Source organism: Mucilaginibacter lappiensis (assembly GCF_050433765.1).
Taxonomy (GTDB): domain Bacteria; phylum Bacteroidota; class Bacteroidia; order Sphingobacteriales; family Sphingobacteriaceae; genus Mucilaginibacter; species Mucilaginibacter lappiensis_A.
On the sequence record NZ_JBNPWP010000003.1, the window covers coordinates 57,672 to 115,342 of the forward strand.

Annotated in this window: 43 protein-coding genes (2 of these 43 cut by a window edge); 30 read left to right on the plus strand and 13 right to left on the minus strand. The window is 41.3% G+C overall.

The features are described from left to right. From M2273_RS10570 to M2273_RS10585, 4 genes are all read left to right on the plus strand, one after another. Positions 1–721, plus strand: partial view of a hypothetical protein gene (locus tag M2273_RS10570; protein WP_429396498.1) — the 3' portion only. 590 nt of this gene lie to the left of the window's left edge; only the last 721 of its 1,311 coding nucleotides appear in the window; the start codon falls outside the window, past its left edge; its stop codon occupies positions 719–721. A 28-nt stretch (positions 722–749) separates the two neighbouring features. After that, positions 750–2,954, plus strand: coding sequence for a PQQ-binding-like beta-propeller repeat protein (locus M2273_RS10575; protein ID WP_429396501.1), 2,205 nt, complete (start codon positions 750–752; stop codon positions 2,952–2,954). A 220-nt stretch (positions 2,955–3,174) separates the two neighbouring features. After that, positions 3,175–4,197 (plus strand): hypothetical protein, encoded by a 1,023-nt coding sequence (locus tag M2273_RS10580; protein ID WP_429396504.1) that lies wholly within the window; start codon positions 3,175–3,177, stop codon positions 4,195–4,197. Between the two features lie 133 nt (positions 4,198–4,330). Next, positions 4,331–4,867, plus strand: coding sequence for a M15 family metallopeptidase (locus M2273_RS10585; RefSeq protein WP_429396507.1), 537 nt, complete (start codon positions 4,331–4,333; stop codon positions 4,865–4,867). 265 nt (positions 4,868–5,132) lie between these two features. On the opposite strand, the gene M2273_RS10590 is transcribed toward M2273_RS10585, so the two are convergent. Both M2273_RS10590 and M2273_RS10595 read right to left on the minus strand, forming a co-directional pair. Further along, a complete protein-coding gene (locus M2273_RS10590) occupies positions 5,133–5,447 on the minus strand; it encodes a hypothetical protein (RefSeq protein ID WP_429396510.1) in 315 nt (104 codons plus the stop codon). 5 nt (positions 5,448–5,452) lie between these two features. Continuing rightward, the gene (locus M2273_RS10595; RefSeq protein ID WP_429396513.1) at positions 5,453–5,917 is read right to left on the minus strand and encodes a hypothetical protein; all 465 of its coding nucleotides are present in this window, start codon (positions 5,915–5,917) and stop codon (positions 5,453–5,455) included. 242 nt (positions 5,918–6,159) lie between these two features. Here M2273_RS10595 and M2273_RS10600 point away from each other — a divergent pair, with 242 nt between their 5' ends. From M2273_RS10600 to M2273_RS10625, 6 genes are all read left to right on the plus strand, one after another. Then, positions 6,160–7,377 carry a glycoside hydrolase family 88 protein gene (locus M2273_RS10600; protein WP_429396516.1) on the plus strand — a complete coding sequence of 406 codons (1,218 nt, stop codon included), beginning with the start codon at positions 6,160–6,162 and terminating at the stop codon, positions 7,375–7,377. 28 nt (positions 7,378–7,405) lie between these two features. Further along, on the plus strand, positions 7,406–8,008 hold the full coding sequence (locus M2273_RS10605; RefSeq protein WP_429396519.1) for a TMEM175 family protein: 603 nt from the start codon (positions 7,406–7,408) through the stop codon (positions 8,006–8,008). A 175-nt stretch (positions 8,009–8,183) separates the two neighbouring features. After that, positions 8,184–8,795 carry an RNA polymerase sigma factor gene (locus M2273_RS10610; protein ID WP_429396522.1) on the plus strand — a complete coding sequence of 204 codons (612 nt, stop codon included), beginning with the start codon at positions 8,184–8,186 and terminating at the stop codon, positions 8,793–8,795. A 94-nt stretch (positions 8,796–8,889) separates the two neighbouring features. Further along, positions 8,890–10,095: a FecR family protein gene (locus tag M2273_RS10615; protein WP_429396525.1), complete on the plus strand. Its 1,206-nt coding sequence runs from the start codon at positions 8,890–8,892 to the stop codon at positions 10,093–10,095. A 296-nt stretch (positions 10,096–10,391) separates the two neighbouring features. Then, complete coding sequence (locus M2273_RS10620) at positions 10,392–13,811, plus strand: TonB-dependent receptor (protein WP_429396528.1); 3,420 nt, start codon at positions 10,392–10,394, stop codon at positions 13,809–13,811. A gap of 23 nt (positions 13,812–13,834) precedes the next feature. Then, complete coding sequence (locus M2273_RS10625; RefSeq protein ID WP_429396531.1) at positions 13,835–15,364, plus strand: RagB/SusD family nutrient uptake outer membrane protein; 1,530 nt, start codon at positions 13,835–13,837, stop codon at positions 15,362–15,364. A gap of 52 nt (positions 15,365–15,416) precedes the next feature. On the opposite strand, the gene M2273_RS10630 is transcribed toward M2273_RS10625, so the two are convergent. Together M2273_RS10630 and M2273_RS10635 are read right to left on the minus strand one after the other, a co-directional pair. After that, the gene (locus M2273_RS10630; protein ID WP_429396534.1) at positions 15,417–16,031 is read right to left on the minus strand and encodes a trimeric intracellular cation channel family protein; all 615 of its coding nucleotides are present in this window, start codon (positions 16,029–16,031) and stop codon (positions 15,417–15,419) included. 94 nt (positions 16,032–16,125) lie between these two features. Further along, positions 16,126–17,346 carry a dicarboxylate/amino acid:cation symporter gene (locus M2273_RS10635; RefSeq protein ID WP_429396537.1) on the minus strand — a complete coding sequence of 407 codons (1,221 nt, stop codon included), beginning with the start codon at positions 17,344–17,346 and terminating at the stop codon, positions 16,126–16,128. A gap of 255 nt (positions 17,347–17,601) precedes the next feature. Here M2273_RS10635 and M2273_RS10640 point away from each other — a divergent pair, with 255 nt between their 5' ends. The 3 genes from M2273_RS10640 to M2273_RS10650 all read left to right on the plus strand — a co-directional run bounded on the left by M2273_RS10640 (position 17,602) and on the right by M2273_RS10650 (position 21,648). Beyond that, the gene (locus M2273_RS10640; RefSeq protein ID WP_429396540.1) at positions 17,602–20,028 is read left to right on the plus strand and encodes a TonB-dependent siderophore receptor; all 2,427 of its coding nucleotides are present in this window, start codon (positions 17,602–17,604) and stop codon (positions 20,026–20,028) included. 148 nt (positions 20,029–20,176) lie between these two features. Then, complete coding sequence (locus M2273_RS10645) at positions 20,177–20,758, plus strand: HD domain-containing protein (RefSeq protein ID WP_429396543.1); 582 nt, start codon at positions 20,177–20,179, stop codon at positions 20,756–20,758. Positions 20,759–20,769: 11 nt separating this feature from the next. Then, entirely contained in the window at positions 20,770–21,648 is an 879-nt protein-coding gene (locus M2273_RS10650) for a YitT family protein (protein ID WP_429396546.1), read from the plus strand. Positions 21,649–21,765: 117 nt separating this feature from the next. Here the strand turns inward: M2273_RS10650 and M2273_RS10655 are convergent, their stop codons facing one another. From M2273_RS10655 to M2273_RS10670, 4 genes are all read right to left on the minus strand, one after another. Next, positions 21,766–22,809, minus strand: a complete 1,044-nt coding sequence (locus tag M2273_RS10655) for an adenylate/guanylate cyclase domain-containing protein (protein WP_429396548.1) — start codon at positions 22,807–22,809, stop codon at positions 21,766–21,768. Next, positions 22,809–23,186, minus strand: a complete 378-nt coding sequence (locus tag M2273_RS10660; protein ID WP_429396551.1) for a response regulator — start codon at positions 23,184–23,186, stop codon at positions 22,809–22,811. The genes M2273_RS10655 and M2273_RS10660 overlap by 1 nt, the downstream gene beginning before the upstream one ends. A 121-nt stretch (positions 23,187–23,307) precedes the next feature. Further along, positions 23,308–24,690, minus strand: coding sequence for a sensor histidine kinase (locus tag M2273_RS10665; RefSeq protein ID WP_429396554.1), 1,383 nt, complete (start codon positions 24,688–24,690; stop codon positions 23,308–23,310). Between the two features lie 99 nt (positions 24,691–24,789). Then, a complete protein-coding gene (locus tag M2273_RS10670; protein ID WP_429396557.1) occupies positions 24,790–25,665 on the minus strand; it encodes a helix-turn-helix domain-containing protein in 876 nt (291 codons plus the stop codon). 146 nt (positions 25,666–25,811) lie between these two features. Between M2273_RS10670 and M2273_RS10675 the strand changes: the two genes are divergently transcribed. The 5 genes from M2273_RS10675 (at position 25,812) to M2273_RS10695 (ending at position 35,707) form a co-directional block, all read left to right on the plus strand. Beyond that, a complete protein-coding gene (locus M2273_RS10675; protein ID WP_429396560.1) occupies positions 25,812–29,054 on the plus strand; it encodes a DUF1553 domain-containing protein in 3,243 nt (1,080 codons plus the stop codon). Positions 29,055–29,060: 6 nt separating this feature from the next. Next, positions 29,061–30,578 (plus strand): DUF1501 domain-containing protein, encoded by a 1,518-nt coding sequence (locus tag M2273_RS10680; RefSeq protein ID WP_429396563.1) that lies wholly within the window; start codon positions 29,061–29,063, stop codon positions 30,576–30,578. Positions 30,579–30,710: 132 nt separating this feature from the next. Further along, positions 30,711–31,820 (plus strand): twin-arginine translocation signal domain-containing protein, encoded by a 1,110-nt coding sequence (locus M2273_RS10685; protein ID WP_429396566.1) that lies wholly within the window; start codon positions 30,711–30,713, stop codon positions 31,818–31,820. Further along, positions 31,769–33,157 carry a c-type cytochrome domain-containing protein gene (locus M2273_RS10690; protein WP_429396568.1) on the plus strand — a complete coding sequence of 463 codons (1,389 nt, stop codon included), beginning with the start codon at positions 31,769–31,771 and terminating at the stop codon, positions 33,155–33,157. The genes M2273_RS10685 and M2273_RS10690 overlap by 52 nt, the downstream gene beginning before the upstream one ends. Positions 33,158–33,376: 219 nt before the next feature. Beyond that, positions 33,377–35,707: a GH92 family glycosyl hydrolase gene (locus M2273_RS10695; RefSeq protein WP_429396570.1), complete on the plus strand. Its 2,331-nt coding sequence runs from the start codon at positions 33,377–33,379 to the stop codon at positions 35,705–35,707. Positions 35,708–36,073: 366 nt separating this feature from the next. Here the strand turns inward: M2273_RS10695 and M2273_RS10700 are convergent, their stop codons facing one another. Then, the gene (locus M2273_RS10700; RefSeq protein WP_429396572.1) at positions 36,074–36,976 is read right to left on the minus strand and encodes an AraC family transcriptional regulator; all 903 of its coding nucleotides are present in this window, start codon (positions 36,974–36,976) and stop codon (positions 36,074–36,076) included. Between the two features lie 359 nt (positions 36,977–37,335). On the opposite strand from M2273_RS10700, the gene M2273_RS10705 reads away from it, so the two are divergent. The 5 genes from M2273_RS10705 to M2273_RS10725 all read left to right on the plus strand — a co-directional run bounded on the left by M2273_RS10705 (position 37,336) and on the right by M2273_RS10725 (position 42,789). Then, positions 37,336–38,133 (plus strand): SDR family NAD(P)-dependent oxidoreductase, encoded by a 798-nt coding sequence (locus M2273_RS10705; RefSeq protein ID WP_429396574.1) that lies wholly within the window; start codon positions 37,336–37,338, stop codon positions 38,131–38,133. A 4-nt stretch (positions 38,134–38,137) separates the two neighbouring features. Continuing rightward, positions 38,138–39,370: an enolase C-terminal domain-like protein gene (locus tag M2273_RS10710; protein ID WP_429396576.1), complete on the plus strand. Its 1,233-nt coding sequence runs from the start codon at positions 38,138–38,140 to the stop codon at positions 39,368–39,370. A 126-nt stretch (positions 39,371–39,496) separates the two neighbouring features. Then, on the plus strand, positions 39,497–41,152 hold the full coding sequence (locus M2273_RS10715) for a sodium:solute symporter (RefSeq protein WP_429396578.1): 1,656 nt from the start codon (positions 39,497–39,499) through the stop codon (positions 41,150–41,152). An 8-nt stretch (positions 41,153–41,160) separates the two neighbouring features. Continuing rightward, positions 41,161–41,613, plus strand: coding sequence for an L-rhamnose mutarotase (locus M2273_RS10720; protein WP_429396580.1), 453 nt, complete (start codon positions 41,161–41,163; stop codon positions 41,611–41,613). Positions 41,614–42,204: 591 nt separating this feature from the next. Then, positions 42,205–42,789 (plus strand): RNA polymerase sigma-70 factor, encoded by a 585-nt coding sequence (locus tag M2273_RS10725; RefSeq protein ID WP_429396582.1) that lies wholly within the window; start codon positions 42,205–42,207, stop codon positions 42,787–42,789. Between the two features lie 65 nt (positions 42,790–42,854). On the opposite strand, the gene M2273_RS10730 is transcribed toward M2273_RS10725, so the two are convergent. The 3 genes from M2273_RS10730 to M2273_RS10740 form a co-directional block, all read right to left on the minus strand. Further along, positions 42,855–43,424: a tetratricopeptide repeat protein gene (locus M2273_RS10730; protein WP_429396584.1), complete on the minus strand. Its 570-nt coding sequence runs from the start codon at positions 43,422–43,424 to the stop codon at positions 42,855–42,857. 9 nt (positions 43,425–43,433) lie between these two features. Beyond that, positions 43,434–44,333: a serine hydrolase domain-containing protein gene (locus M2273_RS10735; RefSeq protein ID WP_429396586.1), complete on the minus strand. Its 900-nt coding sequence runs from the start codon at positions 44,331–44,333 to the stop codon at positions 43,434–43,436. A gap of 294 nt (positions 44,334–44,627) precedes the next feature. After that, positions 44,628–45,077 carry an SRPBCC family protein gene (locus M2273_RS10740; protein WP_429396588.1) on the minus strand — a complete coding sequence of 150 codons (450 nt, stop codon included), beginning with the start codon at positions 45,075–45,077 and terminating at the stop codon, positions 44,628–44,630. 114 nt (positions 45,078–45,191) lie between these two features. Between M2273_RS10740 and M2273_RS10745 the strand changes: the two genes are divergently transcribed. Beyond that, entirely contained in the window at positions 45,192–45,419 is a 228-nt protein-coding gene (locus tag M2273_RS10745; RefSeq protein WP_429396590.1) for a hypothetical protein, read from the plus strand. Positions 45,420–45,582: 163 nt separating this feature from the next. Here the strand turns inward: M2273_RS10745 and M2273_RS10750 are convergent, their stop codons facing one another. Beyond that, positions 45,583–46,209: an FISUMP domain-containing protein gene (locus tag M2273_RS10750; RefSeq protein WP_429396592.1), complete on the minus strand. Its 627-nt coding sequence runs from the start codon at positions 46,207–46,209 to the stop codon at positions 45,583–45,585. Positions 46,210–46,477: 268 nt separating this feature from the next. Between M2273_RS10750 and M2273_RS10755 the strand changes: the two genes are divergently transcribed. The 6 genes from M2273_RS10755 to M2273_RS10780 form a co-directional block, all read left to right on the plus strand. Beyond that, positions 46,478–47,608: a FecR family protein gene (locus tag M2273_RS10755; RefSeq protein ID WP_429396594.1), complete on the plus strand. Its 1,131-nt coding sequence runs from the start codon at positions 46,478–46,480 to the stop codon at positions 47,606–47,608. A 271-nt stretch (positions 47,609–47,879) separates the two neighbouring features. Continuing rightward, a complete protein-coding gene (locus tag M2273_RS10760; protein WP_429396596.1) occupies positions 47,880–51,356 on the plus strand; it encodes a SusC/RagA family TonB-linked outer membrane protein in 3,477 nt (1,158 codons plus the stop codon). Positions 51,357–51,399: 43 nt separating this feature from the next. Next, entirely contained in the window at positions 51,400–53,283 is a 1,884-nt protein-coding gene (locus M2273_RS10765; protein ID WP_429396598.1) for a RagB/SusD family nutrient uptake outer membrane protein, read from the plus strand. 34 nt (positions 53,284–53,317) lie between these two features. Then, on the plus strand, positions 53,318–54,559 hold the full coding sequence (locus M2273_RS10770) for a DUF4959 domain-containing protein (protein ID WP_429396600.1): 1,242 nt from the start codon (positions 53,318–53,320) through the stop codon (positions 54,557–54,559). 27 nt (positions 54,560–54,586) lie between these two features. Then, a complete protein-coding gene (locus tag M2273_RS10775; RefSeq protein WP_429396602.1) occupies positions 54,587–55,810 on the plus strand; it encodes a DUF4998 domain-containing protein in 1,224 nt (407 codons plus the stop codon). Between the two features lie 229 nt (positions 55,811–56,039). Further along, positions 56,040–57,671: the 5' portion of a glycosyl hydrolase family 95 catalytic domain-containing protein gene (locus tag M2273_RS10780; RefSeq protein ID WP_429396604.1), read on the plus strand. It continues 651 nt past the right edge of the window; only the first 1,632 of its 2,283 coding nucleotides appear in the window; the start codon lies at positions 56,040–56,042; its stop codon lies beyond the right edge, outside the window.

Below are 57,671 nucleotides of genomic sequence, written 5' to 3' on the forward strand. Positions count from 1 at the left end.
TGCCCATTATAAATTACCTGCCGGCGAGGCATTTACTTTGGAGTATGTAACCAATAAACCGTGGAGTGGCTATAACTGGTATAAAGGCAATTATAAAAGTACCGTACAAATAAATACCGACCTGAAAATATTTATTGACCGGGCCATTGATGTGGGTAGTCATGAAAGTTACCCGGGTCATCATGTATACAATATGCTGCTCGAAAAAAACTTGTACCATGATAAAGGATGGGTAGAGATCTCGATGTACCCGCTGTTTAGCCCGCAATCGTTAATTGCCGAAGGGAGTGCCAATTACGGTATAGAGGTAGCTTTTCCGGGCGATGAAAAAGTGAAATTCGCCAAAAACGTATTGCTGCCCCTCGCTGGGTTGGATACAGCCGGTATCGATCTGTATTTTAAAGCTTTGGCTATAAAGGGTAATTTAAACTACGCCCGCAATGAGGCGGCAAGGGGTTTGATCAACAATACCATGTCGCGGGATAAGGCGCAGAGCTACCTGATGAAATATTGCCTCATGAATGATGAAACCGCCAGCAAATCCATCAGCTTTATAAAAAAATATCGTAGCTATGTGATCAATTACAACTACGGGCAGGATCTGGTAAAGAACTATATAGAAAGAAACGGTGGCACTGCCAAAACGCCCGAAAAACGCTGGGAACTATTTGGAAAGTTGCTGAGCAATGAAGTAGCACCAGCCAGTCTGATCAATAAATAAAAACCAATAATAACCTAAATTCTTCATCATGAAAATTAAGCTGCTTTCTTTATTGAGCGTTCTGTCAGTTGTTTACTGTTCGTGTAAAAATAAGTCGGCCACAAATACTGCAGATTATAGCGGTTGGCGAACCTATGCGGGCACTAAAGAAGGTAACCGTTATTCATCAAATGAGGAGATCAACCTAAGTAATGTAAGTAAGCTAAAAGTAGCCTGGACCTACAGTACTCATGATAGGGATACGGGCAACCTCAGCCAAAACCAGTGTAACCCTATTATGGTTGATGGTGTGCTGTATGGTACCAGCCCCAAGCTCAAGTTGTTTGCTTTGGATGCCGCTACCGGCGCGCAAAAATGGTTATTCGACCCGGCAAAAGGGGATACCACCAACAACGGCGACCCTATGGCCTACTATAAAGTAAGCCGGGGCGTAATTTACTGGCAAAATAATGATGGCGGCGAGAAACGTATTTTTTATAGTGTGGGCGCTAAAACCTTCGCCATTGATGCAGAAACCGGTTTGCCGGTAAGGAGTTTTGGTAAAAACGGATATATTGACCTCACGAAGGATCTTGGCCGCGATACAAAATCGTTTGTAGCCGGTACCACACCCGGTGTAGTGTATAAACACTTGTTTATTGTAGGAACACGCGTTGCCGAATCGGCAGACGCCGCGCCGGGGCATATCCGGGCTTATGATGCACATACTGGTAAAATGAGGTGGATCTTTCATACCATACCGCATCCCGGCGAAAGAGGCTACGAAACCTGGAAGGATACTGCCGCCTGGAAAAAATTTGGCGGTGCCAATAGTTGGGCGGGCATGGCTTTGGACGAGAAACGCGGCATCGTTTATATCCCTTTAGGATCTGTAGGCGGCGATTTTTATGGAGGTTTCCGCAAAGGGAAAAATCTGTTTGCCAATTCTTTACTGGCACTGGATGCCGCTACAGGTAAGTACAAATGGCATTTTCAGGTAGTACACCATGATCTGTGGGACCGTGACCTGGCCGCTAATCCAAATCTTGTGACTATAAACCACGATGGTAAACAAATAGATGCCATAGCACAAACCACCAAACATGGCTATATTTTTATGTTCGACCGTACCAATGGCAAGCCCATTTTCCCGATAATTGAAAAACCGGTACCAACCCAGGCTTTGCCGGGCGAGGAGCCCTGGCCAACACAGCCCATACCAACGTTGCCGCAACCCTTTGCAAGACAAATGTTTAATCCGGAGGATGTAACAGACATCTCGCCCGAAACACATCAGGATATGCTGCAGAAATACAATCAGGTTAAAAACCGGTTAATGTTTACCCCGCCCAGTAAACAGGGTGGCTGGATCTTCCCTGGTTTTGATGGCGGCGGCGAATGGGGCGGGGCGGCGATTGACCCGGAATCAAAGATCATGTATGTAAACAGCTCTGAGCTGCCCTGGGCGCAGGTGATGATTGATGTACCTAAGGCAACCAATGATCAGTCGTTAAAAGGCATGGGGCAGGTGATCTATAATAAAAATTGCATTAGCTGTCATGGTCCCGAGTTAAAAGGGAACGGCACATCGTATCCGTCACTGGTTAATATAGGCAATAAGTACAAAGAGGATCAGGTAAGCCAGATCATTGCTAACGGGCGTAATATGATGCCATCATTTAAGCAAATACCCCCGGTTGATAAAAAGGCGTTGCTGGCATTTCTGCTGAAACTGCCTGATGCTAAAGCGGCCAAAGTAATAGCCAAAGAACCCAAAACAGAGAAGATCCCGAGCACCAAACTGGAAAAAAAGATGGTAGATGAAGTTCCTTATACCATGACTGGCTATAATCGCTTTTTAGATAAGGACGGCTACCCCGGCATAAAACCACCCTGGGGAACGCTAAGTGCTATTGATCTTACCACAGGCAAATTGCTATGGAAAGTACCGCTGGGCGAATACCCCGAGCTAACCAAAAAAGGCATCCCCATTACCGGTACAGAAAACTATGGCGGGCCGCTGGTAACCAAAGGCGGGCTGATATTTATAGCTGCTACCAAGGATGAAAAGATCCGTGCCTTTGATAAAAAAACAGGCAAAGTGCTATGGGAAGCTAAACTACCCGCAGCGGGTTATGCCACACCGGCAACTTATGCCATAGATGGTAAACAATATGTGGTAATTGCCTGTGGTGGCGGCAAGATCGGCAGTAAATCGGGTGATCAGTATGTCTGTTTTGGGTTAGGGGAGTAATGAGGGGGCGGTGATAACACCGACTACGGGCTGAACGGAAAACCTTATACTGTTCATATGTACACCCGTGAACACTATGAGTATTGATTAACTATTGATAATCAAATACTTGTATTTGAAGCCCTAAAACAAAACACTGTACACGGAGCGGTCATAGCAGACCGTATGAGATTTTTCGATACCGATTGTTACCTATTATTTACGAGTTAAGCTTCATTGTATGAGACCACATAAAAGAATAAGTAATCCGGAAAAAATTGATCGGCACTTAATTCAAAAAAATTTAAAAGATGGAAACCGCGTTATCGTTCAATTCTCTGACAAATTATATTCAGACAAGATACTTGCCGACTTAAACGAGCTTTGTTTAGAATATGACGATAATTTCGGTATTCGCTTTTATGGATTTTATCAAAGTTCTTTTGATTGCAAGACGCTTTTAAAGTTATCAAACATAAAAGCTCTTTGGCTTGACTGCTTATTGAAAGTCGACAATTTGGAGGTCTTGACCGAATTGAAAAATTTAAGGCGTTTAAGTTTGGGTGTTTTTGAACTAAAAGAAACAGAAATATTTCAAGCTAATAATTTTCAAAACCTTAGGGAATTAATTATTGGCGAATCAAGAACGAAAGCTCTTAACCTTAAATATTTAGAAAACTACGGAGATTTAAATTATTTAACTATTTGTGGACATACTAAAAATATTGAGGTTATAGGCAAATTGACGGATTTGGATTATTTAGGTTTAAATTCAATTTCAAAAGTTCCACTGGACTTTGTGAACCAACTCAAAAAACTTAAGTCATTGCACTTTCTTTTGGGCGGACGAGAAAATTTAGATGAGATTGAAGAAAATGAAATCGAAACACTAAAAATAATAAGAGTTCGAGCATTTCGTAATTTTAAGAATATTTCAAATTTTAAAAAGCTAAAAAGCCTTTTAATTGAAGACCAAATTCAATTAACAGAATTAAATTTTGACAAAAACACACCGCCTCTAAATGATTTCAAGTTGATAAACTGTAAGACTTTTAAATCGTTGACAGGACTTGAAAGATTAAATAGACTTAACCAACTGGGAATTTACAAGACAGATATAAACTTTGAAGAGTTTATAAAGCAACCCCTTCCAAAATCCCTCAACATACTCGCCTTTTATACTGCGAAAGCTAAAATAGACAAAGAAATTAGACAGCGGCTTTTGAAACTTGGATATATAGATGGGCTCGAGCGTATTTTGTAAGGCGCTGATATATAGTTTGTAATAATTATACAATTGCAAAATTGCGTATTTCTACGGTTGATGGATACGAATAGTTGTTTTAGCTTTAAGTGACTTAGCATCTTAACATAAACACTATTTAAAACTTATCGCCATGGCAGCCGATTTAAACCTGTTAGTACCCGCATTTAAAGAAAAAGTAATTCAATTATTGGAAAGCTGTAATGATGCAGGGTTTAAAATGATACCTACAGAAACAATAAGAACCCCTGTAAGACAAGCACAGTTGTGGAGGCAGTCAAGAACAAGATCAGTAATTCAACAAAAGATAGCTGATCTTCAGGATCGCGAAGCGGGATTTTTAGCGCAGTGCATTATAGATGCAGGCCCTCAGAATGGTGATCATGTAACCAATTCTATACCCGGATTATCATGGCACCAGTGGGGGGAGTCGGTAGATTGTGTTTGGATAGTTAATGGTGAGGAAGAATGGTCAGTAACCAAACTGGTAAACGGGCAAAACGGCTATCATGTTTATGCGGGTATGGCCAAAGAATTAGGCTTAACAGCTGGTGGGTTTTGGACTTCTTTTAAGGATTGGCCACACGTGCAGTTACATCAGGCCGCAAATCCGGCAGGCGATTTTACTTTAAAACAGATAAACGATATTATGAAGGAGCGGTTTTCTTGAGCGGAAGAATAAAAAGAAAAGGGTGGACACATGCGATTCCTTCCCTTGGGAAGGGGAGGTAGGGGTTTATAGAACATAGCAAGTTTATACTGCACGTATAAACCCCTCCCTGCTACTACACAATCCACCGCACCCCTCCCGTGGGGAGGGAATTATAACCTCGCGAACACCTGCTGTGTTATCACCGCGCCACTTGATTTCTTTGAAATTAACTCGTATGCAACGCAGCATGGAGTTTTTTACAGCTACTTGTCTTATGAAGCCATTATGCAAATGCATCTGCCCGGGTTTTCATGTTTTCCTTTAACCATTTTAAAGCTTCGGCATTGTTGTTTAAGCTGGAGAAAATACTCCTCAACGTTAAGGATTGACCAGGATCAAGTTCATTGGTGTACTCTTCCAATGTTTCCACTCTGTTTTCGAGTTTTAAGCCGATGATCTTATCCATAATATCTTCGGGAATATGAAAAATACTCCGCAGTTCATCGGGGCTGGCATAATTTAATATCCTGCCGGTACACACATCATAGCAAGGCTTATGTGGGCTAAAGGGGAAATCGGCACAGTTACAATCAGACATATTGATTAAGTTATAATTTTACCATTAAAAATCCAGATGGTTAAAAAAGTGATCATCCACACAGCAAATATTGCCACGCCGCCCATAAACCAGGTAAGTTGTCGTTTAAACCGTTTGTTGGTTTCTTCGCTGATGCCTTCTACCAGGCTTGGAATAACAAACATGCTCGCCAGATAGCTCCGGGTTACACGCTGACCCCAATAAATGGAAATACATAAAGCTATCCACCCTAAAATATAAACAAAATACAGCCATTTATATTCATTTAACTTTAAATAATCCTTTTGTAATATGGCTAAAATGGAACCGCCAATAATTAATAAAGCCCAGCTAATGATCCTGTTAGATTCTTCATTAACTGTTTTTAATGCCTCAATGCGCGATATCTCCTGAGCAGGTGCAGTTTCGGTTCCGGTGTCCTGTTGCATATCATCCCTTAAAAAAGGAATAAAACTGAGGAGCTTTTTCAATCCGTTTATTATACTGCTTCCCATTTGTAACTGGTTGTAATACAATGGTTAAGTTACCAAAATTTTATATTATTAATTGAAAAAAATATACGTTTTACCACAATATTAAGCTTGATAGTATACCTTATATTATCTCAGGCTTACAATTTGGTATTACTATAGCCTAATGTTTTTAATTTGCTTGAATTTCCAATCAAAATATGCATTTTTATGGCTGCCAAAATCCGTTATAAATACCTTTTATGAAATTCAAAATTCTACCTCTTATTGCTTTCGCTATTTGTTTAACCTTGTTTACTTTAAGTTCATTTGCCCAGGCTAATTTTAAACCGGAAAAAGGACTTTTATCCACCATCAAAAAAAACTTTAAAGATGCCGATGCCCAGTATAAATTGCTGGCTAAGCAAATAGGGCCCGAGGAGTTTCCTAAAACATATCACCCCAATACCAGTAAGCAGGAAAACAGCAATTCGGGCTGGTGGTGCAGCGGCTTTTACCCGGGTAGCTTATTGTATTTGTACGAGCAAAACCATGACCAGCAATTATTGACCGAAGCTAACCGCATTATGGGCGTTTTGGCAAAAGAGCAGTTTAATACCCACACGCATGATCTGGGTTTTATGATGTATTGCAGCTTTGGCAATGCCAATATTGTTGAACCAAAGCCAGAGTATAAACAAATATTAATCAACAGCGCCAAATCACTATCGACAAGGTTTAACCCGACAGTGGGTTGTATTAAATCATGGGATTCAAAAAATCCATCAGATTACCTGGTGATCATTGATAACATGATGAACCTGGAACTATTGTTTTGGGCCACAAAAGAAACCGGTGATTCCAGCTATTATAAAATAGCCGTTACCCATGCCAATACCACCATGAAAAACCATTACCGGTCCGATTACAGCTCTTACCACGTGATCAATTATGACGTACAAACAGGAGCGGTAAAGGAAAAGAAAACAGCGCAGGGTTTCGCCAACGAATCCGCCTGGGCACGCGGGCAGGCCTGGGGATTGTATGGCTATACCGTGATGTATCGTGAAACAAGGGATAAAAAGTATCTTGACCAGGCACAAAACATAGCTCATTTTATACTGACAAATCCAAACCTGCCAGCCGATAAAATACCATACTGGGATTATAACGCTACAAATATCCCTAATGCCTTAAAGGATGCCTCGGCAGCGGCTATTATGGCTTCGGCATTGTTGGAGCTTTGCAGGTATGCTGATAATAATAGCGGTCAGGAGTATTTTAATACGGCGCAAACCATCCTTAAAACACTGTCGTCGCCGGCTTATAAAGCAACAGCCGGAACAAATGGCGGCTTTATTTTGGAGCATAGCGTAGGGCACTTTCCTGCAGGTACAGAAATTGATGTGCCCTTAACTTATGCCGACTATTATTTTATTGAAGCAATGAAAAGATACCAGGCATTTGGAACTAAAAAATAAAAACAAGTATAAACCTCAATTTTAAAATATGGCTTTTGGCAAAGGTAGGATAGAGGCTTTTAGTGATGGGGTTATTGCCATTATCATTACCATTATGGTTTTGGAAATGAAAGTGCCTCATGGTGATAGTATTGAATCGCTAAAACCGCTCATCCCTGTTTTTATGAGTTATGTTTTAAGCTTTATTTACGTAGGTATATATTGGAATAACCACCACCATATGATGCAGGTGGTGAAGTCGGTAAACGGAATTATTTTATGGGCCAACCTTCACCTGCTTTTTTGGTTGTCGCTCATACCTTTTGTAACCGGCTGGATGGGCGAAAACCATTTTACCAAATGGCCCGTGGCGTGTTATGGGTTTGTGCTTGCCATGAATGGCGCTGCCTATACTATTCTGGGGAAGGCACTGATACGGCATCATGGCGAAAATTCGCTTATAGCAGCAGCATTGGGTAATGATTTGAAAGCTAAAATTTCGGTAGCTGTTTACGCGGTTGCCATTGGTGTTGCGTGGATAAATTCTATCGCGAGTTTTGTTTTGTATGTAGTTGTGGCTGCTGTTTGGTTTATTCCCGATAAAAGAATTGAAAATAAATTAAAGCATGATACCCCTGAAAACAATGAATAGCTGTTGATTTAACATAGCTGATTTACAATTAAAATTGTTGCCTCAAAAAGAGCCTGTTGCAAAAAAGAGTAAACTTTATCACAATAATACTGTTATTGCACTTGTTTTAATCCTGTAAAAAACTCGTTGCACATTTTGTAAAGTTTTCATTATTGCATTATTATACACTTAATCTATGTTTGAGATTGCCCAATTAAATGAGAGAGAACTACTGATACAGGTAGCCTCGGGCAATGAATATGCCTTTCGTAAATTGTTTATGGTACATCACCAACTATTAGGTGTACATATGTTACGTATAACAAACTCTGTTGAATTGGCCGAGGAGATAGTACAGGATGTATTTTTGAAAATATGGCTTACCCGCGAAACATTGGTGGGGGTTGATAATTTTAAGGCCTATCTTTTTGTGATATCCAAAAACCATGCTTTAAATTGCTTGAAAAAATTGGCAAAAGAACGTTTGCTGATTAAAACAATGGAAAATAACGGTTTTGAAGCCCTTGTGCCCGAAACTATAGATACAGATACCGATATGTACTATAATTTACTGGATGAGGCTATTGACCAGTTACCACCACAACAGCAAAAGGTTTACCTGCTGAGCAGGCATGGCCGCCTTAAATATGCCGAAATAGCCGATCAATTGGAGTTATCGCGCGAAACCGTAAAAAAATATCTGCAAATAGCCACTACCTCTATAACAGAGTATGTGCATGAGCATCTGGAAGTTACTGCCCTACTTTTAGCAATGCTAAAAAGTTTTTTAATTTTTTTTAAAAAGTAATACCCCCTTTTTTGTACTTGTAGTTGTCATGTAAATAAGGTCACCCGGAACCGCATTTACCAATTATTTACTTTATGACTAACAATTACAAAATATGAGTGCATTGAATGCAAGGTTGACCTACCTTTTCAACGGCTATTATAATCAAACGGCTACGCATCAGGAGCGTGATGAATTATTTCAGTTTATTCACGCGTCTGCCAATGATGCTGAGCTAACTGCACTTATTCACCAGGCCTGGAATAACCTCGAAATCAATGAACCGCTTTTTGATCCCACAAAAAGCATGGATATGCTCAATAGTATTTTGCAAAATAAAGCACAGCAGGACGACGAATATAAAATACGACCTCCCGACAGCAATAAGCTATGGATAAAGTTGGGCGTAGCTGCCGCTTTGATGGTTTTTGTGGGGTTTGGTGCTTATGTTTTTTTAAATCAAAAAAAACAATCTAATGCAAAAGATATAGCCAAAATTAAGCCGGCACATGATGTTTTACCTGGGGGTAACAGAGCATTATTGACCCTTGCAAATGGTAAAACGATTTATCTTGACAATGCTCAAAACGGCGTTTTAGCAAAGGAGGGTAGCACCCAAATAAATAAAACACGTGATGGTCAGCTGGTATATGAGGACGGGGGCAATGGTTCAAATAACGGTGCTGCTGCCATGAATACCGTAACAACCCCCCGGGGCGGGCAATACCAGCTGGTGCTTGATGACGGCAGTAAGGTTTGGCTCAACTCAGCATCATCACTTAGTTTTCCTGCGGTATTTACAGGTAAAACAAGGGAGGTTGAAATTACCGGCGAAGCCTATTTTGAAGTAGCTAAAAATGCCGCTAAACCTTTCAGGGTAAAAGCTAACCATACCGTTGTTGAAGTTTTAGGCACCCATTTTAACATCATGGCTTATAATGATGAAACAGTAATGAAAACTACTTTGCTTGAAGGAGCGGTAAAAATAAGCAACATGCAAAATACCAGTATTTTAAAACCCGGCCAACGGGCGTCGCTTCATCAAAACGGGCAAATTAACGTGATTGATGATGCCGATGCAGACGATGCGATAGCATGGAAAGACGGTTTGTTTCAGTTTAGAGACGCCGATATTGAAGCGATAATGCGCCAGGTGGCCCGCTGGTATGATGTGGAGGTGAGCTACGAAGGCAAAGTACCGGAGCGGGAATTTACAGGTCGTATATCGCGAAATGTAAAGGCATCGGAATTACTGGGAATGCTTAAGTACGCAGGTGTTAATTATAAAATAGAAGACAAGCATATAACGATAATGCAATAATGGCTTTAAATGTCAGGAAATTACCAATACTAACAATAATAAATTAACCACAATCAATTGTTCACTTTAAACAAAGCTATGATGGAAGAAATACCAAAAATAAGTTAACCCGGCGGGACCCACTTGCCTTGATCTTACTGTCTTTTTATCATGTGATTTATACATGCAAGCAGTAAAATGCCGGGTATAAAAAAACCGGGAAGTGTTCGCTGCACTTTCCCGGCTAATGATCTGGGTCCCAAAAAAATACAATCGACGAATTGAAAGTTAATGTTTAACCCAAACTCTACAAACTTATGAATTTTAATTCTAAGGCCACGCCTTTGGTATGGCCCCAATTATCAAAAATAATACTGGCTATGAAGCTAACAGCTATTATTATAATTGCTGCCCTTACTAATGTAAGTGCAAAAAGTTATAGTCAAATAGTGACCCTACATCAAAAGAATACCACAGTTGAAAAAGTACTAAGATCAATTGAAAAACAAACCGGCTATCATTTCTTATATGATAAACAGGATGTATCAAAGGCAGGCGGAATAAATATTGAAGTGGCGGGTGTATCCCTTGAGGAAGCCCTTAACCAATGTTTTAAAGACCAGCCTTTAACGTACAAGATCTTTCAGGAAACAATAGTGGTTAAAAAGAAAGACGAGGGTGCACTTACTACTCCAATAGAAGCATTTAAGGTACAGGGTACCGTAAACGATGTTAAAGGACCACTGCCCGGTGTAAGTGTGAAAGTTAAAGGATCAGGAATTGGTACAGTTACCGATGTAAATGGCAAGTACACGCTGAATGCACCCGATGGTAATGGAACCCTGGTTTTTAGTTTTGTTGGATATACAACACAGGAAGTGCCTATTGCAAACAAAGCTCAGCTTGATGTTTTGTTGGCCGAATCGTCTAAAGCATTAAGTGAGGTTGTTGTGGTTGGTTACGGTACACAAAAACGTGTAGACTTAACCGGCTCGGTAGGTAGCGTTAATGCAAAACAATTACAGGACAGGCCGGCTATTAATGTGGAGCAGGAGCTTGCTGGTAAAATTGCGGGTGTTAACGTATCAACAAACTCAGGTGCACCGGGCGGCGAAACCAAGATCCGTATTCGTGGTTACAGCTCAATCAACGCGGCAACAGATCCGTTGTATGTAGTTGACGGTGTGGTATGGACAGCCGGTGGCGCAGCCCTTAACCCAAATGATATCGAAACCATCGACGTGTTGAAGGATGCGTCATCAACAGCCATTTACGGTACACGTGGTGCAAACGGTGTAATTTTGGTAACCACCAAGCGTGGTAAAAAAGGTGGTAGTGTAAGTTATGATGCTTATGTAAGCGTAAGTAACATGGCTAAAGAACTACCCGTGTTAAACTCAGAACAATATTTAAATGTAGAGGATATTTCTTATAACAACATCAAGAAATATGACCCTACCGGATGGGCCGCAGGCAAGTATACTGATGATAACCCGGTAAAGATACGCACCGCGTTAATTGGTAAACTGTTTGACTCTAATCTGAAACCATTATATGATGTTGACTGGCAAAAAGCAACCACTCGCTCGGCTGTGAGCCAAAATCATAACGTTACATTTACCGGTGGTACCGATAACCTTAACTACGGCTTATTTTTAAACTATGCCGATGACGAAGGTATTATATTAAACAGCTACCAAAAACGGTATAATGTACGTTTAACTATTGATCACCAGGTAAAACCATGGTTAAAAGTAGGCGCTACCATCAATTACAATAACTCAGAACAGCGTACTGCCGATGATGGTACCGGAGGTAACAACATTCCGCGTATGTTAATTGAAATGGTGCCATTTATACCTATCAGGTACCCTGATGGCAGTTACGGAAAAAGGACCGATTATCCAAACTTAGAAGGTGGCGATAACCCTGTTGCACAGGCTAATGAAATACACAACCTGTATCGTACACGTGTATTCAGTGGTAATGGTTACCTTAACCTTAACCTGGCCCCGGGGCTGGAGTTCCGCAGTACACTGGGTGTTACTACATCGGCCAATTACAATCCTCACTATCAAACCGGGTTAGTTGGCGGCGCTACTGTTGATCAAAGTAACAGTTCGGCATCAATAAATGAATATAATGATACTTTCTGGCAGTGGGAAAATCACTTTACCTATAACAAAGTATTTAACAAGATCCACTCATTAAACGTGGTTTTAGGTACCGAACGTCAGAATTTTAATGAGCTGAGCGTTGGCGCTTCAACCTCGGGTTTATCTGATGATTATTTTCAATATAATAACCTCGCTACTGGCGCTGTGCCCGGAATCCCGACATCAAATTATTATGCCTGGCAGATACAATCTTTCTTTGGTCGTATCAATTATGGCTTTAAAGACAAGTATCTGTTAACATTAACAGGTCGTGAGGATGGTTCGTCACGTTTTGGTACCGGTTCAAAATATGGTTTCTTTCCATCAGCTGCTTTGGCATGGCGTGTATCGCAGGAAGATTTCCTGAAGGATAATCAATCCATTTCCGATCTGAAGTTGAGGTTTAGCTATGGTTTAACAGGTAACTCAGAAATTGGCCAGTACAGATCACAGGCCAGTCTGATATCCGGAAGTACCGTAGTAGGCGGCACAGGTACAGTAATTAATACCGGCAGCCCCGGAAATAACAATTTGCAGTGGGAAAAAAATACTGAGTATAACTTTGGTGTTTCATTTGGTTTATTCAACAACAGGTTAACTGTTGACGCGGATGCCTATTACAAAAAAACAAAGGCTCTTTTGCTGAACGCACCATTACCTGAAACCAGCGGTTATAACAGTGTATATGAAAATATTGGTAGCCTTGAAAATAAAGGTATTGAGTTAACCTTAAACACGGTTAACGTAAAAACTGATAATTTTAGCTGGAATACCACCTTTAACATATCGTTCCTTAAAAATAAAATCCTGCGTTTAGGTGAAGCTAATGATGATATTTTCTTAGCGCCAACCTTCCTGTCACAATTCAATTTATTGCGCGTGGGTGAGCCTGCCAGTGTGTTTTATGGTTATAAAGTGTTAGGCACCTGGGGTACAGCCGAAGCTGCCGAAGCCGCTAAATATGGTAAATTACCTGGAGACTTAAAAATCCAGGATACCAATGGCGATGGTAAGGTTACTGTTGCTGATAAACAGATATTGGGTAAATCAACACCATCAGGTTACGGAACATTTACCAATACCTTCCGTTACAAAAACATTGATTTGGGTATTGAGCTGCAGTTTAACTACGGTAACCAGATCATGAACTTAACCAGGCACTCCGGTCAGGACCGTACAGGACAGGCTAATAGCTACGCTACTGTGTTAAACGCGTGGACACCTACTAACCAGAATACCAGTATAGCCGAAGACAGGCCCGCTTATGTTTATTACCAAACAGAAATTTACTCCACTAAGGTTGAGAGCGGTAGCTTTATTCGTGGCCGTAACGTAACCTTAGGTTATACCTTCCCAACTTCGGTAACAAATAAAATTAAATTGAGTCGTTTAAGGATTTACGCGCAAGCACAAAACTTGTTCCTGATAACCAAATATACTGGTTATGATCCTGAAACATCAACCTATAATGCAGGTATGAGCAATGGGGTACAAACCAATAGCAACTTTACTCAGGGTATTCAATTTTATGATTATCCAAAACCAAGAACCTTTTTGCTTGGTGTAAATGCAAGTTTTTAATTAAATACCTAAATAAGTATATTATGAAATTTAATTTAAAAAAATACAGGACCGGATTATTGGCCCTGATCGTTATAGCAAGCATAACAAGCTGCAAAAAATATCTTGATGAACCCAACAAGAGTAATTTTACCCAGGAAAATTATTTTACAACCGCAAGTCAGGCACGTTCATTTGTAAATGGTATTTATGGCAATTACCTTAATAACCAAAATTATGGTGATTACCTTTTTATGAATGGCGATGCCTACGGCGAAGCCCCGTTTATAACACTGGAACTTTTTGCCGGTCATGCTACTTCATTAGGGCAAAGTGTTAACAACAATAACGTTATATTTCAACGTACCGACCCAACCAATCCTGGTTTTGAAACCATGTGGAAAGGCTGCTACACAGCTATTGCAGAGTGTAATATTGCACTAACCCGGATACCTGCCATTAACATGCCCGATGCCACAAAAAAATCATTATTGGGCGAGGTGTACTTTTTAAGGGCATTCTTTTACTATCATTTGGTTAGGTTATACGGAGATGTTCCTTTGATTACCACACCGGTAGATTTAAGCAGTCCGCTTTTGTATCCTACACGTACACCTAAAGACCAGGTTTATACTCAGGTAGTAAATGATCTGCTTGCAGCTGAACAATCAGGCCTTCCGGCTACTAACGGTATGTTGGCATCAATGGGTGCTGTACATACATTATTGTCAAGTGTGTATTTAACTATGGCTGGTTATCCGCTGCAAAAAACAGAAAATTATCAAAAAGCCGCGGATGAGGCTAAACAGGTTTTACCGCTATACACCCTGTTTACTGATTATGCCTATCTGCATGATAATGCGCACAAAAATCAGGGCGAATTGATATTCCAGGCTCAGTATGACGTGAAGATTGCAACTAACTCTATAACACAGTTAACTGTTCCGTTTAACCTGCCTGTAGGTGCTTATGGCGATCACCTGGGTGCAATGATCCCGACCGATGCGTTTTTCAATAGCTACGAGGCTGGCGATAAGCGTACCGAGGAGAAGCAATTTTATTTCTCTAAATACCCGGCTTCAGACAATCCTGCCAATATTATCAACTTTGGCGAGCATTGCCTGTATAAGTATTTCCATGTGGAAAGTTCGGTATCTGGTACATCAAATAGCGGCAAATGCGATGAAAACTGGACCTTTTTACGTTTGCCTGAGGCTATGTTAACCTATGCCGAGGCTTCAAACGAGGTAAGCGGCCCTACAGCGGATGCTTATGCTGCTGTAAATCAGATCAGGACGCGCGCCAATCTGAAACCACTAAGCGGCCTTACTAAAGATCAGTTCCGCATAGCTATCTGGAAAGAACGTTATCATGAACTTGCTTTTGAGGATAAATCATATTTTGATATCCAGCGTACTCACCAGATCTATGATGTAAAAAATAATACATTTGGTCCGGCAACTTCAACTGCTAACGAGCAGGGAGTTACCATGAAGGAGCAATATTATCTATGGCCTGTTCCGCAACGCGAAATAGCTACAAATAGTAAACTAACCCAAAATGCAGGTTGGTAAATAAATAATAGTGTAAACAAAAAGACCAGCTGCATCAGCTGGCCTTTTTGTTTTAATGCCATTCCTCATGGTAAACAAATTTGGGCATTTGCCATTTGTAGCGGATAGACAGCAAACGCAGGGCAAGACCAATAGCACAGGCCAAAACAATAGCAATACCCGGGCTAATGCCTATATATTCAAAACCCAGGTAAGCCGCCCCGGTAACTATAGAGGCGCTGGCATATATCTCTTTATGAAACAGCAGCGGGATATCATTACACAACACATCGCGCAATACGCCACCGGCACAACCCGTTATCATGCCGCTTAATAAAACTATAGTGGTTGGCAGGTTTATCTGTTGCGCTATCTGGCAGCCAATAATGGTAAATACAACCAACCCCAAAGCATCGAGGTATAAAAACAGCTTTTTTAGTTTGGTCATTACAGATGCTATGAAAGCAGCCAGTATAGCAGCCCCCGCGGTGATCAGCAAATACTCAGGGTGTTCAACCCAGCTCATGGGGTAATGGTTAAACAAAATATTACGCACCGTACCACCACCCAAAGCGGTAACCCAGGCAATAATACAAACTCCCACCCAGTCCATATCCCGCCTGCCAGCTGATAAGGCGGCTGTCATGGCTTCGGCAATAATGGCTATGATATATAAAATATGCAGCATAATAATTTGAAAAGCAGGTATTGATATGCCTGTTTAACAAATATAATTATTTGAATGGTTTAAATACTCCAATTATAGTTAAGACACGGAAAGCTCATTCAGACGCCTTGATCCAGTTTTTGCCCTCGTAAAAGCGTGTCACCAGCATGGCCGCAACGGTATCGCCTGTGGCGTTTAAAAGGGTAGCCATGGGGTCAACCAGGGTACCTATGATCATGGCCGGGGGCAGGGCTTCGGGCGGGAAACCATAGGCCGAGATGAACAGCAGTTCGCCTATATAACCGCCATTGGGTATGCCGCCTTCAACCAGGCTCACCAAAACGGTCATGGCCAGGGCAATGGCAATGGTATCGGCGCTGTTAAAGCTTTTGCCAAACAGGGCAAACACTACCACCATTTTTACAATAGACGAGATACTGGAGCCATCCTTGTGCAGCGTACCCCCAAGCGGGATAGTAACATTGGCAATCATATCCGGGATGCCCATTTTTTTTGCGGCATCAAGGTTTGCAGGTATGGTGGCAATACTGCTGCATGTACCCACAGCAGTTGCCGATGGTATGATATTGTTTTTCCAGTATCTTTTTATACCGGTTACGCCGCCGGCTATAAAAGCATATAAGCTAAATATTACCACAAAATAAAATGCGCCCAACCCATAATATAACGCCATAGAACGGGCATATCCCCCAAACAATTGCGGACCGAACACACCTACCTGGTAAGCAAAATAAGCCCCCAAACCAATTGGCCCCAGCTTCATGATGAGGATGAATATATTTTTAAATACTTCGTTCCCGCTATGTAAAAAACGGGCGAAGGGAGCGCCTTTTTCCCCTGATCGTAAGGTGGCAAAACCTATTAATATCGAAAAAATGATGGCGGCAAGCATGCTTTTTCTCGAAAGCAGTTCGTAAAACTCGCCGGTAGTAAATAGCTGGGTAAGCTGGTCGCCAAATGGTTTTTTAACAATTGCCTCAGTTATGGGGCTGGCAACCAGGTGCTGGTGTATAGGAAATATCCATGCGGCTATTATAGTTAAAATGGCGGCAATAAGTACTGTTGATAAAAATACGATAGAAGTAACACCTAACAAACGGCCCAGTCTTTTAGAACTGTCGAGCCCGGCAATGGCTGATGATATGGCAAAGAAAACTAAAGGAACCACGGCAGTGAATAACAGGTTCAGGAAAATATCGCCTATGGGTTTTATCAGTGCTACCTTATCACCTAAAAACAGTCCGGCTATACTGCCTGCTATAATACCCATCATGAGCAATATAATGCCCTTATAGTTTTTAAACCAGCTATTCATGTGGCTAATATAGCTGTTTATACGGCAAATTTTCTTCAGCTTATAGCCACATTTAAGTTATACTAACGGATTTACGATGGCAAAATGTAATTACTTAAGCCAGTGTTTTAAGGCGTTAACCGACCTTACTCAATAAATGGATATTTTATTTGTAATTAATCTAAATAAAAATAACTTTGCGCCGTTTAGACCAGTACAGGTTTAAACATACGTAGCAGATAACATTGATCCTAATTCAACTCAATCCCCAACACAATGACGCGTTTTATACAAATAAAATTACCCACCGTTCTTTTTAAAAACATTAATGCAAAACTCTTTTTATCAAAACTGCCGAATGCGCTGTTCATAGTTTATTTTTTAGCGCTGGTTTTAAATGTTGATACCGCGTTGGCGCAAAAATCAGCTTCAGGTACGGTTAAAGGAACTATAAGAACATCTGATGGCGTAGCCGCCGAATATGTGAACGTACTTATTAAAGAAACTAACCAGGTTGCCATCACTAATAAAAACGGCAACTTTACCCTAAGAAATGTAAAACCCGGAAATTATACTATGCTGGCAAGCTTTGTTGGCCTTAATACACAAAGTCAGCAAGTAACAGTTACCGAAGATAACATAACAGTTGCCGATTTTACGCTCACAGAAAATAAACAAAGGCTGAATGAGATCCATATAAATGGGCGCAAATCAAATAAGTTTTTACGGAAAGAAACAGATGATATTGCCAAACTTCCGCTTAAAAACCTGGAGAATCCGCAGGTATACAGTGTGGTAACCAACGAATTAATGAAGGAACAGGTAGTAACCAATTATGTAGATGCCTTTAAAAATATACCAGGTGCCGGTGTTCCGCTTATTTATAACAACGGCCGTACATCTTTATTATCAAGAGGGTTTACAACCGAGAATTTAGTTAGAAATGGAATTTCGGGGTTTGACTATAACAGCGTTGATCCTGCAAATATCGAAAAGGTAGAGGCTATAAAAGGCCCATCGGGAACACTCTTTAACAGCAGTATGGTGTCTTTTGGCGGAGTGTTTAACCGGGTAACAAAAAAGCCGCTTGATACCGCTAAAACCGAAATTGGTTATCAGAGTGGCGGGTTTGATCTTAACCGTATCACTGCCGATGTTAATACCCCGTTAAATAAAGATAAAACGGCTTTGTTTCGCATCAATACAGCCCTGCATAGCGAACACAGCTTTCAGGATGAAGGTTTTACCCGCAGTATTTTTGTAGCTCCCAGCTTTACCTACCAGGTAAATGACAGGTTATCTGTTCAGTTAGATGCTGAAATAAGTACCTACAATGCTACATCAGCTTACCGCCTGGCACCTTATGCCAAAGGCAAGGTATTCAATATAAAAGATCTGGCTATTGACTATAACAGGTCATTTGCAGGTAACAGCGTTGACTATACCAGTAAGCAGTTTGATGTTTTTGGACAAGTTAATTATAAAATATCAGACCATTGGAAATCACAAACCGCATTTGCCAGAACATATTCAAACACCAAAGGTATGGTTACGCAATTAACCATTGTAAGCGATACCGGTATAAGGCAATCACTTCAAAAGCAGGATTTTCCATATTATGGAACCAACATTCAGCAAAACTTTATTGGCGATTTTAAATTGGGCAGCATACGTAACCGCCTGGTTGTTGGTTTGGAGTATTACAACCAAAAAAGTAACCGCGATTTTACCACTGTAAATATGCCTGTGCTTAATTACACCAAACCGGGTGCTGCCTATGATAATTTTAACGCCGATAAGGTATCGGCTTTAGCTGCAAGCTCACCTTATACTTATACACAAACCAACTTAAGCTCATACGCGGTATATGCTTCGGATGTGATTAATTTTACTGATCAGCTGAGCGCTATGCTAAGTTTACGTGCCGACAGGTTTGATAATAAGGGCTCGTATACCCCCAGCACCAATACCAGAACAGGTAACTATAAGCAAACAGCGCTTGCACCAAAATTTGGATTGGTTTACCAGGTTGTAGAAAATCAGGTATCGCTGTTTGGTAATTATATGAATGGTTTTAGTAATGTATCAGGCACAGATTTTAATAACAATACCTTTAAACCACAATATGCTAATCAATGGGAAACAGGGGTGAAGTTTGACCTGTGGGATCATAAGATCAGTTCAACCGTTAGTTATTATGACATCTCTGTAACTAACACAACCCGGCAGGATCCTGATCATCCGGCATTTAATATTCAGGATGGTACTCAATTAAGTAAAGGCGTTGAAGCAGAAGTAATAGCTAACCCTTTTACAGGCTTTAACATTATAGCGGGTTATGCTTATAATAATAGTAAATATACCAAAGCCGATGCCTCTGTGCAGGGTTTGCGCCCGGCTGCCGCCGGACCAGATAAGCTGGCCAACCTGTGGGTAAGCTACCGGATTCCTGAAGGTAAAGTTCAAGGGTTAGGATTTGGCGTGGGCGGAAATTACGGAAGCGCGTCTTACCAAACCAATACAACCACTTTTAAATTTGTGATACCATCATATACCGTGATTGATGCCACTGCCTTTTATGACCAGCCATCATACCGTATAGGTGTAAAATTGGACAACCTGACCAATGAAAAGTACTGGTCGTTCCGTTTAGCTCCGCAAAATCCAACACGCTGCACATTGAGTTTAAATCTGAAGTTTTAAGCCCCCAATAAGCAATTGGCCTGCTAACTTCCCGTGTTATATATACGCGGGCGGTTAGCAGGCTTTTTTTATTTCTTAAATCTGGATTCCCGCGATTATTATACCTTGCAGAACAATTTGATATATTAGCGGTCAATTATAATAGCAGATGCAGATTCAACAAGCCAGGGAATTTATACTGGATAAATTAAACAAGGAACTTCCTGAACACTTTTACTATCACAACGCCAACCATGCCATAGATGTATATACTACGGCAAGGCTAATTGCAGAAAGCGAAGGGATAAATGGGCATGAAACACAACTACTACTTACAGCGGCCCTGTTTCATGATTCGGGCTTTTTATATGGTGGAAAAATAGATCATGAATTACGATCATGTGAAATTGCCCGCTTATATTTGCCTGACTTTGGATATTCATCGGCAGATATTGAGCAGATATGTGATATTATTATGGCTACTAAATTGCCGCAAAGTCCGCATGATCACTTAGGCGAAATTATTTGTGATGCTGATTTGGATTATTTGGGACGGAATGATTTTTTTGTACTCAGTAAAAAGCTATTTTCGGAACTTGTAATAACCAATGGTTTAAAAACAGAACAGGAGTGGGATGAACAGCAGATCGCTTTCTTTGAAAATCATCATTACTTTACCAAAACAGCCATTGAATTGCGCGGAACTGCAAAACAGCAACATTTAAAAGAGATCATAAAAAAAACATTTTAAAAGTATAATTCATGACAAAAGCGGAGCACAGTTTACCCGAAATAATAAAGGATGTAGTAACTGTAATAGCCGGGATATTATTTTGCGGTTTTGCACTCAGGGGTTTCTTGGTGCCTAACAAGTTTTTTGATGGTGGTGTTACCGGTATCTCCCTGCTCATCCATGAGCTGTACCATATTAATATTGCTTTTGTTATCATCGCAGCCAATATTCCCTTTGTAATTTTAGGCGCTTACCAGGTTAACCGCGTGTTTGCCTTAAAAACCTTTGTGTGTGTTATAGCACTCGGCATTTGCCTGCTGTATGTGCCATACCCGATTATCACATCCGACAAATTATTGGTTTCTATATTCGGCGGGGTGTTTATGGGGCTGGGAGTTGGGCTTTCCATCCGTGGCGGATGCGCGCTTGATGGTATCGAGATCCTGGCGCTTTATACCTTAAAACGCAGTAGTTTTACCATCAGCGAGATCATTTTAGGTATCAATATCATCATTTTCTTAATAGCGGCCTTTGAACTTGGGCTGCCTACAGCGCTGTACTCTATTTTAACTTATTATACCGCCTCACGCACCATCAGCTTTGTAATTGATGGTTTGGAGGAGTATACCGCTGTAAACATAATATCAGGTAAAAGCGAGATCATCAAGGAAAAACTGGTGATGGAGCTTGGCCGCGGGATTACTGTGTACAAAGGCGAGCGTGGTTTTCTGAAAGAAAGCTTTGATGTAAGTCAACCCGTTGATATTATATTTACGGTGATAACCCGCCTTGAAGTGCGCAGGCTAAAAAATCTTGTCCATAATATCGACCCCAAAGCATTTGTATTTACCAACAGCATAAAAGAAGCGGCAGGCGGTGTGCTTAAAAAACGGGTAAGGGAGCATTGAGTTTTATTTTTAGTATCAAGTAGTTAGTATCACGTATCAAGACAGCTTCTAAAAGTGTTACTTGCGCCCCGAAATAAGTCTTGATACCTGATACTAACTACTTGATACTCTCTCTCTCTAAGAAACCACCTCATATATCTCCACCGGTTTGGCTTTGTTCTTTAGGCTTACTTCGCCAATTTTATTAAAGGCAAATGATTCCTTTGCTTTTTCATAAACCTCCTGGGTAACAATGATCTGACTGGCTTGCGCAACTGATTGCAGGCGCTGCGCCAGATTAACCGCATCACCTATTACGGTATAATCCAAACGTCTTAAAGTGGCCGAACCGATATTGCCCGAGATCATTTCGCCGGAGTTGATACCTATAGACACCTCCGGTTTAAATGTTTTTTCGCCATAAACTATCGCTTCGGCAGCGTGCATTTTTTCTTTTACCGCCAGCGCCGCGTCAATAGCGCGGTCAAGGTGATACTCTCCCCTGAAAACCGCCATCACGGCATCGCCCATAAATTTATCAATATGTCCGTTTTGGGCTATGATCTCCTGCACCATCATATCAAAAAGCCTATTGATTAAACCAACAACAGTATTGGCCGGGATATGCTCTGATATAGCTGTAAAGCCGCATATGTCAACAAACAGCACAGTAGCGTCAATAGTTTCGTTAGAGAGCAGGCTGGTTTCAAACTCCTGATGGGTCATAAAGTTTAAAACGTTTTCATCAACATACATGCGCAATATGTTGTTCTCCTTGATGGCCTGTAAAGTTTTCTTAAGCTCTATAACGTGTAAAAGCGTTTTTTCGATAGTAAGGTCAAGGTCATCGAAATTAACAGGCTTGCATACAAAATCAAATGCGCCCCGGTTCATGGCCATGCGAATGTTATCCATATCGCCATAGGCCGATACCATGACTGCCTTTAATATCGGGTTAGCTTCGGGTAGTTTGGTAAGCAGGGTAAGCCCATCCATTTCGGGCATGTTGATGTCACTTAAAACCACATCAATATCAGGCTCCTCGGCAAGCTTTTTTAATGCTTCAAAACCATTTTGGGCAAATACAAAATCAAATACTTTTTCACGTATCTTTTTCCTGAACTTTTGTTTAATCAGCAATTCCAGATCCGATTCATCATCAACCACCAGTATCTTGGCCATTATTGTTCTATATGTTTTAGTTTTTCTTTTAAATTATGAAAATCAAGCGGCTTGGTTAAAAAATCATTTGCGCCCAGTTCCATTGATTGCTTATAATTTTCAGCGTCGCCATAAGCGGTAATCATCATTACAACCGGTGGTGGTTTTTCATAAGTGCTCCTGATGTTTTTAAGCAGCTCCAGTCCGCTCATGCCGGGCATATTTATATCCGATAAAATAAGTATCACTTCCGAATGGTTTTTTTCCAGGTACGTCATCGCTTCTTCGCCCGATAATGCAAAGGTAAATGCCATTTCACCGTTTTTTATCTCTTTTCTGAAGCGTTGTGTAAACAAAGGCTGTACATCTTCCTCATCGTCAACAACAAGTATTTTCATTTAATATAATTTGTTTTTTTAAGGTGATGAAGCTATTATGAGTTTGTATTCATTTTATAACTCATCATGGTTTCATATTTTTAATATAACTTCAAAGTTAAGTTTTGTATTCGTTTTTCTATTAATTACCGGTAGTAGGGATGGTAATAATAAACCTTGCATATTCGCCCTCGGCGGTTTCTACTTTCAACTCACCATTATGAGCTTTGGTAATAATATCATAGCTCATGGATAAACCTAAACCAGTTCCCTGCCCGGTAGGCTTGGTGGTAAAAAATGGCTGGTAAATTTTGTCAAGTACCTTTTGCGGAATGCCCATTCCGTTGTCGCTTACTGTAATTTCAACAGCATTGCTGCCCGATGCAAGCTTTACCAGTTTGGTAGTTACGCTTACTGTTGGCTCATAACTGTCGCCAAGTAGTTTTTTCTTTTCGGCAACAGAGTAAAATGAGTTATTATATAAATTCAGCAATACCCTGCCCAGGTCTTGCGCCATCGCATCAATATCACCAATGTTTGCATCAAAGCTGGTTTTCATGCCCGCATTAAATGATTTGTCTTTGGCCCGCAATCCGTGGTAACTTAAACGTAAATATTCATCGGCAAGGGCATTAACATCTGTAGGCTCTTTTTTACTGGTGGTAGCCCTGGAGTGCTGCAACATCCCTTTTACAATGGCATCGGCACGTTTACCATGCTGGTTTATTTTAGCCAGGTTCTGGGTAATATCATTCATTATCTCATCGGCCTCTTCCTTGCTGTCATCAGGCAGATCTTTGAATACGCCATGTTTTAGTTCATCCAACAATTCAATACTTACCTCGCTAAAGTTGTTTACAAAGTTTAACGGATTTTGAATTTCGTGCGCTATGCCCGCGGTAAGCTCACCCAGCGAGGCCATTTTTTCCTGTTGTACCAACTGGGCTTGTGTGCTTTTGAGTTCGGCCAGGGCCTGCTGCAGTTCTTCTTTCTGGTGGGTAAGTTCGGCAGTGCGTTGTCTAACTTCGCTCTCCAGGTTAACCTTCATGGCAGCCATCATGCGGTTTTGCTCTTCTTCATCGCGCCGCTTTTTACGTTCCAATTCAAGGGCTTTGCTTTGCCTGCGATTAATAAACCACATAGCGCAAAACCACAAAATACCAAACGCTTTGGCACTTTCAAAAAACTCGTTATAATCGTTATAAAAATTAAGGAAAAGTTTTTCAATTAAGACGGACACAAGCGATATAGCAACGTATGGGAGTACCGATGTTACCAGCGGGCGGTTGGTTTTAAATTCGTCAAAAGTAAAGGGTACGGCTAATAAAAGGAATGTAAAAAGATGGCTGAGTAGGGCAAACAGCAAATTGTCCTTGGATACAAACATCAGGCACAAAAAAGCTATGGATGCCCAAAATGCATATTGTACATACTGGTTCCATTGACTATTATTTATATCCTGTGTTTTTAAGGTTCTGCGGTATTGGGTAACCAAAAAAAACGCGATAAAAGGTTCTAAAGTCATAAAAAGTAATTAACACCAGGTTATGGGTGTTCAAGTTAAAAGTTAACAATTTAAAACTAATATTTTAATTGTAATAATTTCATTTTATTAAATACCTCATTATATCACCAGGCTATGTTTTTTGTAAGCACTGGGCGTTTGCCCGGTTATATTTTTAAATATCCGCGAAAAGTACGACAGGTTCTCAAAACCTGTTTCGGCAGCTATTTCATAAAAGGGCATATCGGTAGTAGTTAATAATAATTGGGCACGTTCAATCCTTTTTGATTGTACGTAGGTTAACGGGCGTTCGCCGGTGTTTTCATAAAATAGCCTCGAAAAATAATCAGGATTGTGATTTGCCCGCTTCGCCAAATCGGCTACGGTAATCGTTGTCTGTAAATTGGTTTGTATATAATTTATGGCATCAGATACTTTGGAGTGTATAATGCTGTTATCCTTCATTAAAAAAAGTTCGGGAATCAAAAACCTCGAGAGTAGTTGCAATAATATCCCGTTTGTTTCTACATAGGCAGAAACGTGCATAAATTGGTTCAATTCGCCAAAGTTTTTTAGTATCGGTCGTTTTTCATATACGTTGGGGTTATATGAAATTTGCAGGCCCCTGTTTGGGTTTAAATGTAATATCCGCTTAAAGCAGGCAATATCATCCTCAGTAGCTTTTATTTTAAATATTTTCCGGTTCGATGAAAAAAGGGAGGAACCATCTGCCGACTCTTCTGAAAAGGATATGTAATACTGGCTTAAATAACTATCGCAATAATAATTACAGGTTGTAAAACTGGGTACTAAGTATAAATAACCCTCTTCCAGTCTGAATACTTCTGTAGTGTTATATAACTTCCCCTCGCCGCCATCAATAAAATAAATGCGATAAAAAGTACTGGTTACGTTCTTGTAGTTCCAGTTTTTGTTCAATTTAACATGATCGGTGTTCAGTAAGCCGAATGTAGATCTTAAAATACTCCTGTTCATAATAATATGGCATTTGCAATTTAGATAAAATAGGGATATATTTTGATAGAAAGTCGGGTTTGTGAAAACTTAAGTTGTGTTTGTGAAATTTTTACTCACATGCTCCCCGTAGATTTATAAATTATAAACCGGATAAATTTTACTTCATGCGAAGGCTTCTTTTTATACTGCTTGGCGCCCTGGTGGTGCTCATAACTGGTATATATTTTTATTCATCATCTGTTGATCTGCCACCCGATGTAAAGGAGGCATATAATGCTTTGCCCAATTCGCTGGATTATAATATAGATGTAAAGCCTATTCTTTCGGATAAATGCTTTGCATGTCATGGTCCCGATAAAGCAAAGCAAAAGGCCGGTTTACGATTGGATATAGCCAAATTTGCTTATGCCGACCTGCCCGAAGATAAAGGCAAAGTAGCCATTGATCCCGGAAACCTGGAAGGAAGTGAGTTTTTTCACCGGATCCTTTCTTCTGATCCTAAATATATGATGCCTTCGCCCGAATCACATCATACCCTAACTGCTACAGAAAAAGCTATTCTGATCAAATGGATCAAGGATGGTGCAAAATATAAGCCGCACTGGGCTTTTGTGAAACCTGTAAAACCAGATGTGCCCGAGGTGGATAATAAAGACTGGACTGCCAATAATCCGATAGACAATTTTGTACTCGCCAAGCTGGAGCAAAAAAAGCTGCAGCCATCTAAACAGGCCGATAAGGAATTATTGCTGCGCCGGGTTTCGTTAGATTTAACTGGTTTGCCGCCAACACTAAAAGAAATTGATGATTTTTTAAAGGATAATTCGCCCAACGCCTATGAGAAACAGGTTGACCGCCTGCTTAATTCAGCTCATTATGGCGAAAAAATGGCTGTTGACTGGCTGGACGTGGCCCGCTATGCCGATTCGCACGGCTATACGGTTGACAGGTTGAGGGACATGTCGCCATACCGCGATTGGGTGATCAAGGCGTTTAATACCAATTTTTCTTACGATAAATTTATCCAATGGCAACTGGCCGGCGATCTGATGCCGCACCCAACCCGCGATATGATCATCGCTACTGCTTTTAACCGCAACCATCAGCAAAATATGGAAGGTGGTATAGTGGAAGAAGAGTTTCAGACCGAATATGTGATTGACCGCACCAATACTTTTGGTACAGCTGTACTGGGCATGTCAGTTGGTTGTGCCAAATGCCACGATCATAAGTTTGACCCTATTTCACAAAAGAACTACTACCAGCTATTCAGCTTTTTTAATAATGTAAAGGAGGCAGGTCAAATATCATGGGATGATGCCCTGCCGACACCTACACTGATGCTGCCCACCAAGCAAAAGGAAAAAATACTGCAGTTTATAAACAACAATATAACACAGGAGCAGCACAACATCGCCCTTACCCAAAGTAAGGCTGTGGCAGGTTTTGAAAACTGGTTAAATGCCGGGGGCTACAAAAAACTGGCTGCCGATAAAATACCTGCTAATGGCTTACAGGCCTATTACACTTTTGATAAGGGCAGTTTGGCCAGTAACGTAAGTGGTAAAGATGTTGGTGCCATGAAGCGCGAAACCGGATTACCGGGCGACGGACCGGTATTTGAAAATAGGGGCAGTGGTAAAGCCATAGTACTCAATGGCGATGCCTGGATCGATCTGAACAGAGTAGGCATATTCCGTAAATCGGAGCCTTTTAGCGTTGGTATTTGGGTAAACATCCCCAAACAACTTACCGAAGGTGTTATTTTTCATAAAAGCAGCGCCGAGCGTTTGTATAATTTCAGGGGCTATCACCTGTATCTTAAAAATAACAAGCTCGAATTGAACATGGCCCACACCGGGCCGTCAAACGCTATTACCAAAGTTAGTATTGATGATGTTCCGCGGGATAAATGGATCCAGCTTACAGCAACTTATGATGGGTCATCAAAAGCGACGGGTTTCAAATTGTATATGAATGGGGCCGAAATGAAGATGGAAACCACCATGGATCAGCTCACTAAAGATATCCTATTCATTGGCGGTGGCGCACAGCCCGGTCTGCAAATTGGCGGCTGGTGGCGCGGGCGTGGTTTTAAGGATGGCAAAGCTGATGATATTGCCGTTTACAACCGAGCCTTAACACCTTTTGAAGTTAAAACCCTGGCACAAAAAGCAAACTGGGCAGCCATTGCCGGTAAAGACAAAGCTGCCTTATCTGTTGAGGAAGTTAATACGTTAAAAGGCTATTACTTAGCCGCCGTTGACCCGGATATGAAGGCAGAAGAACAAAAATTAAAGGCCCTGCGCACCACATTATCTGATTCAACCGAAAATATTGATGAGTTGATGGTGATGCAGGAAATGCCTAAGCCTAAAAAATCATTTCTGCTTAAAAGAGGCAATTACGATATGCCCGGCGAGCAGGTTTTCCCCAACACGCCCGAAGCCATATTGCAATATCCTAAAAATCTGCCTAAAAACAGATATGGACTGGCGCAATGGGTAACCAACCCCAACAACCCACTGGCAGCAAGAGTAGCTGTGAACCGCTTTTGGCAAAACTTTTTTGGAGTAGGATTAGTGAAAACCGCCGAGGACTTTGGTAACCAGGGCGAAATGCCAAGTCACCCGGAATTGTTGGATTGGCTGGCAGTAAAATTCCTGGAATCGGGCTGGGATGTTAAGGCATTGAATAAACTGATCGTGATGTCGGCAACCTATCGTCAGGATTCCCGCGCCAGTAAAGAGGCCTTTGAAAAAGATGCAGAAAATCGTTTTCTTTCACACGGTCCCTCATATCGTATGACGGCCGAAATGATACGGGATAATGCCTTATTTGCCAGTGGGCTGTTAAATACTCAGATAGGCGGAAAAAGTGTTAAACCCTATCAGCCGGAAGGGCTTTGGGAAATAAACAATACTACTTACACACCTGATACAGGCAAGGCGGTTTATCGCCGCAGTTTATATGTGGTGATCAAAAGATCGGTGCCTAACCCAACGCTGTCAACATTTGATGCACCTTCTCGAAGTTATTGCATTATGCGCAGGCAGCCAACTAATACGCCATTGCAGGCATTGGTAACACTTAATGACCCCACATTTGTGGAGGCATCCAAAGTAATGGGCGAGCAGATAAGTCGATCAAATGATAGCCGTATGGCTATAAAGAATACCTACCGTAAACTCACCGGTCGTACGCCATTACCCAAAGAGGTCGACCTGTTGCTTACACTGCAACAAATAGAACTTAAAAAATTCAAACAACATCCTGAAAAAGAAAACGGCTGGCTCAACACCGGTCAATATAAAGTGGATAAAAAAATGGATAGCGCCCTGATAGCCGCCAATACGGTTATTGCCAGCACTATATTAAATTCTGATGCATCATTAACAAAAAGATAGAACGGCATGTCGAATTTTCATCATGATGAAGAGTTCAGGTTGCATACACCTGAATTTAGCGCACTCAATAAAAAGCTTGACCGGCGCGATTTTTTAACCAAAACCTCGCTTGGTCTGGGTGCATTGGCCGTAGGGTCACTGTTTGGTAATAATCTTTTCGGTAGTTCGCCAAAAGCTGCCGCGAGTGCGGCACAAGGCGACCTGGAGGCTGATATTCTTAGGGCTTTACCGCACTTTGCCCCAAAAGCCAAAAGGGTTGTGTACCTGTTTCAAAGCGGCGGGCCATCACAGTTTGAGCTGTTTGATTATAAACCCAAGCTAACCTCTATGCTGGGCCAAAACCTGCCCGATTCGGTGCGCAAGGGGCAAAGGCTTACCGGGATGAGCGCCAACCAAAGCGTGTTGCCCATGGTGCCGTCTTACTATAAATTTAACCAGCATGGCGAAAGCCAAACCTGGATGAGCGAACTAATGCCGCATACCGCGCAGGTGGTTGATGATCTTTGTATCATCAAATCCATGCATTCAGAGGCTATTAACCATGACCCGGCTATTACATTTTTCCAGACGGGTAACCAGCTTCCCGGCAGGCCATCCATAGGTTCGTGGATCAGCTACGGTTTAGGATCTGACAATAATAACCTGCCCACCTTTATTGTACTGGTTTCAAAAAACGGGCAAAAAGACCAACCGCTGTATGCCAGGTTATGGGGTAACGGCTTCCTGCCATCCAAACATCAGGGGGTACAGTTCAGGGCCGGTAAAGATCCTGTGCTGTATTTGAATAACCCCGATGGTTATGATGGTAAGGACAGGAAAGAGATGCTGGAATACTTGTCGAAATTAAACCAGCTGCAGAACCAAGCCTATGGCGATCCTGAAGTAGAAGCAAGGATCTCGCAGTATGAAATGGCCTACAGGATGCAAACATCGGTACCCGAAGTAATGAGTACTGCCGATGAACCTAACGAGGTGTTTGAAATGTACGGGCCTGATAGTCGCGATTCAGGCACTTATGCTGCCAATTGCTTACTGGCCCGTAAACTGCTTGAAAAAGACGTGAAGTTTGTACAGCTATATCATCAGGGCTGGGATCAGCATACTAATTTACCATCGGCCATTGCCACCCAATGCAAAGCTACTGACCAGGCTACGGCTGCTCTTATTAAAGATTTGAAAAGGAGGGGACTGCTGGAAGATACATTGGTTATTTGGGGCGGCGAGTTTGGCCGTACCGTGTATTCGCAGGGAAAACTTACCGCGAATGATTACGGGCGCGATCATCATCCCCGCTGTTTTACCATGTGGATGGCGGGTGCGGGAGTAAAGCCCGGCATATCATATGGCGAAACCGACGATTTTAGTTATAACATTACCAAAGACCCGGTACATGTGCATGATTTTCAGGCCACGCTGATGCACCTGATGGGGATTGACCATGAAAGGCTTACCTATAAATTTCAGGGCAGACGCTTCAGACTCACCGATGTGGAGGGAAAAGTCGTAAGAAATATATTAACTTAGGTAGGAGAGGCAAGCTATGAGAGTCAGGAATCAAGACGCCATGCAATTAAAATATATTTATTTTTCTTATCTCTTGATTCTTAACTCCTGATTCTTTTTCTTTATGTACAAACAATTGAACAATTAAAAACCATGGAGAATTCGAGAAGAAATTTTTTAAAAAACTCTGCAATCGCATCAGCCTTAGTGGCTACCACACCTGTAAACAGTTTTGCAATATTACATAAGGATATGAAGCCAGATGATCAAACTATAGGCCACGGCAGCTTTACCTACAAAGCCGACAAGAGCTGGGCAAAAATCAGCGTAAATAACACACCGTTGGCCAACTGCCACGAAATGGTACAGGACAGTAAAGGCCGCCTCATTATGCTGGGCGACCATACGCACAATAACGTCCTGATCTTTGATAAATCGGGCAAGTTGCTCGATTACTGGGGTACAGCTTTACCGGGTGGGCACGGTTTAAGCATTAGCAAAGAGGGGGGCGAAGACTTTTTACTGCTTACCGATTGCGGCTGGGCTCTGGACAGAACGGGTAATAGCTTTGGCCAGTCGGGCCAGGTATTAAAAACTACGTTGGATGGCAAATTGATATTTGCCATCGGTCACCCGCGCACTATTGGTGTTTACAAGGATGATGAACCATTTAAACCAACCGAAACCGCGGTAGCCCCTAACGGAGATATTTATGTGGCTGATGGTTATGGCTCTGATTATATTATCCAATACGATAGCAAAGGGCAATATATTCGTCATTTTGGCGGGCACCATAATACCAATAAAGATCATAATTTGGTTAACGCGCATGGCGTAACCGTTGACACCCGCGATAAAAATAACCCTACGCTGATCTGTACTTCGCGCGAGGAAAATTGCTTCAAGGTATTTACGCTGGATGGTAAATTTATTAAGCGTATTGATATGCCGGGCATGTACGTATGCCGTGCGGTAATTAACGAACAAAACATTTACGCAGGTGTATGCTGGTCAAAGGATGCGGCCGGGAAACGCTTTGATTATTCGGGTTTTGTAACCGTGCTTGATGCCAATAACAAGGTAGTGTCAAATCCGGGTGGTGCCGCACCTGTTTATAAAAATGGTGTTTTACAACAAACATTACAGGCTGTTAACCCAGTTTTTCAACACGGTCATGATGTTTGTGTTGATGAGGATAAAAATGTGTACGTATGCCAGTGGAATGCTTACCATACGGCCCCGGTAAAGTTAACGCGTGTATGATATTAGGGAATATAACTGAATTTTCGGGCCACCTGCACCCGCTTATTGTCCATTTACCAATAGGGTTTATTTTGCTGGCTGCTGTTTTTAATATTTTATCTTATTTAAAAAAGTATGAAAATTTAAAGCCCGCCGTATCTATAACCCTTTTGATAGGCTTTATATCGGCGGTTTTGGCCTGCATTTTTGGTTATATCCTTTCCTTATCCGGCGATTATGATCCGGTTACTTTAAGCCATCACAAATTTTCGGGGATCGTACTTGCCGCTATTTCTGGTTTCTTGTATTTTATCTCCACAGATAAGGTAAACAGGGAGGTGCGGATCCCCGGTAAATTATTTTCTGTATTGCTTGTAGGCTTAATTGTACTGATGAGTTACAGCGGGCATCAAGGTGCAAGCCTTACCCATGGGAGCGATTATCTCACCATGCGCACGCTGATGCAGGAAGTGCGCGACAAGCCCGCAAGTGTTCAAAGTGCCATGATCTATGAGGATGTGGTAGGGCCTATTCTTCAGAAAAAGTGTTCACAATGTCATCAGGGCGGAAAGCAAAAAGGGCGTTTTTCGGTCGAAAGCCTGCAGACTTTGTTAAAGGGTGGCAAAACAGGGCCCGCCATAGTACCCGGCAAGCTTAATGAAAGTGAATTGTACAAACGGATCACTCTTGACCCGGAGCATAAAGATTTTATGCCTGCCGACGGTAAGCCGCCGCTAACCAAAACCGAAGTCCAGATCATCAAATGGTGGATAGGGCAGGCCAACGCTGTTGAGGGCAAAACCATAGCACAGCTTAAAAATACAGATGCTATTAAACCTAAAATCGGGGCATATTTAGGCTTTAATAAAGATGCCGCAGATGAAGGCGAGGGTGACGAAAAGGGCTTTATACTGGCCATTAACCCGGATATCCCGGTTCAGGCTGATACCATGCTGATTACCCATTTACGCGCAAAAGGATTAATGGTAAGGATGATGCTGAAAAAACCACTTATGCTTGATATTACGCTACCAGCCAATTCAGGAATAAAAATAGCCGACATTAAAGGCAACCTAATGCCGCTGGCTAAAAACATCATCTGGCTTAATTTATCCGGCAATAACTTTACAGATAATGACCTTGCTATACTGCGGTCATTTACCAACCTGGAGAAACTGCGGATTGAGAAAAATCCGGTGACCGATGGGGTGAGCAATGATCTTATTGCCTTAAAACACCTGGAAGCTGTTAACTTAAACGAGACCAAAATTACCGACCTAACTGTAGTTAATTTGAAAAAGAACCCCGGCATTAAAAGGATATATACCTGGGGTACGGCGGTTAAGCAGGCCAACTAATTCATCTGCTATTGTAAAAATTTAGTGCATATAATGGGGCATAGCCTCATAAAGTAAATCTAAGTTATAAATTTGCTATTGCTCATTTATAGTCCATCAACATCGTAATTTAATCTATGTTTATCAGTTTGGTTCCGGTATATTTTTACCTGCCAATTAATTTTTAAACCCAAAATTCGTTTTTGATCGATCACCAAAGAAAACCTTAGTAAATAAATCATGCTCAGAAATAATAATATACTTAAGGGTATTTGTATCTGCATAAGCCTGTCTGTATCCGCCAACATCAGTGTGTTCGCACAGCAAAAGCAATTGGCCGATTATGTAAATCCTTTTATTGGGGCCAGTACCAATATGCAATCGGCAGGTAATCCGGCTGGTCTTGGTAAAACTTTCCCAGGCGCTACTGTGCCGTTTGGCATGGTGCAGGTTAGTCCAAATACTATAACCGGTGGCGACAATGGTTCGGGATATAGTTATGAGCATAAAACTATTGAAGGCTTTGCCCTAACCCAAATGAGCGGTGTGGGCTGGTACGGCGACCTTGGAAATTTTTTGGTGATGCCTACCATGGGCACATTACAAACCAGTGCAGGTAAGGAAGGACGGCATGAAGGCTACCGTTCTTATTACGATAAGAAAAGCGAAAAAGCCTCGGCGGGTTATTATGCGGTTACGCTTACTGATCATCAAATTAAAGCCGAACTTACCGCTACGCCTCATTGCGGTATCATGCGGTTCACGTTCCCTAAAAACACTGGTTCCCGGATCCAGATAGACCTTGCCCGGCGTGTTGGCGGTACCGCGGTTAACCAATATATTAAGGTGGTTGATGACCACACCATACAGGGATGGATAAAATGTACACCTGCAGGTGGTGGCTGGGGTAATGGCGATGGTGAGGCTTTTTATACTGTTTATTTTTATGCTCAGTTTAATAAGCCACTAAAAGAATACGGTGTATGGAGTGCGTACATTCCCGATGGTCAGGGCCGCAAACTACAGGATATTGAAAGTGCAAAGTACCAAAACATCATAGCTCATGCTGCTATATTACCGGGTGTTAAAGAGAAATTAGGAAAACATTTGGGCTTTTATACCGATTTTGATACCAAAGCCAACGAACAGGTGATATTAAAAGCCGGGATTTCCTACAATACTATTGAAGGTGCTAAAGCTAATTTAGATGCCGAGATCAAGGATTATGATTTCGACAAAGTTCATCAGCAAGCCCGCGGCTTGTGGAACAAAGCCCTATCAAAAATACAGGTAACGGGTGGTTCAACCGAAGAGAAGTACTCTTTTTACACCGCCCTGTACCATACCATGATAGATCCGCGCACTTTTGAGGATGTGGATGGCAAATATCCCGGCGGCGACCTGAAAGCTCATGTTGCAGATCATTTTGTTAAAAGAACCATCTTTAGCGGCTGGGATGTATTCAGGAGCCAGATGCCGCTGCAAACACTGATTAATCCGGGTTTGGTAAATGATCTCATCAATTCGCAGATCACCCTGGCCACTGAGAACGGTCGCCAATATTTTGACCGTTGGGAACTGCTGAATGCCTATAGTGGCTGTATGATCGGTAATCCATCTATATCAGTTATTGCCGATGCCTATAAGAAAGGCATTAAAGGCTATGATATTGATAAAGCTTACCAGTATAGTTTAAATACGGCTGCCAAATATGGCAATGGCGACCGTGGTTTTAGCACCGGGGGCAACAGTATTTCGGGCACATTAGAATATGCTTATTTTGATTGGTGCGTGGCCCAGATAGCTAAGGCCACCGGCAAAAAGGATGATGCCGAAAAGTATTCAGAAAGAGCGCTGGCCTACCAAAACGTTTTTGACAAGGATAAAGGATGGTTTCGCCCTAAAAAAGATAACGGTGAGTGGGAGGAGTGGCCCGCGACCGGCAGGTTACAGCAAGGTTATGGTACGGTGGAGAGTAACCCTTATCAACAGGGGTGGTTTGTTCCGCAGGATGTGCCCGGTTTAGCCAAATTGCTTGGAGGCAATGAGAAAGCAATAACCGACCTAACCAATTTTTTTGAAAAGGCCCCCGCCAATTTGCTCTGGAACGATTATTATAATCATGCTAATGAGCCGGTACACCATGTGCCGTTTTTGTTTAACCGCTTCGGCGCTCCGTGGCTAACACAAAAGTGGACAAGGATCATTTGCCAGCGAGCTTATCATAATAAAGTAGAGGGGCTGGTAGGTAATGAAGATGTTGGGCAGATGTCGGCCTGGTATGTGCTGGCGGCAAGTGGTATAGCACAGGTTTGCCCCGGCGATATGCGTTATGAGATCACCAGTCCGGTTTTCAGTAAAGTAAAGATCAACCTTGACCCTAAATACGCCAAAGGGAAAGCATTTACTATTGTGGCAAAAAATAACTCTCCGGCTAATGTATATATCCAAAGCGCCACGCTTAACGGCAGACCCTATCACAAATGCTATCTTGATTACGCGGCTATAGCATCTGGTGCTACACTGGAGCTGGTGATGGGTAATAAGCCTAATAAAGTTTGGGGGAAGTAATAATAAGCATATCGTAAACCCGCTTTTGGCCGCTGGAGGGCCAGTTACTTTGTAGCCACAAAGTAACCAAAGGGCTTTCAGCAGAAATGCTTCTTTGCGCACGGGCCTTTGCCCTGCAAATCGGTCAGAACCACGGGCTGCTAAATTTTGCCCTGCTACGCACGCTCAATTCCACTGCTTCTGGCAAAATTGCTAATGCCCCTGCAGCCGCACGGGCCACCATTGTTCTGCCTAATTTCGTCCGAAGCTTATCTGCTGAGAAAAAATATAATTCAATCTTTCATTTTGGCTCCCTCTTTCCGCCGAAGGCGAAGAGAGGGATGACGAGCGCAGCGATGTCGGGGTGAGTCGACTCGTGGCTTAGCATCAACCCGTATTTTTTGCGGTAACCCTGTACTGCTCAGGTGAGGTGCCGATGTATTTCTTAAATATGCGCGAAAAGTAGTAGGGGTCTTCATAACCCAGATCAACAGCTACTGTTTTTATCTTGTCGCCATTAGCATATAGTAACTGACATGCCTTTTGCATTTTCAGATGAATAAAGTAATCAATAGGGGGCATCCCGGTAGCTTTTCTGAAAATATTTGAAAAGTGCGATACCGATAAACTGTGTTTAACGGCCATATCCTCAACAGTAAGTTTTTTATTCAGGTTGTTGCGCATATTGTTAATGGTTTTGGTAATGATGTCGCCTTCATTGTCCTTGTCATTTTGAATATGTCGTTGCGGAAATAAAAAGATAGCTATCAAATGATACAGGCAAAAACTGGCACTGCACAGGTTTTCAGCACTGTAACCCATTTCAAGGGTTTGATAAATGTTTTGCCATATTTCAATGGCTTTTTCACTAAAAGGTATTTGAACAGGACCCCTTGTTATGCTCAAATTAAGTGATCTATTAAAAGCCTCCATATTATCGCCGGTAAAGTGAACCCAATAAATAGTCCAGGGGTCGTCCTTATCGGCCCAGTATCGCATGTATTTGTCGGTAGCGGGTATAATTACAAATTGGTTTGAACTTACTTCGTATCGTTTATTATCTAATATATAATGTCCCTTTCCCTGCAGGCAGTAAATAAGTATATTATCCTCGCAACCCTTCCTTCGTTCGCGATAATGAAAGCTTGCCTTAGGGAAATAACCTATATTGGTAATATAAATAGGGAAAAGTTCAGGATCGCGTTCTTTGGCCTCTTTCAATATTTTTTGAGGGATCGCAAAGAGCTTTTCTCCTATAAAGCCATCTCGTCTTTTTAAGCTGCTACTCATTAAAGTAATAATTGGTTTTGCAATGGAATATTACATTATAAAAGCATTTTGCCAGTAATGTAATATGCTATTATAGATAAAACAAATTGCAAAAACAATCATTCAGAGCATATTGTAAACCATTCATAACATTTTGCCAATATAACACATCTTACAGGTATTTTTTAGTAGCATAATCCATCAAAAAAAATGTTTTACCTATTATAATGTACAATACGTGCAGTTACTTTTGATTGTTCAGTAATGACCAATTTAACCGGGTATATTAACAAATTTCAGGGAATTCCATTGGTGGGTTTAACACTATAAAAAATATTAATGCATTAAATGCAATGCCTTAATTTCAACTACAACATCATATGTTACTAAAAAACAAAGTGATCTTTTTAACCGGCGGCACCGAAGGTATTGGCTTTGAATGTGCCAGGGTATATCACGCGGCAGGGGCCCGGCTCAGTATAATTTCAAACTCAGCAATAAGCATTAGCCAGGCACGCAGAAAACTCCCGGCAGATAATATACATTTCATAAAGGCAGATGTATCGGTAACGGGCGATATGGAAAAGGCAATTGCCGAAACTGTCAATAATTTTGGAGGGATTGATGTGATCCATAATAATGCCGGTATCTCTAATCCGTCAAAAGCCGTTCATGATACCACAGAAGAAGAATGGAGCAACCTGTTCGATGTAAATGTGAAAGGCATTTATAACACCACCAAATTTGGTATTGAGGAATTAAAAAAAACACGCGGCAATATCCTGAATACCGGTAGTTTGGTAGGCGACATTGGCCAGGAAATACATGCGGCCTATAGCGCTACCAAAGGCGCTGTAAACGCGTTAACAAAATCAATGGCACTTGATTATGCCGCTTACGGCATCAGGGTTAACGCGGTTGCCCCGGCCGGCGTATGGACACCAATGCTTCGTGCCTGGAGTAAAGAGCAGCCCGATTCACTGACCATTGAAAATTATCTCGACCAAATACATCCGCTGGGTTATTGCCCCGAGGGGGATGTTGTGGCCGATGCCTGTTTGTTCCTGATATCAGAACAGGCACGTTTTATTACCGGTTGTATTTTGCCGGTAACGGGCGGGGCCGAGTTAGGTTACAGACGAGTTATAAATCAATCTATCCAACTAAATCAGATCTAAAAAAATGATAAAAAATATAAAGGTTGATGATGTGCGCTATGCACTTGATGGCAGTGCAGGGAGTGACGCTATACACACTGATCCTGTATATTCATACGCGGTAACACGGTTGTTTGACGACAGTGGTTTAACAGGTACCGGTTTTGCTTTTACCCTGGGCGAAGGGAATGACCTGGTTTGCAAAGCTGCTCACTACTACGCCAGTAAACTTGTTGGTAAGGATATTGAAGAAATGATGGCTGGTTTTGGCCAATTGTTTAACCAGCTTTCAAACGATCAGCAATTCAGGTGGCTTGGACCGCATAAGGGTGTTGTGCATTTGGCACTTGCTTCGGTTACCAACGCTTGTTATGATCTTTGGGCAAAAAAAAGGGGCGTGCCGCTATGGAAACTATTGACAGATCTGTCGCCCGAAGAAATTGTGGCTACCTTAGATCTGTCGTACCTGGAAGATGAGCTTACCCATCAGCAGGCTATTCAAATGCTGCAAGCTCAAAAATCAACCAGCATGGAGCGTCAGGGTATTTTAGAGAAAGGCTATCCCGGTTACGATACCTCTATCGGCTGGTTCAATTACTCTGACGAAAAGGTGCGTGAAAACTGCAAAAAAGCTTTAGCCGAAGGATTTACCGCCATGAAGCTAAAAGTTGGTTCTGTTGATCCTGAAAGGGACATACGCCGGGCGCATATTGTAAGGGAAGTTGCCGGCGATAGCATAAAAGTAATGCTTGATGCAAATCAGCAATGGAACCTACCGCAGGCCATATCCATCTGCAATAAATTTAAAAGTATGAACCCTTACTGGGTTGAAGAGCCCACCCATCCCGATGATGTGCTTGCCCATAAAACTTTGGCTGATGCTGTGGCTCCGGTGAAGCTGGCTTTGGGCGAACATGTGCCCAATAAAATCATCTTTAAAAACTATCTGCAAACCGGATGCGCGTCTTTTATACAGGTTGATGCGGTAAGGGTAGGCGGGGTAAGCGAATTTATAACCGTTAGTTTACTATGTAAAAAATATGGCGTACCCGTAGTACCGCATGTTGGTGATATGGGGCAACTACACCAGCACCTGGTATTATTTAATCACATTTCGGTAGGGCACCAGGCTTTGTTTTTAGAGCATATCCCGCATTTGCAGCAGCATTTTACCTATCCGGTTAAAATTAATAACGGGGTATATACAACGCCTCAGGAGCCTGGAAGCAGCTGCGATCTGATAGTTTTGAGTGAGTAGTGAGTAGTGAGTAGTGAGTAGTGAGTAGTGAGTAGTGAGTAGTGAGTAGTGAGTAGTGAAAAAATGCCTGGCAATGTAGAGTTTAGAAATTACTATTTAGAGTTTAGAAATTAGAGTTTAGCACCAATGATTCATACCCCCGATCTTATTATCAGCGCCTTATATATTGCATTTATTTTTATTATAGGAATGTGGTCTGGCATCCGCCATCAGCGTAAAACCCGTAATAATAATAATGAAGCAGGCGAATATTTTTTGGCGGGTAAAAAGCTGCATTGGCCAATGATTGGTTTGGCATTATTTGCAACCAATATATCATGTGTTCATCTGGTAAGCCTTGCACAAAGTGGCTTTGACAAAGGATTGCTCAACGGCGACTTTGAATGGATGGCCGCATTTACACTGATATTATTGGCACTGTTTTTTGCTCCTTTCTATATCAAATCTGGGGTGGCAACCTTGCCCGATTTTTTGGAGAAACGATATGACCGGGCCAGCCGCGACTGGCTTGCCATTATATCGGTAGTATCAGCTGTACTTATTCATATCGCATTCTCCTTATTGGCAGGCGGGGTGGTTTTACATACGCTGTTTGGTGTTGATATGTACACCAGCGTAATTGTAATATCCATCATAACTACCATTTATACCATTGTTGGCGGTTTAACGGCCGTAGTGGTAACAGAATCTATCCAAACCATTGTACTATTGGGCGGGGCCATCATTATGAGTGTTGCCGCTTATAATAAAATGGGTGGATGGGAGCCAATGGTTGATGTTTTAAAACATACCGGCGAGCTAAATAAGCTCTCGATGTTACGGCCACATGGTGACCCGAGTGGAATGCCCTGGTACGCGGTGTTTTTAGGATATCCGGTACTTGGAATTTGGTACTGGTGTGCCGATCAAACCATTGTGCAGCGTGTGTTAGGGGCTAAGGATGTGAATCATGCCCGGGTAGGTCCGCTGTTTTGCGGGTTTATAAAAATATTACCGGTTTTTATTTTTGTGATGCCCGGCCTGTTTGCCTACACGCTGGCCCAAAGCGGGCATCTGGATATTTCGGCTTTAAAAACCGTAGTGGCGGGTAAAGAAGTGGTTGACAGCAAGGGGATTTATACCTTAATGATAACCCAATTAATACCGCAGGGTTTGATAGGAGTATTGGTTGCCGCATTACTGTCGGGCTTAATGAGCCAGATCTCGGGAGCGTTAAACTCAATTTCGACCATTGTAAGTTATGATATTTATAAGCGGTATAATCCGGAAACTAAAGATGCACGACTGGTAAAAGTTGGAAAGATAGCTGCGGGTGTGTCATTACTTCTGTCGCTGGCATTATTGCCACTGCTTAATCATTACGGAAGTATTTTTGACGGCCTTAATGACATTATTGCCCACATAGCCCCGCCAATAACCTGCGTGTTTTTATTAGGTGTGTTTTGGGAAAAGGCATCGGCAGTATCGGCCAAATATACCTTATGGATCGGTTCGGCTATTGGTGTTGTAGTATTTACAATGAATAAATTGTTCCCAACTACGGCTATAGGGCAGGTGCCATTTATGATGATGGCTTTCTATTTATTTGTTATTTGTGTTGTTATACAGGTAACGCTATCCTACCTGTATCCTGTAAAGCATACCGAAGAAAGCGCGACACTGTATTGGAAATCGCCGTGGGAGCCCTTACGCGGCCCTGCTTGGAGCGGTTTAGGAAATTATAAAGTACTCTCCCTGCTATTGGTGTTTATTATGGTTATACTCTTTTACATATTCAGATAATTTGACCTATGTATAAATTACGTTTAATTCAAACTTTAGCCATTGTTGGATGCCTGGCTTTTGCTGCATGTAATAATCAGCAAGATAAAACATCAAAGACTGTTATAACAGACACGGTGAAAGTGCAGCGTTTTGGAATGGTAACCGGTTTAAAGCCCGAAAAAACGGCTTATTATAAAAAACTCCATGCTGCAGTTTGGCCCGGTGTGTTAAAAAAGATAAAGGATTGTAACATACATAATTACTCTATTTATCTTCAAAAAATTGACGGCAAATATTTCTTATTCAGCTATTTTGAATATACCGGAACTGATTTTAACGGGGATATGGCCAAAATGGCTGCAGATAGCACTACACAGCGCTGGTGGAAAGAAACAAATCCGGCACAAAATCCATTGCCCGAAGCCGCAAGCCAGAAAAAGATATGGCAAAATATGGAAGAAGTTTTCCATACCAATTAAACTGACATCTTTTTTACAACTAAATACGTAAACCGTCGGGAATAAGGAAGCCCGGGGCTTTGCGTATTTTTTGTTTAAAGTAAGTATGCTCGCGTCGTTTATTTAACCCTATTTACTTGAGATGCCGTTTGTTTAGGACAGGAATAAAATAAATTTGCAACATTAATGTAATTGTTCTAAAAAATAAATGACATTTACTGAGATCTTTGCAGATCATATAGATAAGATTGCTTTTTTTAAAGGCTTTTATCTATTTTTAGCTTTTAAATGTATATTGTACATTTATATAACCAATTGTATACTAATAAGTCAACTTAATTTTGTCTGGTTCAGGCAGCCCGAATTTATTTGAAAATATAAATTCTGCGCTATGGGATGGCCCGATTATTAATGGTTTATTGACATACTAATATTTTCTATTATCAGGAACTGTATGGTAGTTGCAAACAATTAAAGTTAAAATATGGAGAAATATTTACCCCAAAAGAGAAGTGTTGTTTTTTTTGAATTCACCTGTACCATGCGCTGCCCGGGTGGACAATTAGTTAGATGTTCCGAAATAAGTTCTGTTAATATATTAAGGTAAACACCATGCCTGATTACAGCACATACACGGACGAACGGCTAACCCTTTTTTTAAAGAAAGGTGAACAGGGTGCCTTTACCGAAATTTATAACAGGTATTGGGATACAATGCTGGCCATTGCATGGAATCATAGCAAGGACCGGGCTGTTTCTAAAGACATTGTACATGATGTGTTTATTTCCTTGTGGGAAAGACGAGATTTGGTCAATATTCAAAATCTGCCGGGTTTTTTGGCCGTCTCCGTCAAATTAAGTATGTACCATTATTATCAAAAAGAACAGCGTCGCAGCCAACTTGCCCTGAAGAATTTTGAATATGAAATCATTTCTTATGAAGAAGATAAGCTGGATGCCCGTTTTCTGCAGCAGTATATCGATGATATAGTAGAAGAGCTTCCTGAAAAATGCCGTCTGGTATTTCGCTACAGCCGTGAAAATGGTATGAAGAACTCGGAGATAGCTGCCGAGATGCAAATTACCGAAAAAGGTGTAGAGGCTAATTTGACCCGTGCCCTTAAAACCATTCGCGGCGAACTAAAAAAGTACGGCGTATTGTTGCTTGCCATCATTTATATTTATCGCTCTTTCTAAATTTATTCAGAATTTTAATGAGACTGTTTTTCTCTTTTAGTGAGACTATATGCTTATTAGCACTTCTAATCATTGCCAATCTTTTTAAGTTTTCTCAAACAACGCTCGCAGTTTGGGTCAAGTTTTAATGCTGTTTTGAAAGCTTCTTTTGCCCTTTCTTTTTGTCCGTTCATTACATAAATTTCACCCAGACTATCGTAGCAGTTGACGGATTTTGGGTAGGCTTCTGCATTTAATTGCAGCACACTTATAGCATCCTGCAGTTTTCCCTCATCAACAAAGGCATAGCCCAACTTATCCAGCCATTCTTCGGTGAAATCATAGTCGTCGGAATTGTTATTCTTTAGCTCGAAATATTTCTCTTTTGCTTTAGCAAAACTTTCTTTACACATTAACGGTGCAATCACCAGGTTAACCGGCTTTTTTAATTTCCAATCAACCAGGTTATAAACTGCATTGAAGGCAAGCTCTTTTATCCCGCCATCAGGAACAAAACTGAATAAATTACCCATTACAACAACAGCAACCGAATCTTGCGGGATAATGCTGATGTTGGATGCATACCCTACGTCGCTGCCACCATGACCAATCACTTGTTTGCCATTCCGGGTATCCAGAAACCATCCCAGGCCCATTGAGCTTTCCTAATCAAATTTGTATTGGGTTGAAAGCATCATTTTCAGGCTTTCGGAACTGATGATCTGTTTCCCATAAAGTTTTCCGTTATTCAGGATCAGGCTTGCCCAAATAAGCATATCATTTATTGTAGAATGCAAGGTGGAACTGGCTGCATGACAACGGTTATAAGGATAGATGCCGCTCACCTGGAATTTGCAGTTTGCACCAAATACGTGAGGGGCTGTTGCGATGTCAGGCCGTACCGCTTTAACCAGGAAAGTACTGTTGTACATTTTACACGGCTTGAAAATATATTTGTCCATATAGGTTTCAAAAGGCATACCCGATACCTGATTGATTACTTCTGCCAGTACATCATAAGCCATATTACTATAGGAGAAATCCGAGCCGGGCTCGAATAAAAGCACATTGATGGCTACACTATCTTTAATGTACCTTTCTAATGCTTTGTCGTCATACTGAGGTTTATTCCAGCCATAATCCTTAACATCAGGAAAACCGCTCGTATGGGTGAGCATTTGCCTGATCGTTACTTTTTTATAACGGGGGTCTTTCATTTTAAAATAACGGATGTACGTGGTTAAAGGCGAATCAAGCTTTATTTTGCCCTTGCTGGCAAGCTGCATGATGGCCGTGGCCGTAAATGGCTTGGAAACAGAGGCCATGTGAAATGAGGAACTGGCATCAATAGCACCGGGTTTACCCAATTCCTTAGCTCCAAATCCCTGGGCATAGATCACTTTGCCGCCTTTGATAATGCCAACAGCAAAGCCCGGCAGTTCGTAAATATTCAAAACTTTAACATAAACGCTGTCCAATCGGGCTTGAACAAGGGCGCTGTTTTCCTGACTGTACGTTTGGTTGAGGCAAATAAAGAACAGGAAAAATAAAGCAGAATATTTCATAGGAATAAGGTTCTGTTAGGCTATACTAACGTCAAAAAACTATGTAATTGTAATTATAATATTGGAAAAATCAATGGAACACATATTAGTAAAGGTTTAATTATAAGACGTTTATAAATATAGAATGTGACAGTAAAAGTGAAAAAATCGTCTCATTAAATAGTTCTTCGTCACTTTTGGTGATGATTCAAAACTCAGATCAATAAAAGTGATTTTTAGGAGTTTTTCCTATCAATTACATTTCACGATTATCAATTTTCACCAAAAGTGACGCAGAAACAGTTTGGGAGCTAATCAAGCATCCGGTATTTCAGGTTCTACCAGTTTAATGAGTTTTTCCAGCGATTCCTGCCAGCCCAGGTAACACATTTCGGCTGGTATCACCGAAGGTATTCCTTCCTGCAGTACTTTTAGGTCTGTACCTACGGATGTTTTTTGAAGCCAAACAGAAGTAGTCATTACACCAGGCAGGTTTGGGTCGTCAAATTTGTCTGTGTATTTCAGAAACTCATTTTGTTTGATCTCTAAATATTCCCCACCAAATGAATGGCTGTTACCGGTTGTAAAATTGTGAAACGACATTTTATAAGTACCACCTACCCGAACGTTCATGTCGTGTATGGTACAAAGAAAACCATAAGGCGGTAACCATGAAGCCATAGCCACGGTTTCGGTAAAGGCACGATATACCTTTTCAGGTGAAGCCTTAATAACTCTGTGTAATGAAACTTTGTTGTCTGACATAAAATTATTTTTTTTTGTTCCTACTCGTTTGGCTTTTCGGATCGCCCGTTTTTGTATATGGTAGCTGCTCCACGGTTTGTTAATTGTTGCTTATATCAATTTGCTTTAACAAAGATGCAAGTAAAAACAGGTATTGAACAGGGCAGTATGCGACAATTTACAACCAATTTGCGACAGGTTATTGAGGTTTTTAGGTATCCCATCCATCCAGGCGAAGAATTCCTGAACAGCTGTGGCTATAACCAGCTAATGATCCATCATATTCAAAATGCAATCACCATATTTATGGAAAACACCCTCCGGCACCCGGATTCGTTTAATACCTGTAACAGTTTGGGCTAAGCTTATATGAATGGTTGCAAATGTATGATCGGGTGTAAAAAACTACACCCTGTGATTTTATAGCTTTTCATGCACCACTTTTTTGAACTTATGGTGCCCATAGAAATAATACCAAAGTTTGGATGGAGCAGGTATTACAGGTTAATGGTTTATTATTGCTCCTTTATTTTACGACATCACAGATGCAGCGAACGGAGATAGCCGTTTGCTTTTGGCCATCCTGGTGGCGATTCAGTATTTTACCATTTTTGCCAAAGTTATAAAACCAGGCGCTGACTGTATCGCTTTCTGTAGCCGTCCAATAAAATCCATGGGCATCAACATCAGTGTTACTGCCTTCAGCCGGATCACGGATACCGCCATATACCGCATTAAATGCAGCCTTACCGCCATTTATAAGCGCCTGATAGGCAGCTTTTCCACCATCTTCCGAATCATCGCGTACGCCGCCATACCATTTGGCCATTTTTTGCCATTCTTCATTAGTTGGCAAACGCCAGCCTGCGCCTAATAATTTACATCCTTCCTGTGCCGCCTGCCAGGTATATAAACGGCCGTATGAATTATTTTTCTGTTCTGCTTTTTCATAACCATAAGATCCGGGGATATTGATGTTCAGGTTAGCCGTCATCCATTTTTTGTTATCCGGCATGAGTTTGATGGTGTAGCTATTGCCGTCTCTGTCACGTAAGGTGTTGTTTTGCGCCTGGCCATTAACCCCATAGTGGATAAAAAAAGAGCAAAGGACAATAGCCCGTAACGTTGCCGGAATGTTTACACTATTCTTCATGTCATTCAACAATCATATACACGAATTTAAAAATTTTATTCAGTTATTGAATAGTCTGCAATTTCCAGCCAGGGCCATCACGGTAAATTAACTGCCACATTATTTATCATACACGAAGGCACGAAAGACATGGTGCGACAAGAACTATAAAAGATGGTGCATGAAAAGCTATAAAATGGCACACCCGATAAAAATTAAAATTTATTTTAATAGTGATGTAGGGTAAAGTGCATCTCGTGTAACATACCATTATAAAGCGCCAAACCAATTGAACCGCGAAACCATTTACAGCTTAATAAAAAAACATAAAGACGGCACAGCTACAGCTTCAGAAAAGCAAGCTTTGGCCAACTGGTATAATAATATTTCCAATCAGGAATCGGAATTTCCGGAAGACAAGGAAAGTGTTCGTGAAGAAATATTGATGCGCCTGCTGAGTGAGATCGATTTCCCAAAAACAAGATCCTTTGGTTATAAAAATTGGCTTGTAGCTGCATCTGTACTGATCATGCTTACTGCAGGTGCCCTTCTATTTGAGAAAAAACAAAAGGAAAGTAAAAATTCAGCAATTGCGCTTAGCCAGCATATTCAGCCAGGTAGTAACAAAGCTGTTTTAGTGTTAGCAAACGGAACAAAAATTCGATTAGCTGATGTTGATAATGGTAAAATAACCCAACAAGGTGGAAGCCAGATCATTAAAACAGCCGACGGTAAATTGACCTATGATGCCGCCTCAGATGCATCTGCCAATGGTCAGTTACAATATAATACCATGGAAACACCAAAAGGCGGGCAATATCAATTGCTTTTACCCGATGGCACCAGGGTATGGCTTAACGCGGCCACAACATTAAAATATCCGGTAGATTTTACCTCCTCTAAAGAACGTGTGGTTGAGCTCAATGGCGAAGCCTATTTTGAGGTTGCACATAATAAAAACCAGCCGTTTAGAGTGGTTACTAATAAACAGGTAGTTGAAGTTTTAGGAACCCATTTTAACGTGAATGCTTATCCTGATGAGCAGCATACTAAAACCACACTGTTAGAGGGAGCTGTTAAAATTACGGCAGGCAGTAAAAATACCATGCTAAAACCCGGACAGGAAGCCGACCTTGCAGCGGCATTCACGGTCTCGGATGTTGACCCGCTTGAAGCTATTGACTGGAAGAATGGCTTTTTTAGGTTTGATGATGAAGACCTGGAGATTGTAATGCGGGAGATAGCCAGGTGGTATGATGTAAAAGTTGTATTTCAGGATGAAAGCATCAAAAAAGAATCGCTTGTTGCAGTTACTACGCGATTTTCTAATATAGCAACTTTATTAAAGATGATTGAAAAAGTGACTGATGCCCGGTTCATTATTGAAGGGTCTACCATCAGGGTCACAAAAAATAAATAAACCTAATTATACATTCTTTAAACCATTTAAACCGAGAAGACAATGAAAGACTACACCTGACCAGGAAGAGTATAATTTAAAGGCAAGACCAGAGACACTCGCGATGCCTCTGATCTCAAAGCTTATTAAATTATTAAATGCTATTGGAGATAACAATTTTAACATTAACCAGCCTAAACAAATGTACAAAAATTTTACTACAAACATTTGTAAGCCTTCGTGCTACATCAAGAAATTCCTTCTGATAATGAAAATAACGAGCCTTATAATCATGCTTGCTTTTATGCAGGTTAGCGCATCGGTCTTTTCACAAAATATAACTTATAAACAAAGCAATGTTACCCTAAAACAACTGTTTAGTGAGATCAACAGGCAAACAGGATACAATGTGTTCTGGTCGCCAAAGGGCCCGCAGAAAAACTATACGCTAAGTGTTGATTTTAAAAACATCGACATAAAAGATGTGCTAAACACAGCCCTGAAAAAGTTTCAGCTCTCTTACATCATTGATGGTAAATCCATCATCATCAAAGAAACACCAGTGGTAAAACTTCCCGTTGCGCCGGCGCTGATAATGGCCGACATTACCATAACGGGATCAGTTAAAGACGCAAAGGGAGAAACCCTGCCCGGGGTGAATATTTCGGTTGTCGGTAATTCTAAGCAAGGTACTGTCACGGATAATAATGGTAAGTTTATCCTGGATGTAAAGGACGGTGCTGCGATTAAAGTAAGCTTTGTAGGTTTTAAATCGCAAACTTTTACCATCACATCTTCAACCAGGATATTCAATATCACGTTGGTAGAGGATGTACAGTCGGCAGACGAAGTGGTGGTAACCGCCTATAGCCGCAAACAAACCCGCGAAGCTATAGTTGGTTCAGTTACTACTGTAAAGCCAGGGAATTTAAAGATACCGGCAAGTAACCTTACCAACGCTTTAGCCGGACAGGTAGCCGGTGTTATTGCATATACGCCAAGCGGTCAGCCGGGTAATGATAACTCCAAGTTTTTTATAAGGGGTGTAACTACATTTGGCTATAAACAGGATCCTTTAATTTTAATTGATAACGTTGAGCTAACATCAACAGACCTTGCAAGGCTAAATGTTGACGATATTGAAAGTTTTTCGGTATTAAAAGACGCGAGTGCAACTGCTTTATATGGAGCAAGAGGTGGTAATGGCGTTATTTTAGTAAAAACCAAAGAGGGTAAAGCCGGTAAAGCACAGATCAATTTCAGGCTTGAAAACTCCAGATCGCAATCTACCAGAACGCTCGAGCTTGCTGATCCTATTACATACATGAAGATGTATGATGAAGCTGTCAGAACACGCTATCCGTTAAACCCGCTTCCATATACCCAAAATAAGATCATCAATACACAAAATACCATAAACAATGCGCCTGGTAGCAACCCGTATGTTTATCCTGCTGTTAACTGGGTTGATATGTTGTTTAAAGATCATACCAATAACCAGCGCGGTAATTTAAGTGTACAAGGTGGCGGCGGTGTTGCCCGTTATTATGTTGCCGGTTCATTTAGTAATGATAATGGTATATTAAGAACTGATATCAGGAACAACAACAATAACAATGTTAATTATAAAAACTACCAGCTGCGTTCAAACGTAAACATTAATATTACTGATAAAACCGAACTGGTTGTACGCTTATCAGGTACCTTTAATGAATACAACGGTCCGCGTAGCAACGACGGCGGATTGGCAACTGACCTGTACAACCTGGCCGTGCATACCAGCCCGGTTGATTTTCCGGCTTATTATCCTGCCGATTCTGCCAATCTTAAAACCAAGCATATTTTATTTGGGAACGTGCCTGCCGCAAGTGGCGGGGTAGGCTCTACTACCTATATTAATCCGTATGCCAATTTGCTATCGGGCCACCAAAATTTTTCAGAGTCAAGAATGCTTGCTCAACTGGAGTTAAATCAAAATTTGGATTTTGTAACCAGCGGCTTAAATTTTCATGCCATTTTTAGTACTAACCGCTATGCATACTTTCAATCGCAGATGTATTACAACCCATTTTATTATAACGTAGCAAATTATGATAAGGCAAGTAATCAATACACATTGAATTGGATCAATTCGCAGCCGGGGCAGGCTACTGAATACCTTTCCTACAACCGGGATGTAGGTTCAGATAACCTGCAAACCCAGATTTACTTACAGGGGGTATTGGATTATAGCAAAACACTTGGGAAAAATCATAACATAAGTGCGGCTTTAATAGGTACCCGCCAGCAACAACTTTATTCAAATAACAAGGATCCTAACATTGTTCAAAACCACCCGGATCAAAACCCATATACGCTGCAGTATTCATTACCTTACCGTAATGAAACCCTTGCAGGCCGCGCAACTTATTCATTCAAAAGCAGGTATTTTTTGGAGTTTAACTTTGGTTACAACGGTTCTGAGCGGTTTTCTGCAAATCACAGGTTTGGTTTTTTCCCAACTGCAGGCGCGTCATGGATCATATCTGAGGAGAAGTTCTGGGGCGACCTGTATAATGTGTTCGACCGTTTTAAACTGCGTGCCAGCTATGGTTTAGTGGGTAATGACCAAATCGGGAGCCAAAGGTTTTTCTATTTATCAGATGTAAATCTTAATGGCGGTAACCCGGCCTCTTTTGGTACAACCAACGGTTATGGCCACAACGGCGTAACCATAAATAGTTACCAAAATGAGGATGTAACCTGGGAAACATCAAAACAAACCAACTTAGGTATAGAGTTTACCTTACTTAAAAAGATTAACGTTATTGCCGAAGTTTACAAGAACAATAAATACAACATTCTGCAAAATCGTGCTTCTATACCAATAACCATGGGGCTTGAGGCACCTATATCTGCCAACATTGGTAAAGCCGAATCAAAGGGGATTGATATCTCAGTTGATGGCAAACAAAATATTGGCAGGGATTTTTCCATGGCGCTTAGGGGTAACTTTACCTATTCATCAAACAAATACACACAATATGAAGCGCCTGATTATGCAGAGGCTTACAGGCACCAGATTGGGCAGCCCATTAACCGCCAGTATGGTTATGTAGCCGAAAGGTTGTTTGTTGATGATAATGAAGCTGCCAATTCGCCTTCACAAATTTTTAGTACAGGTGGTTTTGCACCCAAAGGTGGTGATATTAAATACCGTGATTTAAACGGCGATGGCAAAATTGACGGAGCCGACCAAACATTTATTGGTAACCCAACAGTGCCGCAAATTGTATATGGTTTTGGGATATCGGCATCCTATAAAAACTTTGACCTTTCCGGGTTTTTCCAGGGACAGGCAAAAGTGTCATTCTTTATTGATCCGGCACGTACCTCGCCTTTCATCAAAAGTCCTGATTCATATTATACAGGCAACACCCAATTGCTGCAGGCATATGCTGATGACCATTGGTCTGAGGATAATCAAAACTTATATGCACTATACCCAAGGCTCGGACCCGATGGCGCAGTTATTGAAAACAACAGGCAAAACAGTACCTGGTGGCTACGCGACGGAAGTTTCCTGAGGCTTAAATCGCTTGAATTTGGTTACACATTGCCACAAAGAATATCAAAAGCCTTATTGGTTAAAAATGCAAGGATTTACTTTAACGGTTTAAACCTGTATACATGGAGCCCTTTCAAATTGTGGGATCCGGAACTTGGCGGCAACGGCTTTGCATACCCTATACAAAAAGTGTTTAACGTAGGTATAAACATCAATTTATAACATTATTACTCAAAATATGAAATCGTATTATAAATATCTGTTCATGGCAATCCTCGCAATATCTTGCGTGTCATGCAAAAAGTACCTTGATGTTACCCCTGATAACGTAGGTACTATAGATTACGCCTTCAGGAACCGTAACGAAGCGGAGAACTACCTGTTTACCTGTTATGCTACATTACAGCAATTAATATATCCACAAAATAATCCGGGATTTACTACATCATCAGAAATCGTATTCCCGAATGACCTTACCGATTTTCAAGGTATTGATCCAACCGGATTTAACCTGATAAGAGGTACTCAAACCAGTCAAAACCCCGGACTTAATTATTGGGATGGTGCAAATGGGGGCCAGGCTACATACAGATCTATCAGGCGGTGTAATACCATGCTTGAAAATATTGATTTGCCTGTTGACCTTGGTATTGATGAAAAGAAAAGATGGATAGCCGAAGTAAAATTCCTTAAAGCTTACTATCATTTTATTTTATTCAGGTTATACGGTGCTATTCCAATTACCGATGTAAACCTTCCTATTAATAGCTCAACCGAAGATACAAGAGTTAAAAGAGCCCCTGTTGATTCGGTGGTGAACTATATGGTAAGGCTTATTGACCAGGCAACACCTGATTTACCGGCTGTTATACAAAACCAGGCAAAAGAACTGGGCCGTATAACACAACCCATAGCCCTTGCTGTAAAAGCGCAGATACTTACCACGGCAGCAAGTCCGCTGTTTAATGGCAACCCAGATTATGCTGGTATAAAAAATAAGGATGGCCAGGCACTGTTCCCTTCAACAGTTGATGCTACAAAATGGGATAGGGCTGCCGCTGCTACACTTGCTGCCATCAACTCTGCCGAAGCAAACGGCAATAGTTTGCATAAGTTTATAGCGCCGGCAAATGTTGGCACCCTTTCAGATTCATTAAAAACAGTAATGGATCTGCAAACCGCGATCACCGAAAAATGGGATCTGAATACCGAGATCATTTGGGCGTTAAACCCTTATTTCCCCGGCCAAACCTATTGCGGACCAAGGTTAACGGCTAAAGCTGCTGCTAACCCATCGTTCCAGGGAACATTTGCAGTCCCTATTGCTGAGCAGGAACTGTTTTATACCAATAAAGGGGTGCCTATTAATGAAGATAACACCTGGGATTATACCAACCGTTATTCATTAAGAACCGGCGATAAAGCAAACAGGTTTTACATAGGCAATGGTTACACAACCGTTAAAGCGCATTTTGACCGTGAGCCAAGGTTTTATTCGTCCCTGGGTTTTGATGGTGGTATATGGTTTGGTAACGGCCTGGTTAACCAGGAGGCCCTGTATTACATTCAGGCACGTGGCAGTGGCGCACTTGCAGGCCCAACTGATAACGTAAGGCTAAACATTACCGGTTGCTGGCCAAAAAAATTGGTTAATTATTTAACTGTTTATGATGATGGCTATACTATAGCCGATTTCCGGATGCCATTGATAAGGCTTGCCGGTTTATACCTGCAATATGCCGAGACGTTAAATGAGCAGGGTAAATCCTACACCCAGGTTGTTCCTTACCTTGATAGGGTTAGGGCAAGAGCCGGTTTGCCTGGCGTTGTTGAAGCGTGGAGCAACTATTCAAAAAATCCAACAAAATACACTACCCAGGATGGTATGCGCCAGATAATACACCAGGAAACCCGTATTGAGTTAGCTTTTGAATGCGAACCGGGATGGGACCTGCGCCGTTGGAAAGAGCTGCAAAGCGTATTGAGCAAACCACTACAGGGATGGAATATTTTTGAGGCTGATGCGGCAAATTTCTATCGCCCGCATACTGTAGTAATACCTGTTTTTAATTCAAGGAATTATTTATGGCCGATAACCAATAATGACCTGATAGTTAACCCAAACCTTGTTCAAAATTTAAACTGGTAATAACAGGAAATTTAACAATCATATAATTGAAAATATGAAACAATTAAAAAATTATTCATTTCTGCTCTTTTTGGGTATGATAATGATCATGATAAGCTCGTGTAAAACAAACAATGGGGATCGGGAGCCAATTTCTACAGATAAATCAAAACCCGGTGTGATCACCAACATTAAGGTTAACAACTATAATGGCGGCGCATATATAACATACACCTTACCTAACTCTGATAATATACTGTATGTATTGGCTAAGTACCAGATAAGGAATGGGGTATCCAGAGAAACAAAATCATCTTATTATACCGATACCGTAAATGTAGAAGGTTTTGCCAAAGAGGCAGATTATGATGTTACTTTATATACAGTAAGCAGGGCAAGTGTAATGTCTGATGCGGTTACGGTTAAAGTGCATCCTAAAACACCAGCTTATACACAAATAAAAGCAACCACCACTATGACAGCTGATTTTGGTGGTGTTAATGTTCAGGCGTTAAATCCTTTAAAAAAGGAAATAGGCGTAATAATAACGGTATTTGATAAATCAACCGGCTTAATGGAAGTCCAGGATCAGCATTATACTAAAGCCGATACGATAAACTATTCGTTAAGGGGATTTAATACAGATCAGCGCGATTTTGGGGTGTATATAACTGATAATTTTGGCAATGTTTCTGATACGCTTAAAAAGCAACTAACCCCGCTTTTTGAGACGTTACTGGATAAAAGTAAATTTAGCACCTACAATTTACCAAGTGACACGGAGATAGGTTACAACTGGGTGCTTAGCAACTTTTGGGATGGTAAAACGGATGGCAGCTCGTCAGGCTGGCACACTAACCCAGGTCATACCCCGCCATTTGTTGGCACCTTTAACGTTGGCCAAACCTATAAGTTGAGCCGGCTTGTTTTATGGGAAAGACCTGACGATGGATCAAATAAATATGCATATGGTCATGGTAATCCTAAAAAATTCACCCTATGGGGATCAAACGCTGCATCGCCTAAAGATGTTCAATTACCGGTATCGTCAGCAGTAGGTACAGTTCTTGGTGATTGGACTAACTTAGGTAATTACACTTATCCTAATCCACCATCAGGCTTGCCGCCAATAGCCCATAACTCGGCCGATAACGCTTTTGTATTGGCGGGTGTTAATTTCAATATTTCATTGGCAGCCCCCACGGTTCATTTTATACGCTTTGCAACGTCTCAGTCATGGTCTGACGGTAACTTTGCACACGTAATGGAAATATCACTTTACGGTAAACCAGAATAGGTTATTGTTTATTAAAATTAAAGAAACATGAAAAAGCTTATATATATACTACTTGGATGTTTGCTATTAGCCACATGGTATGGTTGCCAGAAAGATAACCATGCTACAGATTACAAAAAGTTTTATGACGGGCACGAAATAGTTTACACCGGAGCTGTAGGGTTTGCTATTGTACAACCCGGTAATTTAGAATTAGGGCTAAAATGGAAGGCGAGCTCAGACCCCAGCATTACTAAATATGTAATTTATTATAACAACAAAGCCGACTCTCAAATAGTAAATATTAGTGGTAAAACGGATACTATCAGAACCGTTATTAAAGGCCTTGCCGAGTATACGTATTCGTTTACAATTTACTCATATGATGCTAAAGGTAATAAGTCTATCCCTTATGAGGTTAATAATGCAAAGGTGTATGGACCATTTTATATCGCTACATTATTAAACAGGCCGTACGATGCGGTTACCCCTTATACCATTACTGACGATGGATATTTAAGACTTAATTTTCTTAAACCTGATACCATTAATGTGGGTACAACCATAAAGTACACCAATAAAAACGGCGTAGCCGCACAAAAAGAGCTTAGTGGAGATAGCGCTTCTATAACTATACCTGATTATAAATCGGGTACGCCAATAGCTTATAACTCATATTACATACCCGTTCGGGATGCGCTCGACGTGTTTTATGCATTAAAAACAGACGCGTTTCCTGCTGTGACCGGTATTGTTCAATGTGATAAATCATTGTTTAAAAAGGTAAAATTACCCAATGATATGGGCAGCCTGGAAGATGGTACTGATATTGATAAGCTTTGGAATGGATCAACTACACCTCAGGGATACCCCAACATATTTCATAGTGACGGAAACGCTTCTTTACCCCGAACGCTTACATTTGACATGGGTAAGATATACAAACACCTTTTATCAATAGAAGAAATTGGGCGTAATTGCTGTCATAATCCTGATGATTTTGAAGTATGGGGCATTACAGATCTTACCAATGCATCTACTACATTACCTGCTAACGATCCCGGATGGAAAGCTGAGTCGATTGCAAAAGGTTGGAAACTATTAAAAGAAATTAAAAGAACAGATGATGGACAGGCTCCATTAAAAACTGATTTTGATAGTAATGTACCGCCTGCGCGTTATATACGCATCAGGGTTTTACACAACTCAAACGGCGAAAACAATTATACCAATATGACCCAAATTACATTCTGGGCCAATTTGCTTAATTAATTATATCATTAGGGTACATATTTAGTTTACATAAAAAGGGTTTACAGGATAATTTCCTGTACCCTTTTTTATTAGGAAAAACTCTTTCCCTTATCAATAAACTTTTGTTGCATTATAACTAATATGTTACGGGAGCATATTGGTTAAATTAAAACTGTTAATATTACATTTAATGTTTATTTTTAGCACCGTTTAAACCCAAATATAAACCGTAGAAATCCGCTTTAAAATGATCAAGAAGATAGTTTGTTTCTCGCTATTCTTTATGCAGATAGCATTTACTGCCATTACAAATGCCCAAACAAGTCCGGGACTGCACCAACAAAGTTTAACGGTTTGGGATGATAAACCTGCCAAAACATGGATGACCGAAGCATATCCCATGGGTAATGGCCGTATTGGCGGTATGGTATTCGGAGGGCTTGCACAGGAGCACATCCAATTTAATGAGATCAGTTTGTGGACAGGGAACGAAACCGAAACCGGTGCTTACCAGGCCTTTGGCGACCTGTTTATTAATTTCGAAGGTAAAGACAGCACACAGCAAATTCCATCAAACTACCGCCGGCAGCTGGATATTAGCAAAGCGGTTCAGCAAATAACCTATACTGATAATGGGGTAGCTTTTAAACGCGAATATTTTTGCAGTTTCCCTGATAAAGTAATGGTATTGCATTTTACAGCCGATAAAAAGGGCGCTTATTCAACCATCATAAAACTTAAGGATGCACATAATACCACTGTTATAGCCAATGGCACATCCCTGCAAGTTGCGGGTAAGTTAGATAACGGCCTGGCATACCAGGCCTCCATAGTAGTAAAGACAGAAGGCGGCTCCGCCGTAATTGAATCAGATGGTAATGGTGGTTCGCAGCTTAATATAAAACAGGCAGATGCTTTTACCATATTACTTTCGGCAGCTACTGATTACAGTAATAAACGTGAGCAAAACTGGCGCGGCGAAGCTCCTGATGTGACGGTTAAACAGGCTTTAACCGCAGCATCGGCTAAAACATATCAGCAATTATTAACCGCTCACCTTCATGATTATCAGGCTTTGTTTGGTCGTATGGCCCTAAACCTGGGCGCAACACCAGCCGAAAGAAGCTCCCTGCCAACTTACAAACGTTTAATTGATTATAAAAAAGACGGCGACCCGCAGCTTGAAGCCTTACTTTTTCAGTACGGCAGATATTTGCTCATCAGCTCATCACGTAAAGGTGGTTTGCCTGCCAACTTACAGGGCTTATGGAACGACAACAATAACCCGCCATGGCGAAGCGATTATCACTCCAACATCAATATCCAGATGAATTACTGGCTGGCTGAGCCAACCAACCTGTCCGAATGCCATTTCCCTTATCTCGATTATATCAACAGTATGCGCGAGGTGAAAAAGGAAAGCACCCGCAAAGAGTATCCCGGTGTACGCGGCTGGACAGTTAAAACCGAGAACAACATTTTTGGCGGTTCAAGCTTTTTGTGGAATACACCCGGCAGCGCCTGGTACGTGCAGGGGATCTGGGAGCATTATGCCTTTACAAAGGATAAAGATTATCTTAAAAACTTTGGATACCCCATTATTAAAGAAGTGGTTGAGTTTTGGGACGACCATTTAAAACGCCGCCCTGATGGAACACTGGTTTCGCCGCTGGGCTGGTCGCCGGAGCATGGGCCTACCGAGGATGGGGTAACTTATGACCAGGAAATTATATATGACCTGTTCACCAATTATATTGAGGCAGCTGATGTTTTAGGCATCGACAAAACATACCGTGATCATGTAGCCAATATGCGCGAACACCTGCTAAAACCAAAAATAGGTAAATGGGGACAGTTGCAGGAATGGGAAACAGATCGT

Excerpts from the sequence above, each read along its gene's own strand:
- M2273_RS10575 (WP_429396501.1), top strand. The coding sequence starts at position 750 with ATGAAAATTAAGCTGCTTTCTTTATTGAGCGTTCTGTCAGTTGTTTAC.
- M2273_RS10580 (WP_429396504.1), top strand. The coding sequence starts at position 3,175 with ATGAGACCACATAAAAGAATAAGTAATCCGGAAAAAATTGATCGGCAC.
- M2273_RS10585 (WP_429396507.1), top strand. The coding sequence starts at position 4,331 with ATGGCAGCCGATTTAAACCTGTTAGTACCCGCATTTAAAGAAAAAGTA.
- M2273_RS10590 (WP_429396510.1), bottom strand. The coding sequence starts at position 5,447 with ATGTCTGATTGTAACTGTGCCGATTTCCCCTTTAGCCCACATAAGCCT.
- M2273_RS10600 (WP_429396516.1), top strand. The coding sequence starts at position 6,160 with ATGAAATTCAAAATTCTACCTCTTATTGCTTTCGCTATTTGTTTAACC.
- M2273_RS10605 (WP_429396519.1), top strand. The coding sequence starts at position 7,406 with ATGGCTTTTGGCAAAGGTAGGATAGAGGCTTTTAGTGATGGGGTTATT.
- M2273_RS10610 (WP_429396522.1), top strand. The coding sequence starts at position 8,184 with ATGTTTGAGATTGCCCAATTAAATGAGAGAGAACTACTGATACAGGTA.
- M2273_RS10615 (WP_429396525.1), top strand. The coding sequence starts at position 8,890 with ATGAGTGCATTGAATGCAAGGTTGACCTACCTTTTCAACGGCTATTAT.
- M2273_RS10620 (WP_429396528.1), top strand. The coding sequence starts at position 10,392 with ATGAATTTTAATTCTAAGGCCACGCCTTTGGTATGGCCCCAATTATCA.
- M2273_RS10625 (WP_429396531.1), top strand. The coding sequence starts at position 13,835 with ATGAAATTTAATTTAAAAAAATACAGGACCGGATTATTGGCCCTGATC.
- M2273_RS10630 (WP_429396534.1), bottom strand. The coding sequence starts at position 16,031 with ATGCTGCATATTTTATATATCATAGCCATTATTGCCGAAGCCATGACA.
- M2273_RS10635 (WP_429396537.1), bottom strand. The coding sequence starts at position 17,346 with ATGAATAGCTGGTTTAAAAACTATAAGGGCATTATATTGCTCATGATG.
- M2273_RS10640 (WP_429396540.1), top strand. The coding sequence starts at position 17,602 with ATGACGCGTTTTATACAAATAAAATTACCCACCGTTCTTTTTAAAAAC.
- M2273_RS10645 (WP_429396543.1), top strand. The coding sequence starts at position 20,177 with ATGCAGATTCAACAAGCCAGGGAATTTATACTGGATAAATTAAACAAG.
- M2273_RS10650 (WP_429396546.1), top strand. The coding sequence starts at position 20,770 with ATGACAAAAGCGGAGCACAGTTTACCCGAAATAATAAAGGATGTAGTA.
- M2273_RS10655 (WP_429396548.1), bottom strand. The coding sequence starts at position 22,809 with ATGGCCAAGATACTGGTGGTTGATGATGAATCGGATCTGGAATTGCTG.
- M2273_RS10660 (WP_429396551.1), bottom strand. The coding sequence starts at position 23,186 with ATGAAAATACTTGTTGTTGACGATGAGGAAGATGTACAGCCTTTGTTT.
- M2273_RS10665 (WP_429396554.1), bottom strand. The coding sequence starts at position 24,690 with ATGACTTTAGAACCTTTTATCGCGTTTTTTTTGGTTACCCAATACCGC.
- M2273_RS10670 (WP_429396557.1), bottom strand. The coding sequence starts at position 25,665 with ATGAACAGGAGTATTTTAAGATCTACATTCGGCTTACTGAACACCGAT.
- M2273_RS10675 (WP_429396560.1), top strand. The coding sequence starts at position 25,812 with ATGCGAAGGCTTCTTTTTATACTGCTTGGCGCCCTGGTGGTGCTCATA.
- M2273_RS10680 (WP_429396563.1), top strand. The coding sequence starts at position 29,061 with ATGTCGAATTTTCATCATGATGAAGAGTTCAGGTTGCATACACCTGAA.
- M2273_RS10685 (WP_429396566.1), top strand. The coding sequence starts at position 30,711 with ATGGAGAATTCGAGAAGAAATTTTTTAAAAAACTCTGCAATCGCATCA.
- M2273_RS10690 (WP_429396568.1), top strand. The coding sequence starts at position 31,769 with ATGCCAGTGGAATGCTTACCATACGGCCCCGGTAAAGTTAACGCGTGT.
- M2273_RS10695 (WP_429396570.1), top strand. The coding sequence starts at position 33,377 with ATGCTCAGAAATAATAATATACTTAAGGGTATTTGTATCTGCATAAGC.
- M2273_RS10700 (WP_429396572.1), bottom strand. The coding sequence starts at position 36,976 with ATGAGTAGCAGCTTAAAAAGACGAGATGGCTTTATAGGAGAAAAGCTC.
- M2273_RS10705 (WP_429396574.1), top strand. The coding sequence starts at position 37,336 with ATGTTACTAAAAAACAAAGTGATCTTTTTAACCGGCGGCACCGAAGGT.
- M2273_RS10710 (WP_429396576.1), top strand. The coding sequence starts at position 38,138 with ATGATAAAAAATATAAAGGTTGATGATGTGCGCTATGCACTTGATGGC.
- M2273_RS10715 (WP_429396578.1), top strand. The coding sequence starts at position 39,497 with ATGATTCATACCCCCGATCTTATTATCAGCGCCTTATATATTGCATTT.
- M2273_RS10720 (WP_429396580.1), top strand. The coding sequence starts at position 41,161 with ATGTATAAATTACGTTTAATTCAAACTTTAGCCATTGTTGGATGCCTG.
- M2273_RS10725 (WP_429396582.1), top strand. The coding sequence starts at position 42,205 with ATGCCTGATTACAGCACATACACGGACGAACGGCTAACCCTTTTTTTA.
- M2273_RS10730 (WP_429396584.1), bottom strand. The coding sequence starts at position 43,424 with ATGGGCCTGGGATGGTTTCTGGATACCCGGAATGGCAAACAAGTGATT.
- M2273_RS10735 (WP_429396586.1), bottom strand. The coding sequence starts at position 44,333 with ATGAAATATTCTGCTTTATTTTTCCTGTTCTTTATTTGCCTCAACCAA.
- M2273_RS10740 (WP_429396588.1), bottom strand. The coding sequence starts at position 45,077 with ATGTCAGACAACAAAGTTTCATTACACAGAGTTATTAAGGCTTCACCT.
- M2273_RS10745 (WP_429396590.1), top strand. The coding sequence starts at position 45,192 with ATGCAAGTAAAAACAGGTATTGAACAGGGCAGTATGCGACAATTTACA.
- M2273_RS10750 (WP_429396592.1), bottom strand. The coding sequence starts at position 46,209 with ATGAAGAATAGTGTAAACATTCCGGCAACGTTACGGGCTATTGTCCTT.
- M2273_RS10760 (WP_429396596.1), top strand. The coding sequence starts at position 47,880 with ATGCTTGCTTTTATGCAGGTTAGCGCATCGGTCTTTTCACAAAATATA.
- M2273_RS10765 (WP_429396598.1), top strand. The coding sequence starts at position 51,400 with ATGGCAATCCTCGCAATATCTTGCGTGTCATGCAAAAAGTACCTTGAT.
- M2273_RS10770 (WP_429396600.1), top strand. The coding sequence starts at position 53,318 with ATGAAACAATTAAAAAATTATTCATTTCTGCTCTTTTTGGGTATGATA.
- M2273_RS10775 (WP_429396602.1), top strand. The coding sequence starts at position 54,587 with ATGAAAAAGCTTATATATATACTACTTGGATGTTTGCTATTAGCCACA.